Here is a 57671-nt window from a genome sequence, read left to right on the forward strand (position 1 = left end):
GTGAACCACTGCCGTTAAACGTAAGCGGAATGTTGACGGTGCCTGGGTATGGACCGCCGGCATTTGCAACAGGCATTTGATTGCCCGCCGCCGGATCAAGATCACCCATAATGTAGGACGGTGCAGTTTCCACCAATCCCGTTGCAATACAGGTATCTCGATCATAAGTCGGGTTTGCACTACCGCTAGTCCAACCCGGTTGCGTGCTAGCCATAATCTCAGCGAGATTATTTGAACCGGTCGCATCACCATCTGAATCCAATGTCTCAACATCACGAATACGCGCATCAATAGCGCCCGCCGTTGATAGGCAAAGCGCCTCACCATAGGGATTAAGATTCTGAGTACTGTCTGCATGACAGAGCTGACAATCGCCATTTAAATAGGAACTCGATCCAGGATAGACCTGACTCCATGCTGTTCCGTAAGCACCTCGCGCATGCGCTTCTGGCACTGTGATTGCGGTTGTCAGTGTGGTGACAACAAAAAATGCCCCTAAAGGAATAAAAGGGCGTACCGACAATTTCATTTTCATTTATCTCTCCTTGAGTAGGAACTTAATAGATGAAGTTTTTGCGAACTTCACGGCGCGCATAACAAACGACACAAAAAAATTCATGGGCGCCTACAACGATTGGCGGTGCTTATTGACTGTGCTGTATGTTGCAAAGAACATCCGTGCCCTCTGCAACAAACAGCGTTTAACAAACTTAACAACAAGACACGACATACTAATTCCGGAACCAGTATGCTGCCGATCGCGAGGATTGCACGCCATGTGCCATGAGAATTTTTTCTCATAAACACATGAGCATAAGAGAAGATTGGAAAGCAGTTCACAGAATTGTGATTTTGTTTAACTGCTATTGTGTTGGTTTTCGGTGACTTGCCACAGAAGTTAAAACAGTCATGCCTTTGCTAAATTAATCCCGTCGCTTAAACACAACGTTTCAACAGATAACAAACGCGACATTCAATTTTTCTTCTCTGCGGAACAAACCCAAATCATTGCCGCATCAAAATCTCTAAACACCATAAACTCTTGTCCCTCAGCTTCGCTTAATGTCTGATAGCTTCGGGCCAAACCGTATTGCAAATCAGTTTTCGCCACAAAGGCTCGGCGTGTTTTTTTCTTGATCACACTTTTGCCGGCAATCTGAGACATTTCCTGGAAGTCTAACTTAACATCAACTACCTCGGTTACGTCTTCGATAACATTGAACTCGGGATTAAAATCTGCATCCTGCATCACGACAGAACGTATTCCCTGCACTAAATCAACGCTTAGCTCTTTGCCGTAGTGCAACACCACTAACCGTTTTTCCGGATAGATATCGTATCGAAAATTCAAGTGACTACACCTTCTAAACCAAGCTCGAGACTTCCCTGAAGTTTACGCCTTTGACATCCTGTCAACACCATTCATTCTGCAGTTACGACGCCGACAAAATGCTGCGCCACTTGCCCCACTATGTTCGATCCAACACTCCAGATATCAACTATTATTCTCAAAACCTGGCGGTGATTGTATCTACCTGCTCGCCCAATCTGACAAATATACCAGCGCAGTGCGCAAGCTCAAATTCGGTTATAATCCAGCGACTAGCTCAAACCCCGGAACGAACAGTGAAAATTATTCGCGGCCTACATAATATTCGGGCCGAACACCAGCAGTGTGTAGCGACCATCGGCAATTTTGATGGCCTACACCTTGGGCACCAGGACATCATTGTGCGCCTCAAGCAGGTGGCCGCCGAGCGTGGTGTGCCTGCGACGCTCATCACCTTTGAGCCCTATCCCCAGGAGTTTCTGCGGCCCGATCCGGCGATTTCACGTTTGACGCGTTTTCGCGAGAAAATGACCCTATTGAAAGAATGGGGCGTAGACCAGGTTTTGTGCCTGCGTTTCAACCAGTGGCTGGCCTCATTAGAACCCGAGCAATTTATACAACTGGTATTGGCGGAAAAACTGGCCATTCGCCACCTTATCGTCGGTGATGACTTCCGTTTTGGGCGACAGCGGCGCGGTGATTTTGATATGCTTACCCGTTCGAGTGAGGAATATGGCTATAGCATCGAAAACACCGAAACTGTAGCGATAGACGATGAACGCGTCAGTAGTACCCGGGTGCGCAAAACCCTGGCAGATGGCGACATGCAGACGGTCAAACGACTATTGGGTCGCGACTATGCCATGCTTGGCCGTGTCGCGCATGGTGATAAACGTGGGCGCACTATCGGCTTCCCGACGGCCAACATCCATTTGCACCGTAAATCAGTCCCAGTTAGCGGGGTTTATGCGGTAAATATGGAAGGGCTCGGGAATACCCCTGTAACAGGTGTCGCCAACGTCGGTAATCGCCCGACAGTCGATGGAACGCGTAGCCTGCTAGAGGTTCATTTGTTTGATTTCGACCATGACATCTATGGTCGACACGTAAAAGTAAACTTCATCGACTTCATTCGACCAGAAATGCGCTTCGATGGGCTGGACGCCCTCAAGCAACAAATTGCCAGGGATAGTGAACAAGCTAGAAAAATACACCTAGACCGGTCGACCAATACGCCCACCCAGTAAAGACTGAATGGCGATTGACGCAGCGGAGGTGCGATTATCCGCACCGATTTTCGGATACATTTGCTCAAGATGTTTATTTACCGTTCTCGGGCTCATATCGAGGATTTCGGCTATTTCGCGGTTCGTTTTGCCGTGTGCCACCCACAACAACACTTCCGCTTCACGGTGGGTAATCCGCAACGCACTTTCCAAGACAGCAGGCTTGACCTCGGCGGTTGGTAATTGGACCTTTAGTAAAAACTCATCCTCACGCCCTTGTTTAAAGTATCGCACTGTCAGCAATTCCTGCTTATAGGGTAACGCAAGGTCGTGTCCACTCATTCCATTGGGCAGCCAGGAACGAAATTTTGTCGAAAGTGTATCGCCATTCTGCTCGGTACAAAACTCATCTAGCAGTTGCTGCGCCTCTGGCGTTGCCCACAAAACATGACCGCTACCATCAATGCAGAACACATGTTGACTCGCTGTATCCAGGGCTTGTCGTGCTTCGATCAACATTTTTGCGGCATTACTATGCTGCCGAATACGCGCCAATAATTCTTGAGGTTTAATAGGCTTCACAATATAGTCCGAACCGCCGCTTTCAAATGCCTTAACGATATCCTCTTCTTCGCTCAAACCTGTCATAAAAATTACCGGCACCAAAGGCAGGATCCGACGAATATTTCTCGCGGTTTCATACCCATCCATGACCGGCATCAAGGCATCCAGCAAAATTACGTCCGGGGTCACCTGGTCCAACACATTCAGAGCCTGTTGACCATTTAGCGCGACGAGCACGGCTATGCCGACATCGTCTAACGCCATATTAATCATGCTCAGCGAACCCGGGTCGTCATCGACGACCAGAACGACGAATTTTCCTTTAAATTGTTGTATCACCAAACTCCCCCAGCTCACTCACCGCTTGAACAATACCATCTAGGTCACACACCTCGACAAGCAACTTCAAGTGGGAAAACCAATTTGCATAATAATATCTTTCTTCCAACTGAGCGATACAGTCATTCAGTCCTTTGAGATAACCGATTCGCGCGTACTCGATCATTGCACCAAGATCGCGCATATCCTCAGTTCTGATCTCGATATCATGCGCATCGACTGACTCATCGTCGGAAAGCAGACTGATTTTTAGCGCCTTTTCCAACTGCTCTATCAATTTTTCAAACACCACGGGTTTATTGATATAGGCGTCAAATTTATCTCGCATTTGATTCACTGCGTCCGCTTCATAGGGATCGGCTGACAACATGATTACTGGCTGCGTCACATGTTTATTGCGCAAACTTTGCAGTAGCGTCCAACCGCTCGCGTCGGGCAGATTAATATCGAGAAGATACAGGTCTATGTGTTCTTGTTCTGCCTTTTTTAGCGCAGCTTCTGTGCAATCAGCTTCGACGATACGAAAACGCGCCGGCGCCAGCAGATCCTTGATCACATTGCGATGAGCTTCTTCATCATCCACCAGCAACAGCGTTCGTTCCACATCCAGTTTTCGAATCTTGGTCACCTGGTTGTGCTTTCGATAAACCCCTGTCACACCGGGCAACATCAGCTGAATACTAAATTCACTACCCTTACCCTCCTCACTGCTAACAAGGATCTGACCGCCCATCAGTTCTGCCAATAGACGACTAATCGTCAAGCCCAATCCTGTGCCGCTAACTTTACTGGTAGTTTTCGATTTGACCCGCTCAAATGGTTCAAAAATTCGCGTAAGATCCTCCCTGGGTATTCCCACGCCTGTATCCCTGACAAGGAATGTTGCGACCTGATTGCGATAACTCACAATCAGATCGACACTGCCATGCTCGGTATACTTCAATGCATTGGAAAGTAGATTTAACAAGATCTGACGCAGACGTTTCTCGTCTGCATTAACATAACTTGGTAGACATTCAATGTTATGTACTTTAAACGTTATTCCTTTTGCACGGGCCTGTTGCGAAAACATTTCATCGAGTTGTGAAATCAGCTTGGTTATCGCAACGCGCTCCCGGTGTATTTCTAAACGTCTCGCCTCTATCTTCGAAAAATCGAGCAGGCTTTCGACGACGTCCGACAGGTGTTGTCCGCTGCGTCTAATTATCGTTGCCACGTTACGGGTTTTCGCGTCCAGGTCTTCATTGGTTTCCATGAGTTGCGCATAGCCAAAGATGGTATTCAATGGCGTTCTTAACTCATGACTTACTCCGGAGAGGTAGCGACTTTTTGCCTGATTGGCAGTATCTGCGGCATTCTTGGCATCAAGTAATTTGCGATTGGTTTCTTCATGCGCGTCTACCTCATCTTCGAGCAACTGCGCCTGCGATTCCAGTTCGGTTAGCGCCAGTCGTGCACTGCGTTGCGCAAGCACATACAGCCACACCAACACGCCAGCAACGACCAACAAGAGAAAAAATACACGCCACAGCGTTGACTCGATGAGCAAGAGATCACGCAGGGACGCATCGGCCTGCGCATAATAAACCAGACTCAACAAGGCGGCGATCACCACACCCGTAACACTGAAAATCACAAAGAACTGACTCGTAGTCGAATGCAGTTTCTGATTCAGATGCGGTGGTAGAATTCGCCCGAGAAAACTTGATGTCTGTGCTGCAAAATGTGCCTGCGGACGACAACGATCACCGCAGCGCGCGTCCAGTGAACAGCACAAGGAACAGATCGCGCCGTTATAACTGGGACAGGCGCTCATATCTTCCACATCAAAGGCGTTTTCACACACAACACAGGACACCAGGTTTTCCGCACTACATTCGAGATCAGATACGTTGTTCAGATAAAATCGACTTTGCGTCAACCAGGCAATTAGAGGCACGGTGATAAACGGCAAGCCCAACGCGATGAACGGTGCCATCACCTTAAACGTATCTCCAAGTAGACCAAGACTCGCGCCAAAGCCCGTGGCCGACGCGATGATCATGGAGCCAACGCCGACGGGATTAATGTCATACAGATGACTACGCCTGAACTCAATATGGCGAGGGCTCAATCCCAGCGGTTTGTTAACCACGAGATCCGCCACCACACAGCCTATCCAGGCGACCACTAATATCGAATACGTCACCAGGATTTCTTCAAAGGCCTGATATAAACCCAGCTCCATCAGCAGCAAGGCAATCGCGACATTGAAAAACAGCCACACGACCCGGCCTGGATGATGATGAGTCAATCGGGAAAAAAAATTACCCCAGGCAATCGAACCGGCATAGGCATTAGTCACATTGATCTTTAATTGCGAGATGACCACAAACACCGCCGCTACGTATATCGCTGTTTGCGGATTTTGCGTCAGATACTCAAACACCACCGCATACATATGCGCGGGGTCAGCAGCTTCAGAAAGACTCAGGCCATAGTTCAAGGCAAGTACAGCGAGGAAGGAACCGAGTAGTAATTTTGCAACGCCGACGATCACCCAACCTGGCCCTGCACTAATGACCGCCATCCACCAGCTTAAACGCCTTTCTTTGTTTACCGGCAGAAAACGCAGAAAATCCGCCTGTTCGCCATTTTGCGCAATCAGCGGAAAAATAACTGCGGCACATGCACCAAACAAATACAAACTGAGACCCTCGTTCGCCGCCTGTTTAACCCCTTCAAAATTCATCCATTGCTGAAAAACACCTGATTGATTACTCGCAACGTAAAACAAGGGTAATAATTGCAGCAGTATCCACAACGGTTGCGTCCATGCCTGAAAGGTACTGATACGACTAATGCCGTGTGTCACCAGTGGAATCACAACCAAGGCGCTGATCACATAGGCAATCGACAGCGGAATATCTGTCGCCATGTGTATCGCCATCGACATAATCGCCGCTTCGATGGCAAAGAAGATAAACGTGAATGATGCATAGATCAGTGACGAAATTGTCGAGCCGATGTAGCCGAAGCCGGTGCCACGTGTGAGCAGGTCAATGTCCACGCCATATTTGGCGGCATAATACGAAATCGGTAGTCCGCACAAGAAGATAATCAGCCCGACCACCATGATTGCCCAGAACGCGTTGATAAAGCCATAGTTCAAGGTGATGGTACCGCCGATCGCCTCCAAAGCCAGAAATGACACGATTCCCAGGGCTGTATTCGCTACACGGGCGTTACTCCAGCGGCGAGCTCGCTTGGCGGTATAGCGTAGCGAATAGTCCTCCAGTGTTTGATTAGCAATCCACTGGCTGTATTCTCGCCGGAAATTGGGAGTACGAGGTTTTGGAGACATAACTTCAGAAACTGGTTTAACTACGGCACCACCAGCTATACCGCAGATTGTTCAATAAGGATATGCGTAATTTGACGTATGCCTACTGGGTATTGTTCGCATTCTCCACGATTTCCCTTCATCGGATACTGAGTACCAACAGAAACATGTCGCTTCTGCTGAGTCCTCTCAATGTTTGACAGAAAAGGAAGATCGAATGATAGCAAGCAAAAAAACCATCACCAAAAAGCTTCTGCTGGCTAGTGCGCTCGCGTCGCTAAGCGGTACGACACTGGCTGGCGCCAAGATTAGCGTCGATGAAGACACCTGGATCTCGCTGGGCGCAGGGTTGCGTTTTGGCGTGTCCAGTACGCTGGACGGTTCACCGAATGGCAACAGCCCCAGTACTGGAATCGATATGCAAAGCACGCGTTTGTATATTTCCGGTCAGGCCAACAAGTCGCTGAAATTCTCCTTCGGCACAGAAAAGATGTGGGGCGAATACGGCGTTCTGGACGCGGTTATCCAATATGAACCAAGCAAGGCATTCAATGTCTGGGCGGGACGCATGCTGACGCCAGCCGACCGTATCGAAATGAACGGCCCGTTTTACGCCTTGAGTTGGAACCAATATACCGTCCCCTTGTTTCCTTCAGACAATGACATCGCCAACGGCAGCAATGGTGTCGCCGGCACCTATGGCCGCGATGATGGGGTCACCGTGTGGGGAACACTGGCGAAATTTCAATACGCCATCGGCGTCTTCGATGGTCTGAGTGGCCCGACCAATGGTAAAGACATGCCGCTGATCGCAACACGTCTTGCTTACAACTTCCTCGATATGGAGGGCAATCCTGCCTATTACACCAGCAGCACCTATTTCGGTAAGGGCAGCGACATTCTCACACTGGGGTTTTCTGCGCAATACCAGGCTGATGGCTATGGCGACGCTACCAACGACGGCTCATTTACGGGGGTCGCCGTAGATGCTTTGCTCGAAAAAACACTGTCTGGTGGTTCGGCGCTAACGTTTGAAGGTGAATACAAGAAATTCATGGTTGATACCACCGCAGCCACACCAACGTTTGGCATGTTTGACGGTGATTCCTATTTTGCAACTGTCGGGTTTCTACTCGGTGGAAAAATGGGTCCGGGTCAGATCCAACCCTATCTGCGCTACACAGGCAACTCACCCAGTACTGGAGCCGCCAGCTCTCTGGCTGAGCTCGGTATGAACTATGTGATTTCCGGGCAGAACATGAAACTCAACCTCAATTTCACTAGTGGCGACGCGAACGCGAGCGGTGCTGCTGGAACCGACAGCAAGACCATGTCATTCGGCATGCAAATGCAACTCTAAGCGTTCACATTCCTTCAGGAGAAAGATGATGAAAAAATTTAGCTACAAGAAACTCATGCTCACCGCAGCTGTCGCCGCAACTATTGCCAGCAACAGCGTCGCCTGGGCAAAAGACACTATCAAGGTTGGTGTACTGCATTCCTTGTCAGGCACCATGGCTATTTCCGAAACCACATTGAAAGACACCATGTTAATGCTCATCGATGAGCAGAACAAAAAAGGTGGTCTACTCGGCAAGAAACTCGAGGCCGTAGTCGTCGACCCCGCATCGAACTGGCCACTATTTGCGGAAAAGGCTCGCGAACTGATCAGCAAGAAAAAAACCGATGTTGTATTTGGTTGCTGGACTTCCGTATCTCGCAAGTCGGTTTTACCGGTATTCGAAGAGTTGAATAGTTTGCTGTTCTATCCGGTTCAATATGAGGGCGAAGAGTCTTCAGAAAATATTTTCTATACCGGCGCATCACCTAACCAACAGGCAATTCCTGCAGTTGATTATTTAATGAATGATTTGAAAGTCAAACGCTGGGTACTGGCGGGTACTGACTATGTCTATCCGCGCACTACCAACAAAATTTTAGAGGCCTACTTGATTTCTAAAGGCGTGGACAAAAAAGACATCATGATCAACTATACGCCGTTCGGTCATTCTGACTGGCAGTCTATCGTTTCCGATATCAAGAAGTTTGGTAGCGCGGGCAAAAAAACAGCGGTGGTTTCAACTATCAACGGTGATGCCAACGTACCTTTCTACAAAGAGTTAGGCAATCAGGGTGTATCTGCCGAAGACATTCCAGTCGTCGCCTTCTCTGTCGGTGAAGAGGAACTCTCCGGCCTCGACACCAAGCCACTGGTGGGTCACCTGGCTGCATGGAATTACTTCATGAGTGTCGAATCTGACGTCAACGAAGAGTTTATTGGCAGCTGGCACAAATACATCAAGAACAAGAAGCGCGTTACCAACGATCCCATGGAAGCGCACTATATCGGCTTCAATATGTGGGTAAAGGCAGTCGAAAAGGCGGGCACAACCGATCCAAAAGCCGTTAAGGATGCGATCATCGGTATTACCGTTCCCAATCTGACTGGTGGTTACTCAGCTATGATGCCGAATCATCACATCACCAAGCCAGTACTCATCGGTGAAATTCAAAAGAATGGTCAGTTCGAAACGGTCTGGAAAACTTCAGGTTTAGTAGCCGGAGACGCCTGGTCAGATTTTCTTCCTGGCTCTAAAGACATCATCGCTGATTGGCGTGCACCTCTGTCCTGCGGAAACTACAACGTAAAAACCAATAAGTGTAGTGGTCAAAATTTCTAATTTGGTAATCACGGTGCAAGGTAAAACAAACTCCTCTTTCACTCACCGCGCACCTGGGAAGTATCACGATAGTGATACTTCCCTCTTTAACTTCTAACAAAATGGAATGACATGGTAATGCTTCGGATACTCCGTCAACGAATACCAGGAATACTCAATGCGAGTTCATTGTTTGCCATTCTGCTCAGCTGCTTTCTCGTTAACGCACATGCGCAAGAATTGACGCTGCAGCAAGCCTGGGAAATGCTTACCGAAGACAGTTATTCGGATAAGGCCGATGCAATAGATGCGATTGTCACGCACAATCCACCCCAGGCCGCTATGGTTATGCGAACAATGCTGCAAGGCGAACTGTATTTCTCAAAGGAAACCCTGAAGCTCTATCGCATCAAGGAACTAGAAGACGGATATCAGTTTTCCGCATTGCTCGACGAAGAAGTCATCACTCAGGAACGCAAACGCGGATTTAAAAAAGCGAAAATCAACAACACCCTTCGAGGCATTTTAAAACAGGCTTTAGCTGGACTGGAGCTCAACCACGCTGATGCTGGCGTAAGACTCAACGCCGTAACTGAATTATTGAAAGAGCCCGAGACAGAGAGCGCGGACATCTTGCGCCCCCGTGTCGACAAAGAGCAGAACGAAGAGATACGCACCGCAATGCAAACCTTGATTGCCATTGTTGACTTGCAAAACGAGGATTCAACACAACACCTAAACGCGATCGAGACCTTGGGCGAAAGTCTCAATCCTGCCGCACTAAACGCATTAAAAATCTATACCTCGCCAGACAAACAACTGCAAAATGCAGCAAAGCGCGCCGCGCAATCTATTCGGGATCGCAAGGAAATCTATGGCATTTTTGAAACCATATTCTTCGGCCTCAGTTTAGGCTCGGTGTTGGCGCTCGCCGCGATCGGACTGGCTATTACCTTTGGTGTCATGGGCGTTATCAATATGGCCCACGGCGAATTAATTATGATCGGTGCCTATACCACTTTTGTGGTGCAACAACTCATGCCGAATAATATTGGGCTATCAATCGTTGTGGCTATCCCTGCGGCGTTTATTGTATCCGGCCTGGTTGGCATTGCCATTGAGCGTGGCATCATACGCCATCTATATGGACGACCGTTGGAAACGTTATTAGCAACGTTCGGGATAAGTCTTGTTCTGCAACAAGCGGTGCGCAGTATTTTTTCACCACTAAATCGCACCGTAGAAACACCGCAGTGGATGTCCGGTGCGTGGCAGATTAACGAAGTGCTCGCACTCACCTGGAATCGCTTTTACATCATCTTGTTCTGCCTCGCCGTCTTTATGGCCTTGATCGCCATCATGAAGAAAACGCCATTGGGACTACAGGTCAGAGCAGTTTCACAAAATCGTACCATGGCGCGCGCGATGGGTGTTCGTTCAGACTGGGTCGATGCGCTCACCTTTGGTTTAGGTGCAGGCATAGCAGGCATTGCTGGCGTTGGCCTAAGTCTGCTAACCAATGTCGGACCAAATCTTGGGCAGGCATACATCATCGACTCGTTTATGGTCGTGGTATTTGGCGGCGTCGGCAATCTCTGGGGAACACTGGTAGCAGGTCTGAGTCTCGGCGTTGCCAACAAGATTATGGAACCCTGGGCCGGCGCCGTGTTGGCCAAAATCCTTGTTCTGGTCTTCATCATTCTATTCATTCAGAAGCGTCCCAAAGGACTGTTTCCCCAACGTGGTCGTGCGGCGGAGGATTGATCCATGTTTACAGCACGCTTTATTCAAGACGACAAAGCTGGTCAATGGTTTCTCGGACTGTTGTTGCTGGTGTGTGTTCTGGTACCGATATTCAATTTATTGGTACCACAAGACAGTATTTTTCATTTTTCGACCTATAGTGTGACGCTATTAGGCAAGTATTTAACTTACGCCTTGCTCGCTGTCGCTGCCGACCTGGTGTGGGGATATCTTGGCATACTCAGTCTTGGCCATGCAGCCTTCTTCGCACTCGGTGGCTATGTCATGGGCATGTATTTGATGCGCCAGATCGGTGATCGCGGCGTCTACGGCAATCCGGTATTACCCGACTTTATGGTGTTTCTGAACTGGCAAGAGCTACCCTGGTTCTGGCATGGCTTCGATATGTTCTGGTTTGCTGCATTGATGATTATCGTCGTACCCGGTGTGTTGGCCTTTGTATTCGGTTACCTCGCTTTTCGATCACGCGTTTCCGGTGTGTATCTATCGATCATTACCCAGGCACTGACTTACGCACTCATGCTCGCCTTTTTCCGCAATGAGATGGGTTTTGGCGGCAATAACGGACTTACCGATTTTAAAGACATACTCGGTTTTGATTTACGCTCAGATGGCACACGCGTCTTTCTGTTTATTGCTTCGGCATTCGCACTGGCTGGCGGTTATGTCGCCTCGCGCTATATCGTCAATTCGCGACTCGGACTTGCCTGTGTCGCAATCAGAGACGCTGAGAGCCGTACGCGATTCATCGGTTATCGGGTCGAAAACATCAAGCTTTGGATTTTCACTTTTTCTGCTGTACTCGCAGGCATCGCCGGCGCACTTTATGTTCCACAGGTGGGCATTATTAACCCAAGCGAATTCTCTCCGCTCAATTCCATTGAGCTTATTATTTGGGTCGCAATCGGTGGTCGGGCAACACTGTTTGGCGCGGTCATAGGGGCATTGTTGGTCAATTACTCCAAAACCTATTTCACCGCCGCATTACCCGAAGTCTGGCTATTTGCACTCGGCGCCTTATTCGTACTTGTCACTATGTATCTGCCTAAGGGCATGGCGGGATTGCGATGGAATCGGAGGGTTGGCGCATGAGTTTCACTGACACCATCAAGGAAGTTCGAAATCGCGACAAGGTCTTTAGTTTTCTGGTCCCACCAGAGCCACCGAAGCTAGATCTTTCACATAACATCGCACTATATATCGAAGGCGTGAACAAGAGCTTCGATGGATTCAAAGCGATCAATGATTTGAATCTTTACATCGACGCAGGCGAATTGCGCTGTATTATCGGTCCGAATGGCGCCGGCAAATCGACAATGATGGATATTATTACGGGGCGTACCAAACCAGACAGCGGACAAGTATGGTTTGGCCAACGCCTCAATCTACTCGAACTGGATGAACCGCGTATCGCCGAAGCCGGTATCGGTAGAAAATTTCAGAAACCAACTGTGTTCGAGTCACTAACGGTGTGTCAGAATCTGGAACTCGCGATGGCGCAGAACAAACGTGTCATCCCTTTGCTGTTCGCCAGACTAAGTGGCGAACAACGGGATCACATCGACGAAGTGTTACACACGATTAATCTCGTCGACATGCAAAAAGAACTGGCGGCGAAACTATCACACGGACAGAAGCAGTGGTTGGAGATCGGCATGCTACTCATGCAGAGACCCGCTTTGTTGCTGGTTGATGAACCTGTTGCCGGTATGACCCATCAGGAAATGGAACGTACGGCAGCACTGCTAACCTCGCTCGCCGGTGAGCGCTCCGTGATAGTGGTTGAACACGACATGGAATTTGTACGCTCGATCGCACGCAAGGTAACGGTTCTGCATCAGGGAAGCGTTTTATCCGAGGGCACCATGGATCAGGTGCAAAACGATCCACGCGTGAAAGAAGTTTATCTGGGGGAAGACTGATGCTGACACTTTCTGGGGTGAACCAGTTCTACGGCCAGAGCCATACACTCTGGGATATCGAAATGGAAATAACACCGGGACAATGCACCTGTCTGATGGGACGCAATGGCGTTGGTAAAACCACGCTGCTGAATTGCATTATGGGGGCATTGTCACTGGAAAGCGGTGAAATCGTCTACCAGGATAAGCCGCTACACAGCATGAGCATGGAGCAACGCGCACGCAATGGCATTGGCTACGTTCCGCAGGGTCGTCAGATTTTTCCGTTACTCACGGTCGAAGAAAATCTCAGAATTGGTCTGTCATCGCGTCGCGACAATATCCGAAAAATCCCTGAATTCATTTTCGACCTGTTTCCAGTTTTAAAGGAAATGCTGCAACGCCGTGGCGGTGACCTCTCCGGCGGCCAACAACAGCAATTAGCGATAGGTCGTGCGCTGGTACTCGATCCAAAACTACTGATACTGGATGAGCCAACTGAAGGAATACAACCGAATGTAGTAGCAGAAATTGGCGACGTTATTCGCAAACTCAACAAAGAGATCGGGCTTACGGTTTTACTTGTTGAACAGAAGCTACCTTTTGTGCGCAAGGTAGCGGACCGATATTACATTCTTGATCGTGGCAGACGTGTCGCCAATGGCAATATCGACGAATTGAGCGAGTCTCTGGTAAAGGAATATCTCACAGTATGAGTGTGGCGGTATTAGACAAAACTGCGACAGGCTGGAAGGCGGAACTGGAACTCACTCTGTCGCTTCGGCGGGGGACCACCGTCATGAGGCGCAATCGCAGCCTCGGTCCCTTGCGCGTGCAACGCCCGTTTTATCCCGAAGCGAATCTACCGCACATTTATTTATTACACCCGCCTGGAGGCGTCGTCGCCAGCGATCAACTGAACATCGACGTTGTACTCGAAGCAGGCGCCCAAACATTGATCACAACTCCCGGCTCGACGAAGTTCTATCGCAGTGCTGGTCACACCGCAAAAGTCAGACAGCATTTTTTTGTCGACAAAGACGCGTGCCTGGAGTGGTTTCCCCAGGAAAATATTTTTTTCCCCGGCGCTTGTGCGGATTGCCGCACTCGTGTCGACCTCGAACACGGCGCGAAATTTGTCGGTTGGGAAATCAATTGCCTTGGGCGACCAAGCAACCGTGAACTATTCGATACCGGCGTACTTTCCGCTCGATTCGAAATTTTCCGCCAACAGCGTCCATTGTTGCGTGACAACTTACGCGTGGTGAACGCGTTTGACTTGAACTCACCCACTGGTTTACGCGGCTTCCCGATGATGGGAAGTTTTTTCGCCAGTGGCTGCAATCAACAACTAAAAGAATCCGTACAACAACAATTGCATCAACAGTTCGACGAATTGTGTTGTGGCGTCACACTACTCGATGACTTACTCATCGTTCGCATACTTGGACATCAGACCGAGAAGATCCAGCAAATAATGATACCCATCTGGCAAATGCTCAGACCCGAATTACTACAACGTCCAGCAGTACTTCCACGTATCTGGGCGACATGAGATGAGGAAAACCTATGGAATTGACTCCACGCGAAAAAGATAAATTGCTGATCTTCACCGCTGCGCTACTCGCAGAAAGAAGACTGGCGCGCGGACTTAAACTCAACTATCCCGAAGCCGTCGCGATGATTACCGCGGCAATCATGGAAGGCGCTCGCGACGGAAAGACCGTTGCTGACTTGATGAACGAAGGTCGTGAAGTATTAAACGCCGATCAGGTGATGGTTGGGGTGGCTGATATGGTACACGAGGTTCAAGTGGAAGCTACTTTTCCCGACGGCACCAAACTGGTCACGGTTCACAATCCCATCGTCTAGGAAAGAGGCAGGAGAATTTTATGAAACCCGGAGAAATCATTACTGCCGATGGCGATATCGACATCAATGTCGGCCTGACAACGGTGCAGATCGATGTCGCCAATACCGGCGACCGTCCCGTACAGGTCGGTTCGCATTACCACTTTTACGAAACCAATCCAGCACTGCAGTTCGATCGTGAGGCCACCCGCGGATGTCGTCTGAATATCGCCGCCGGTACGGCGGTGCGTTTCGAACCCGGCCAGCGTCGACGCGTGGAACTGGTGAGTTATAGCGGCAGGCGACAGGTCTACGGTTTTCGTGGCGACATCATGGGACAACTGGAGGATTAATCATGGCGAAAATGTCCAGACGCGCCTATGCGGAAATGTTTGGCCCGACCACCGGCGACAAGATGCGTCTCGCCGATACTGAACTGTGGATTGAAGTTGAAAAAGATTTCACGACCTATGGCGACGAAGTCAAATTTGGCGGTGGCAAAGTCATCCGCGATGGCATGGGACAGTCGCAGGCCTGCGCCAGTGAAGTCGTTGATCTGGTCATCACCAACGCGCTGATCATCGATCACTGGGGCATCATCAAGGCCGATGTCGGCATCAAGAACGGGCGCATCGCGGCGATAGGCAAGGCGGGCAACCCGGACATACAGAACAATGTCGACATCGTCATCGGTCCGGGCACCGATGTGGTCGCCGGTGAGGGCAAGATACTCACCGCCGGTGGCATCGATTCGCACATCCATTTTATCTGTCCGCAGCAAATCGAAGAGGCACTCGCGTCCGGCGTGACCACCATGCTCGGTGGCGGCACCGGTCCGTCGACAGGAACCAATGCCACCACCTGCACGCCGGGTCCGTGGAATATTCACCGCATGCTGCAAGCAGCCGATGCCTTCCCCATGAATCTGGGTTTTCTTGGCAAGGGTAACGCCAGCGTCGCCGCACCACTGGAAGAACAAATCGAGGCCGGTGCAATGGGACTCAAACTGCACGAAGACTGGGGCACCACACCGGCCGCGATTGATACCTGTTTAAGCGTTGCCGATCGCTTCGATGTGCAAGTCGCGATACATACCGACACACTCAACGAATCGGGATTTGTGCAGGACACGATTGCCGCGTTCAAGGATCGCACCATACATACTTATCACACCGAGGGAGCCGGTGGCGGACATGCGCCGGACATCATTACCGTGTGTGGCCTGCCCAACGTCCTGCCCTCGTCGACCAATCCGACGCGTCCTTACACGATTAACACCGTCGACGAACACCTCGACATGTTGATGGTGTGTCACCATCTCGATCCGTCGATTGCCGAAGACGTCGCCTTTGCCGAATCGCGCATTCGTCGTGAGACGATTGCCGCCGAAGATATCTTTCACGACCTCGGCGCCTTCTCCATGATCTCTTCCGATTCACAGGCCATGGGTCGTGTTGGCGAAGTCATCATGCGTACCTGGCAGACCGCGCACAAGATGAAAATACAGCGTGGCGCGCTCAGCGGCGACACAGCATTCAATGACAATCATCGCGTCAAACGCTATGTCGCCAAGTACACCATCAACCCGGCAATCGCCCACGGCATTGCACACGAAGTCGGTTCGGTGGAGAAGGGCAAGCTGGCCGATCTGGTGTTGTGGAATCCCGCGTTTTTCGGCGTAAAGCCATCACTCATCATCAAGGGCGGCATGATTGCCTATGCCGCAATGGGTGATCCCAATGCCTCGATACCCACACCGCAACCGGTGCACTATCGCTCCATGTTCGGCAGTTATGGCAAGGCGCGCAACGCCACCAGCATGACGTTTATTTCCGAGGCTGCAAGCAAGGCTGGCATTGCGCAACAACTGGGTTTACAGAATCTGATCGGCGTTACTCGCGGCAATCGCAAGGTGAAAAAGGCCGACATGATACACAACGACTACCAACCCCATGTGGAAGTCGATTCGCAAACCTATGAGGTGCGCGCCGACGGCCAGCTGCTGAGCTGCGATCCGGTCGACGAGTTGCCCATGGCCCAACGTTACTTTTTATTCTGACAATGATAGAACTGACACAAATACTCACCGACAAAGACAGTGACTACGAAACTACGCTGAGTCTGCCCATCGACCAACGGGGCAAGAGTCGGCTCAAGGTAAAACTGGACGACGGACGTGACGCAGGACTATTTCTCGAGCGCGGCAATTTACTGCGCGACGGTGATCGCCTGAGCAATGAACAGGGTGTGGTAGTAAAAGTTGTCGCCGCCGCAGAATGTGTGTCCACCGTGCACAGCGATGATTTAACGCTGCTCGCGCGTGCCACCTATCATCTAGGTAATCGCCACGTTCCGGTACAGATTGAAAGCGGCTGGATACGCTATCTGCACGATCATGTTCTCGATGCCATGCTCGAGCAAATGGGATTGTGTGTAGAAGTCTCGCATGCCGCCTTTGAGCCAGAGGCCGGTGCCTATCAGCAAATGACGGGCGGCGCACATCATCACGGACATGGTCATGCGCAACACTAGTCCCCAACTGTCGCAGCTGCGCCTGTTTCAGATGATCAGCCCGTCGCTGCCGATTGGCGCTTTCACCTACTCGCAAGGGCTGGAGTGGGCAGTCGAAAACGGCTGGGTGCGCAATGAAAAGGATACGCAGGCATGGTTACTATCGACGCTGGACAACAGTCTGGCGCGACTCGAATTGCCAGTGATGCAACGAATGCATCAGGCGCTGCAAGAAAATTCGACACAGGACTTCTTCTACTGGAGCGAGTTCGTGTGGAGTTATCGGGAAACCAGTGAACTGCGGGCCGAGGAAACCCAGCGCGCCTTAGCCTTTTTCGAAATACTGAGAAAACTACCGCGCTGGACCGGTGAGCAGGCGTTGCAAACACATCGCGACGCATTACTGCTGACGCAAATCGCCGACTATACTCTCGCCGGATATCACTGGCAGATCGATGTAAAAGAACTGATGGCGGGATTGGCGTGGAGCTGGCTGGAAAACGCGGTCAATAGTGCAATCAAACTGGTGCCACTGGGACAAAGCGCCGGACAGTCCTTGCTGTTTGAACTGTCGGAACAGATTCCGGCATTGATCGATTCTGCTTGTGCATTAAATAACGAACAACTAGGCCCTAGTACGCCGGCGCTGGCGATCGCCAGCAGCCGACATGAAACGCAATATTGCCGACTATTTAGATCCTGATGGAGTGAACATGAATAATAAATCCCCTTTACGTGTTGGTGTGGGTGGACCGGTAGGTTCGGGTAAAACAGCCTTGCTAGAGCAACTGTGCAAGACCATGCGCGATGACTACAACATCGCTGTTGTAACCAACGATATCTATACCCGTGAAGACCAGCGTATTTTAACCGAGGCCCAGGCCTTAGCCCCGGAACGCATTGTCGGCGTGGAAACAGGTGGCTGTCCACACACGGCCATCCGCGAAGATGCCTCGATGAATCTTGCGGCGGTCGCCGAATTGTCAGCGCGTTTCGAAGACCTGGACGTCATTTTTATCGAAAGCGGCGGTGACAACCTCAGCGCCACCTTCAGTCCGGAACTGGCAGATCTGACGATATATGTCATCGATGTGGCGTCCGGTGAAAAGATCCCGCGCAAAGGCGGCCCCGGCATCACCCGCTCTGATTTACTCGTCATCAATAAGATCGACCTGGCTGAACTCGTGGGTGCATCACTTACCGTGATGAATAGTGACACCCAACGGATGCGCGGCGAAAAACCCTATGTCTTTACCAATCTCAAGACCCGTGAAGGTCTCACTGACATCATCGGTTTTCTGAAAGACAAGGGGATGTTGGCCAGGGCATAGATATCTATTGCGGCACAGGGTTTGTGCCAACACTATTCTTTGCGCGCCGAAAGTCTTTCCCCTAGGTAATTGCGTCGTTTTGGGCGACATCCCGCCCGTGATTTTGCTATGCTTCCCTGTTCCGAAGAATTGCCGGGGAAGAAGCCGTTTCAACCGCCGGATACACCAGCTAAATCACAGACGACCAGGAAACCATGTCCGAAAAGAGTTATAAAGACACCCTCAACCTTCCCCAGACCAAATTCCCGATGAAGGGCAATCTTGCGCAGAAGGAACCCGAGATTCTCAAGCGCTGGGGCGCCATGAATCTCTATCAGAAACTGCGTGAAACCGGCGCCGGCCGCGATAAATTCATCTTGCACGACGGCCCGCCCTACGCCAATGGCGATATCCACCTCGGACACGCGGTCAACAAGATACTCAAGGACATTATCGTCAAATCCAAAACCTTGAGCGGTTTTGACGCCCCATACGTACCCGGCTGGGACTGCCACGGGCTGCCGATCGAACTTCAAGTGGAAAAAACCGTGGGTAAGGCAGGGGCCAAGGTCGATGCCAAAACCTTCCGCAAGGAATGTCGCAAATATGCAGGCAAGCAGGTCGACAGACAGCGCAAAGGCTTTATTCGCCTCGGCGTACTCGGCGATTGGGAAAATCCCTATCTGACCATGAATTATCAATTCGAGGCCAATATCGTACGCGGCCTGGGCAAGATCATCGAAAACGGCCATCTGCTCAAGGGCTTTAAGCCGGTGCATTGGTGTGTGGATTGCGGCTCGGCGCTGGCCGAAGCCGAGGTTGAATACGAAGACAAAAAATCACCTGCGATAGACGTACGTTTCGAGGTACTCGACGATGCGGCATTGATGTCACGTTGTCATCATGTCGAGAACGAAGGCAAGGGCCCGATCTCGCTGGTGATCTGGACGACTACCCCGTGGACACTTCCCGCAAACGAAGCCGTATGTCTAAACCCCGGACTGGATTATGCCGTGGTTGAATGTGATGGCGATCATGGCACCGAACGTTTAGTTATTGCCGAAGCCTTGTTGAAAGACGCCATGGGTCGCTGGAACTTTAACGAACACCGCGTCGTCGCTTATGCCAAGGGCGAGGCATTGGAAGGCCTGAAGTTACAACATCCGTTTTATAACAAAGAAGTACCGGTAATACTCGGCGACCACGTGACCACTGATGCAGGTACCGGTGCCGTGCATACCGCACCCGCCCATGGCCAAGACGACTACGTCGTCGGTTCACGCTACAAATTGCCAGTGGAAAACCCGGTCGGTGCCGACGGAAAATTCCTGCCCGGTACTGAATTCTTTGCCGGCGAACATGTGTTCAAGGCCAATGACCAGGTGTTAGAAGTCTTACGCAGCAAGGGCAGACTGGTTCACGCCGAATCCTTATTGCACAGCTACCCACACTGCTGGCGTCACAAAACGCCAATCATTTTCCGCGCCACGCCGCAGTGGTTTATCAGTATGGAACAGAACAAACTGCGCGCCCATGCCAATAAGGCGATCCAGGAAGTGCAGTGGATACCGGATTGGGGCAAGGCGCGTATCGAAGGTATGGTCGCGAAACGCCCGGACTGGTGTATCTCGCGTCAACGTACCTGGGGTGTACCGATTGCGGTATTCATCGACAAAGACACCCAGGAATTGCATCCACACACGCCAGAATTAATTGAACAAGTGGCTCAACGCATGGACAAGGGCGGTATCGACGCCTGGTTTGATCTCGATACAGCGGAATTGCTCGGCGACGAAGCTGCCCAGTATCAAAAAGTTACCGATACCCTCGATGTGTGGTTTGACTCCGGCGTGACACATTTTTGCGTGCTCAATCCGCGTGACGATTTGCAATTCCCGGCGGATTTATATCTGGAAGGTTCGGACCAGCATCGTGGATGGTTTCAATCGTCGTTGTTGGCATCAATCGCGATCAATAACACTCAACCTTATCGCCAGGTGTTGACCCACGGTTTTACTGTTGACGAGAAGGGACACAAGATGTCCAAGTCTCGCGGAAATGGTGTAGAGCCGGACGAGATCACTAAAACCGTCGGTGCCGATATTTTGCGGTTGTGGATTGCCGCGACTGACTATCGCGGCGAGATGACTTTCTCACAGGAGATATTAAAGCGCACCGCCGATGCCTATCGTCGCATTCGTAATACCGCGCGCTTTTTGCTGGCCAATATGAGTGAATTTGACCCGGCTCAACACAGTGTTGCTGTAACCGACATGTTGGCCTTAGACCGTTGGGCGATTCAAAGAACACAAGAAGTTCAAAATGAAATAAAAGCCGCCTACGACAGCTATGAATTTCATCTGATCTACCAAAAAATTCATAATTTCTGTTCGGTAGATATGGGCAGTTTTTATTTGGACGTTATTAAAGACCGCCAATACACAACCCAAACCGATTCTATTGCTCGACGTTCCGCACAGACGGCGATGTACCACATCATGGAAGCGTTCACCCGTTGGGTTGCGCCGATTTTGAGTTTTACTGCTGATGAATTGTGGCAGTACATACCTGGCCAACGCAGCGATGCGGTATTTCTGGAAACCTGGTATGACTTACCGAAAGTCGAGACCGATGGCGTGTTTACTCTGGATTACTGGCAGGAAGTTCTCGAAGTTCGAGTAGCCGTGAGCAAGCAGCTTGAACAATTACGCGTGGCTGGCAAAATCGGATCTTCTCTTGATGCCGAGGTGGACTTGTATTGCGGACAGGAATTATTTCAACGCTTGAGCAAACTGGAAAACGAACTACGTTTTGTGTTGATTACCTCAGGCGCGCGTATACATCGCGAAACCGAAAAATCCTCGAGCGACACACATATCACATTAGAAAATGGCGACGAGATGTGGGTACGTACACAAGCCTCAGAGCATGCCAAATGTGTACGTTGCTGGCACCATCTGGAAAGCGTTGGACAAAACAGCGAGCATCCGGAATTGTGTGGACGTTGCGTAGACAACGTTGCTGGTAGTGGTGAAAAGAGGCAATACGCCTGATGCTGAAGTGGACTTGGATATCGCTGGTCGTGGTGATCCTCGACCAGCTCAGCAAGCTTGCGGCCAGCGCCAACCTGCAAATGTTTCGACCGGTTGAGGTGATCCCGTTTTTCAATCTCACGCTGGCGCACAATCCTGGCGCGGCGTTTAGTTTTCTTGCAGACGCGGGTGGCTGGCAACGCTGGTTTTTTACTGTACTCGCAGTTGCCATCAGCATTTTATTAATTTTCTGGATACGTTCACTCAAATCTCACGAAGGCAAAATGGCAATAGGCCTTAGCCTGGTACTTGGTGGTGCGATCGGCAATCTGATTGATCGCCTCGCCTATGGCTACGTCGTCGACTTTCTCGACTTCTATGTTGGTGATTATCACTGGCCGGCATTCAATATTGCCGATTCGGCAATCACTATCGGTGCGGGATTTCTCATCGTCATGAGCTTCATCAGTGAACGTAACCGCAAGCCGAGTAGCGAACTGTAACAATGACCACAAGAGTTCATGTCGTTGCCGCAGTTATTACTGATGAACGCGGCAACATCTTCATCGCCAAACGTCCAGCAGACAAGCACCAGGGCGGTTTATGGGAATTCCCGGGCGGCAAGCGTGAAGCGGACGAGACACCACTCGACGCATTAAAACGCGAATTGCACGAAGAGATCGGCATTGATGTTATCGACGCACGCCCATTGATTCAGATTAACCACGACTACCCCGACAAGTCTGTTTTACTCGATACCTGGAAAGTGACAGAATTTTCCGGCGAGGCCCACGGCAAGGAAGGTCAGGAAACTAGCTGGGTGCGTCCCGATGCACTCGACAACTACCCCTTTCCTGCTGCCAACCAGCCTATTATCACGGCGGCACAATTACCCGATAGCTATGCAGTTACGCCTGAACCCCGCGATGAAGACAGTTTTTACCGTCAACTGGAAGGACAGTTGCGCGACGGTATTCGCCTCATCCAGTTGCGTATCAAGGAACGATCAGAACAACATATCAGACGTATCATCGATAATGTCCAAACGCTCGCAGATGCCTATCGCGCGCGTGTCATGCTCAATACCTATTTACCTGTTAACGAGGTATTTGGTAGCGCCGGGCGTCATTTGAATACACAGCAACTTTTATCACTTGAGCAAAGACCGATTTCTGAAAAATTTTTGCTTTCCGCTTCCTGTCACTCATCCGCAGAATTACAACATGCGCTGACAATAGGTGTCGACTTTATCGTGATTTCACCGGTGCTACGTACCAGCAGTCATCCCGAAGCAACACCGCTGGGATGGGAAAAGCTTAAAAGTCTGTGTGAGGAATCCACAGTGCCAGCATATGCGCTTGGCGGTATGGAAAAGGCGTTTTTAAACCAGGCGTTTTCTCACGGCGCACAAGGCATCGCTGGAATATCTACTTTTTTTACAAGTAAAAATATAACGCGGAATGCGAATCCCTCCGCATCCCGCGCTGATTGAGCCCGTCCCTGGGCGATTCCGTTTGGAGCTTCCTTGTTAAACTGCATCCTGCAGCTTTTTCTTGTTAGTAACGAATATCAGAAGTCGGACACCGGGAGGTGGGGGTTGAGAGAGGAGTGTCCGACTCCTAATAATTCGTTTAAAACCTGGCCCCCGCAACTTCTCCAGTGGCCCACTCAGGTTTGCGAGGAATAAATCTGCGGAAAAATCGAATCAGTGCTAGCACAAAACCGTTGGCTCCGCCCGGTCCGTATGGCACATAGGCGTGCATACGACTGATTTTTCCATCCTGCAACTCCACTACAAACACCTGAGAAAAATTCATTTTCTGCCCTGTCTTCATAACGTGTGAAGTGTTGATCTCGACAGCACCTTTGTTTGCATCTTGTGAAACAAAGACCTGCTCGACTGTGAAACCAAACTTCTTGATTCCGCCAAAGGCCCACTTCAAACCACAACTAATCTCGTACTTTCCTTTCATTTTTGGCATGGGATAATGAGGATCGTACAACTCAGCTTCCTCGCCAAAGTATCCCATCAGGCTCTCCAGGTCCTTACTGTGAATCGCCTCAATCATTCCATTCATTACCTGTTGAAACTGTGTCGTCATGTCGCTTTCCTTTTCGCTGCACAACATGTCTCTGTTGCAAATAATAATACGGTTAACACCCCGTTCACTGAAGTGAGATAGTTCACATCGATGGCGTGGTATTTTGCACAATAAGTGGGTGGGGTAAATTATTTGTAAAAATAATCTATTCGACGTATCAGGAGGATCGATCCATGTCGAAAGGTGTCAGCATGAAGAAATAGCACTAAAGTAGTAGCAGCCCGTGTCAGTATCTTGCAACCCAGGCGAGCTAGCCTTGGCAAGACAAAATATTAGGTTAATTGGGGTTGTATGTAATACGATACTTGCAAAGGAATCCAGGCATACTTAACAACGAACCGCCTGGACCTCCCAAGAAACGAAAATAGTTTTTTTCATAAAATAAAAGGGATACAGGATGAAAATAGCGTCTTCCACATTTATTCTTTTAATTGTTCTTTTACTTATTGGTTGTGGTGGTGGGGCAAACACATACACAGAAATTTCGGGACGCATCTCCAAAGGCGTCATCAGCAAGGCCAAAGTCTCGGCATATTCTCTAAACGAGGAAGGCAAGAAAACACTTCTCGGCACCACCCACTCCGATAATTCCGGCCGCTATAAGATTAGATTAACTGGCTCTCATCTTCAGCCTATCCTGCTTCAAGCCAGCGCTGATACTGACACAAAGATGAAGTGTGATACTCAGATTGGTTGTAAAGCTACCGACGATAGCGATATTGCTTTTGGCGAGGACCTTATTCTTGATGAGAAATTTGAACTTGAGGCGATCATACCTATTCTACAAATTGGTGAGGACAACTTTTCCAATATTAATTTCTACACTCACCTCGCCAGCAAACTAGCGATACAGCGAATTGAACAACAGACAGAAAAGTTTAACGCTCTATCCGTTGCCAAGGCCAACTCCAAGATCAGTGATCTTTTACAAGACCTGAATATCATCGGTATATCTGACGATGCACATACAATTGAGTTGGTAGATGTAGCAAACAAACAGGAAATATCAAACGCGATTGAAAATGAGAAGGATAGTCAAGTGTTATTTGGCGTGTTACAGGCTTCGACTGCACGCTTAATAACACAACAATTACCCGACACAAAACTTTATAGCGAAACCATAAGTGGCTTCTCTAAAACCTATATTGATAACAATGGTGAGCTAAAACTATACAGCAAGACCGCAAGCTTTTCGGTTCAAGCATTACTGGAAGGCATGCGCGAAGAACTTAAAGGTATAGAAGGCTTTCACCAAGACCTGGTTTTTTCACCATATCTTCAAAAAATCGAGTCTGAACTCGATGAACTAAATATCGATACCGATAAGAAACCGGAGAAAGAAAAATCTGAAAAGAAGAAGGAAGAAGCGACACCTGATAGTTCTGAAACTGGACCGGATCAGCCCGGACCACAGCCGGAACCAGAACCAGAACCAGAACCAGAACCTGTCGATGATGATAATGACGAACAAGTCGACGAAAGTGCGACAACAAAAACCGGCTTCTACTCTGAAATAGAAAAACTCTTGTTTAATGAAATCGATTCCGGTAAACGCCTGATCACTTCATTACGCACAATGGGGCACACGATAGACGAAAATAGTGCGCTGCTAGGCAAGAAACTTCTAAACAGCATGGGTGGGGAGATCAACGTAGAGCAAGTCACTGATGACTTTCTTGGCTATGTCGATATTGCCAAAACCCTATATCCCAAAGTTGGCGGTGTGGTTCTGGCCATGATCAAGATGGGTGAAGCCGAGTCTGATCTCGTGTATGACCTTGCCCTCGACAAAGACAACTACCTGCCCGAGGGCCTGGACATCAGCGGTACGGTGACAGCCACAACCAAATGGGGCTCGCGTTATCTGGTGTTAAACAATGGTTTTATCGAAGGTCTTGGCCAGGTCGAGCTGGAGGTCAGAGCCTGGAGATATTACTACTGTTACTACTGCTATAATTCCGAACGCGTCAGCATCAACTTAAAGGTGAGCGGCGAATACGGCAGCATATCCATGCGCACCTGGGGAGCAGACCTTGATCGTAGCTGGAGCTGGGCACAACAAACCTATATCCCCCGCGCCTTGAATATTAGTGATGCGGATATAGAGGTAACACTACACAAAGCAGGCGCCAAGGACAGCTTGCGTATCAACAATGCGGGTATGGATTTACGCCTGCGTTGGCCTTACGGTGGCAGCACGATTTTACCAACCGTAGATTATGTTGCCGTCGACGGTTATTTCTATAACTATGACTACGACAATGCGATTAGCTCTTTCAGAGGTCGCCTGTCGTATAACAATAATAGTTGGATGAACTATTCCAACGATCCAGTGCAATGGGCAAAGCACCATGCAAACTACTTTAGCGTTAACGCCAGTTTTAATGCCTATCTGCGTGTACCGGATCCAAACAGACCCAGCTATACACAGTACAAGAGTGTGAAAGTTGAAGCCGGACTACAGAAGAACTCCTGGCGCGGCCTGGTAAAGTCGATGTCTATTCGTTACGACAACGAATACTTTTCATTTGAACATCAGGACGGCTCCTCTCAAATCAATATTGCTAACCGAGCAGGTGCGATGGTCGAGGCAATATTGGATCCGGATGCGAAGGAGTTGATACTCGGCAATATCACGGTTAAAGGAAAACAGGTTGCCAGTATTGAGAACACGGAGCTTGGCCCGATCATTCGATATGCGGATGGAACGATAGAGAGTTTTTAGTCACATGAGCGAGCAATACGCAGGTAGCATATAGTTGTGATTAATTAATCCCAATACATACCTGTATTGCTGATAAATCAACACTGGCATCAGCAAACGAACGGCCCACACTTCTTTTAGAATGTGGGCCGTTCGTTTTTATAACCACCAGTGCCATACAGACACGTTTCTAATTTGAAAATGCGAATTGATTTCCAGCTTCTCCTTAACTACCTTTATTAATAAGAACAAAAAGCAATAACAACAATACAAATTTGCATTTACATGTGGGGATTAAATGAATAAGCAAATAAAACCGTCTATCTACGGGACGAAGTTGTCCTGTTTTCTCATCATACCGTTGCTCACGCTTAGCGCATGCTCCGAGTCCATACCTGATACTAATGCGGGTAAACAACAAGCCAGCAATACTGGTCAACAGCACATCGGTACACGGGCTCTCACCGTAGACGAACAACTGACGAGTGCGATTGGAAGTGGTTTCCGTACGACTGCGGCAAACCTCCCAACAAATGGCTTTGTTGGAAATATCGGAGGCTACAACCTCAACGGTACTATCGCAGGAATTATCGGTAATACCGGTGGCTTTGGAGGCTTCGGCGCGTTTATCAGTTTTTTCACTGGCAGTTTGCCCGTTTCTCCACCCGGTGGCGGAGCTGGCGTTTTACCACCAGGCTTAGGAAACGGAACACCACCACCGGGTCTAGGCGCCGGTCTACCGCCAGGAATCGGCGGCGGCACACCACCGTTCACTCCACCCGCTGGGAGCCTGCCGCTTCCCGCTTCAACAGCAGACACGTCGCTATTTGTGAGCAGCGTGGAGTTGTCTGATACAAGCAGCGCTTTTATCGATACAGATATTGATTTGGTTTTGGTCGGACGCGCAACTTCGTCTGCGCCTTCGTTCTCGATTCTCGCGGTCACCGAAACCACTATCCCATGCAGAAGCGGCGGAAGTGTAACCATACTCAAGGACGACGTCGCTCCAGTTGGCTTTTCAACTGGTGACAATACCACTTTCACTTTTGCCAATTGCGTAAGAGGCCTGAACGGCAACATCACCTTAAACGGCAGTCGTGGTTTTTCAGTAGACGCAGCAACAGGAACACCGTTTGTTGATCCAACATGGTCAAGCAACACATCTATGTTTCGAAAAACTCTCAGTCGGGCAAATGCCACCACAGGTAACACTCATATAGCATCTGGAAACTCCAGCACCTCAATTTCCGTCTCACCGACAAATGAAAGTCAGACAGCAAGCGGTAGTGGTAGCGCAGAAGAAACCACGAGCACCGGAGCGACATCTCACACATATAATTTTGATGTTGATTTTGCGGCAGACAAGACTAATCAAAGCTTCAATTTTACACTTAGCATCAGCATTGTCGGCGACGCCACCATCGCCGTCGCAACGCCAACACCGTTTAATGGCACCATCGGAAGTGCGCCAACAGCCGGCCAAATGACGGTAAAGCGCAGCTCTGCAACAAATTCTGAAACACAGACACTCACTGCACAAGCAGACGGCAGTATTTTAGTCGAGATTGACACGAATGGAGACGGCATCCCTGACAGCACAAGCACGCAAGCGAGTTGGGCTCAGGTGTTATCGCAGTTGTTCAATAGTCCGATATAGCGATTGGCGAAAAAGCGAACGAAGTTCGAGTCCGGTCTCAATGAAGGCACAATCGGAGATTAGGAACAAATACCTTGAGCAGAATAGAAAAGAATGGTGCCCCCGGCAGGACTCGAACCTGCGACCAACGGATTCATGTAATCTCACTGTTTCCAGTAAGCACGGACTATCTCACCACCCACAACATAACTTGTTTGGGTGTGGGACGCTCTAGCCTGTTATTAAGAACACTCAAGTTCTCAGGTAGTCTCTGCACCTTCCAGCGGTGTACCGCTGGCTTGGCTCAGGATTGCCTTCAGCCATACTGCTAAGGGTTCCCTGAATTCATCCCATTCATTTCATGCCTTTCGGCATGAACGCACCTTTTTGATGAGTCCGCTGCTCTAACCAACTGAGCTACAGGGGCATTAGGGCATGCATTTTAACAAGTAAATTTTACTTTGGATATCCTGAATAGCGTTGATACCATACGGTTATGAAATTGTTCATAAGCACCACAAAATGCACTACTTGTGTCGAATGCGGAGAAAAACTTTCCGGGCGCCAAAGAAAATATTGCTCCCGCGAGTGCAAGAACTCACACAATAATCTCTTCTTTCAATCCTATCTAGCTCAGCAAAAGAGGGGCCGAGAACGCAAATTGACACTCATAAGAAAGATGGGCTCAGCATGCAGTATCTGCGGATATAGTAAAAATTTCGCGGCGTTGGAATTTCATCACATAAACCCGGGGTCAAAGAAATTCCAACTTGATTTAAGATCTTTGTCAAACCGCAGGTGGGAAGCGATAGAAAAAGAAGTTGAAAAATGCCAGCTCCTTTGCTCCAACTGCCATACTGAAATACACAACACTGACTGCTATATATAAGACAAGAAAAACCTAGCCATCCTTGGCGATGAGTCCTTAAGACTCCGGTCTTGCCTTTCCCTGGCAAGACGTCGAGGGCGCACACAGCGGGCGCCCGAAATATTCACATTTTCAAGCCGCGATAGTATAACCCGGAGTCCGAAAACAAAAAAGGGCGCTAAAAGCGCCCTTTATTCACAGACAACAATACTTTACTTATTCAAGAAAGCTACGTAGCTGCTCCGAACGCGAAGGATGACGCAGCTTGCGCAATGCCTTGGCTTCAATCTGACGAATACGCTCACGAGTAACATCAAACTGCTTACCAACTTCTTCCAAAGTATGGTCGGTATTCATATCGATACCGAAACGCATGCGCAACACCTTGGCTTCTCTTGCAGTCAGGCTTTCGAGTATGCGCGTAGTAGATTCACGCAGACCTTCGAAAGTCGCTGAGTCACCTGGTGCGACCATATTCTGGTCTTCGATAAAGTCCCCAAGATGCGAATCTTCATCGTCACCAATCGGCGTCTCCATGGAGATAGGCTCTTTGGCAATCTTCAGAACCTTGCGTATTTTGTCTTCCGGCATTTCCATGCGCTCTGCCAATTCCTCAGGCGTAGCCTCACGACCCATTTCCTGCAGCATCTGACGTGATACGCGATTGAGCTTATTAATCGTCTCAATCATGTGTACCGGTATACGAATCGTACGTGCCTGGTCGGCAATAGAACGGGTAATTGCCTGACGTATCCACCATGTCGCATAGGTCGAGAATTTGTAACCACGACGATATTCGAACTTGTCGACCGCCTTCATCAGACCGATATTGCCTTCCTGAATCAGATCAAGGAACTGCAAACCACGGTTGGTGTATTTTTTAGCAATCGCGATTACCAGACGTAGGTTGGCCTCGACCATTTCCTTCTTGGCGCGACGTGCCTTGGCTTCACCAATCGACATATTGCGATTGATCTCCTTGAGCATGAAGATAGGCATGGTGCTTTCAGCTTCAACGTCAGCCAGCACAGCCTGACGATCAAGAATATCCTGAGCCAGTTCTTTCAATTTTGTAGAATAGCTCTCGCCCTTCTCGATAAAACCATTCACCCAATCCAGGTTGGTTTCGTTTTCGGGGAAGCTGGAAACGAATTCCTTCTTCGGCATACGCGCGTCTCTGACGCATATAGACATAATGCTGCGTTCTTCCGCACGTATTCTGTCTACAATCTCGCGCAGCTCAGTCACCATCTGCACGACAAAACGTGGCGCTAGTTTGAATTCCAGAAACTGTTCGCCGATCTGAGTGTTCAGATCACGACATTTCTTGTGACCGTTGCCATGCTTAGCTGCCGCCTTGGTATATTTCTCGTGCAATGCGGCCAACTTGCCGACACGCTCACGCGCTTCTTCCGGATCTGGCCCGGTATCAATCTCAGCTTCAGCATCATCCCCATCCCCGTCCCCATCTTCGTCGTCTGACGCATCACTTTTGGCGCTAGCAGAATTATTTGCATTAATCATGACGCTAGTGGACTGGGATGGAACCTCGGCAGTCTCCTCATTGGGATCAATAAATCCTGTAATGAGATCTGTCAGGCGAAGTTCTTCATTATCAATACGCTGGTATTCTTCGAGAAATGCCGCAATTGTGCGCGGATATGCACCAAGTGCGGACAGAACTTGACGTAAACCCTCTTCGATACGCTTGGCCAGTTTGATCTCGCCTTCGCGAGTCAATAACTCTACCGTTCCCATTTCGCGCATATACATACGCACAGGATCGGTGGTTCGACCAAACTCACTATCGACAGAGGCCAGTGCGGCTGCGGCTTCTTCAGCCGCGTCTTCATCGGTTACCGCCTGATCAGACATCAACATCGCATCGGCATCGGGCGCGACTTCATGCACCGGGATACCCATGTCGTTAATCATATTGATGATGTCTTCGATTTGCTCCGGATCAACAATTTCATCCGGAAGGTGATCATTCACCTCTCGATACGTCAGATAACCTTGTTCTTTACCTTTTGCGATTAAAAGTTTGATCTGCGACTGCTGTTGTGAATTCATATGAGAAATAACAACCTTTATTATACGCGTACATCAAAAAATAGCCGGCAATCATACAGAAATAATCCGATAACGGCTAGCCCTCTTAACATCCTTGTCACGCCTGCGGTACCGTGACTCGCGTAGCCAGTAACTCACGCAGCGATCTCTTCTCCTCAGACGTCAATTCCGTGTATTGGGATTTCTTGAGCAATTGATCCAACTGTACTTCCAATCCTTGTTGTTCTAGTTGTTTCAGTGTGTCCAGAAACTCCGGACCTAATCCCTCAGGTGGTAACGGCAACTCCTCTGCCGCCAGTTTTGCCAACTGCCCAAATTCATCTCGGCCTCTCCAACGCTCCAACAAAGCGGCCGTGTTGATTTGGGGGCTGTCTCTCAAAAATTCAAGTAATTCATGTAATAACAATGTACCCGGAACCTGCAACGAGGCAATATCCTGAGGTCTTTTGACCTTTTCAGCCAACGCTGGGTGTTGTATCAGCAAGGTGATCGCCCTACGCGCGACACTGCCGACCTGTTGCTGTCCCCTAGTAAATGTAGCAGGGGATTGCCGAGGCGCAAGTCTGGCCCCTGTCGCCAAACCATACTGCCGCATCACTTCTTCACCAGAGAGACTTGCGCCATCCGCCAGTCGTTCTACCAACAGCCGCCTATACCCTTCGTCCTTGAGTTTAAGCACATATGGCTTAGCCAGATTCAAAAGACGTGCTTTGCCGTCTAGTTTTCGTATATCGGCTTTAAGCAATAGACTTTCATAGAAAAATTCAGAAAGCGGTAAAGCGTTGCGCAAATATTTTTCAAAGCTTTCCTTGCCCGATGACCTGACTAAACTGTCCGGATCTTCGCCTTCCGGCAAGAACATGAATTTAAACAGGGTTTTTCCATCGACCGCTTCCAGTGACGCCTCCAGCGCCCTCCAAGCCGCTTGCTTGCCCGCTCGGTCGCCATCGAAGCAAAAAATCACTTCATCTGTATGTCTGACCAGCTCCTGTATGTGGTGTTCCGTTATCGCCGTTCCCAGAGTGGCCACTGCGTTGGTCACGCCATGCTGCGCCAGCGCTACAACATCCATATAGCCTTCGACCACCACAACCGCACCTAACTCCCGGTTGGCCTGACGCGCCTGATAGAGCCCGTAAAGCTCGCGCCCCTTATGAAAGATCGGCGTCTCTGGCGAGTTGAGATATTTGGGCTCACCCTGATCGATTACACGACCACCGAAGGCAATCACCCGACCACGCCGATCGCGTATTGGAAACATAATACGATCACGAAAGCGGTCATAGCTATTATTACTACGCTCCTTTTCGATCAGCATGCCTGCCGTCTGCAAACTCAAACGCAGGTATTCACTATCACCAAACGCGGCTAACAGACTATTCCAGCCAGAAGGGGCATAGCCTAATTCAAATGCCCTGGCGGTTTCACCGCTCAGACCCCGCTGCCGAAGGTAATCGACTGCCCGCGCCTTTTCGGGATGAGAACGCAACTGCTTCTGGTAATAACGACTAACCTGCTCCATCAGCTCGTAGAGATTCTGGCTCTGTTCGCGATTACGGACAGGAGCAGATTTTTCACCACCCTCATAGGGAACATCAACGCCCAGTTGCGACGCCAACTCTTCAATCGCCTCGACAAAACTCATGCGATCGTAGTCCATAAGAAAACCAATGGCGGATCCATGAACGCCGCATCCGAAACAATGATAAAACTGCTTTTGCTGGCTAACTGTAAATGACGGGGTTTTTTCCTGGTGAAAAGGACAACAAGCCTTGTACTCACGGCCTGCTTTTTTTAATGGAACGCGCGAATCAATAATGGCGACGATGTCGACGCGCGCAAGGAGATCATCGATAAATTGCTGGGGAATCCTGCCAGACATGTGCTCCCCGGAAGAGTGTCAGGTACTGCTTATTCTATATATATGCTTAGGCAGTTAACAGTGATTTGATGCGAGCGCTTACTGCACCCATATCGGCTCGACCTTTCATCTTGCCCTGCAGGCTACCCATGACCTTGCCCATATCTTTCATGCCAGCGGCGCCGGTTTGAGCAATTGCATCCTTGATGAGTTGCTCGATTTCCTGCTCGGATAAAGGCTCAGGCATGAACTCCTGTATGACAGTAATTTCCTGGTTCTCTTTCTGAACCAGGTCATCACGACCGGCAACTTCGAATTGGGCAACGGATTCGCGACGCTGTTTAACCATCTTATCCAGCACCGCCAGCACCTGCTCGTCATCAAGCTCGATGCGTTCATCCACTTCCCGTTGCTTGATTGCCGCCATAACCAGACGGATCACTGCAAGGCGTTCTTTTTCCTTGCTGCGCATTGCATCCTTGACGGCGTCTTGCAGACGCTCCTTCAGCGACTGGCTCATGACGTGTTCCCTCTGGCAGGTAATTTATCGAGTAGTAGTGGTACTGCCTACGACTCGGCGCGAGCCGCGACCGGTGCGTGTACGCATGGCGTTGTCACGTGCATTTTTCTTCAGCTGACGCTTAACGGCTGCTGCTTGCTTGCGCTTACGTACCTGGGTTGGCTTCTCGTAGAATTCACGGCGACGTACTTCAGACAGTACACCCGCCTTTTCACAAGAACGCTTGAAACGACGCAGAGCGATATCGAATGGTTCGTTTTCTCTAACTTTTACTGATGGCATTATGTAAAATCACCTCGATTAAATGCTGCCCCTCTTCGGGAAAAGGTCAGCGACTTTTGCTGTTTCCGGGCCAGAAATACGAGCACAGGCCCCAGAGAACCGCGAATTCTACCCATTTGTATGGCCAATCGCAATTGGCAAAAACCAAAATACATGGAGAATTTCCAAAAACATGCTGGTACTCGGTATCGAAAGCTCGTGTGACGAGACAGGAATCGCCCTCTACGATAGTGAACAGGGACTGATCGGGCACCGAATTCATAGTCAAATCGCGCTACACGCCGATTATGGTGGAGTGGTCCCTGAACTGGCTTCTCGAGATCACGTTCGCAAGGCCTTGCCGCTCATACACTCACTACTACAAGACTGTGGCGTTGACGCCAAACAAATCAACGGCATAGCTTATACCAGCGGCCCGGGCCTTGCCGGGGCGCTACTGGTTGGCGCAGCCTTGGGTCGGAGTCTCGCCTGGGCCTGGGATATTCCCGCTGTCGCCGTCCACCATATGGAGGGGCACCTGCTCGCGCCCTTACTCGAAAAACCGGATATTGCCTTTCCCTTTAATGCGCTACTGGTGTCAGGCGGCCATACCATGTTGCTACTCGCCAAGAAGCTGGGCGACTACGAATTACTTGGTGAATCCCTTGATGACGCCGTCGGCGAGGCCTTCGATAAAGTCGCCAAGATGCTCGACCTCGGTTATCCCGGCGGACCGAATGTCGCCAAGCTAGCCGAGCAGGGAGATCCAAAACGCTTTCGCTTTCCCCGGCCTATGACTAATCGCCCTGGCCTGGATTTTAGTTTCAGCGGGCTCAAAACCTTTGCCCTCAACACCTATTACGAAAACAAAGATAGTCCCAACATCAAGGCCGATATCTGTAGAGCCTTCGAGGATGCTGTGGTCGACACCATGGTCATCAAGTGTCGACGAGTCATCGAACAGACTGGGGTAAAGCAACTTGTAGTTGCCGGCGGCGTCAGCGCCAACAAGCGACTGCGGGAGCGATTACAACAATTTGGCGATCAATATGGCGGTGCGGTGTATTTTCCATCCATGGAATTCAGCACGGATAATGGCGCAATGATAGCGTACGCCGGGTTTCTCCGCTTGAAGGCCGGTTGCAGGGAGCCATTAGCCTTCAGCGCAAAACCTCGTTGGGATTTGTCTAGCCTGGAGGCAATCTAACTTATCTGTCTTTGACCTTGATCTTTACAGGCTGCATGTCAGGTACATCATGACGCACATCCTGCTCCTGGCGCTTATGGCTCAGGTGCGTGGCAATAACGCCACCAAGGATTGCTCCGACGAAAAACGAAATTACTACAGCTTCGATTACGGCATACATTAAGTCCATGTGACACCTCCTGCGGCGGCCATCTATGACTGACAAACTTTCCTACCTAATATAATGTCGGAAACCAGCGCGACATCTTTACGTAATTATGAAAACAGCATGGAATGTGCCAGTGATTCAGTTAGTTTAATCCCGCCGATTTACTGATAAAAATATCTCAAACAATCAATCGCCTATTAATTTTCCTGCAGGCAATACACGAAATTTTGAATTGAAAACCAATGTATCACGACCTGGACCTGGAATCTTTCTGCTCTAAATATTGACGACCACGCAAATTCTCGACGTCTTACGCGCACATCAATTAAAGCTGTTTATCGCGCGCGATAAAGTCCGGTAATAAAGTAGCATCAACACCGTATTGGCCCGGCAATCCACTGCCGCCCGCCGAGAGTTTTGCCGTCTTGACGTCAATCCAGAAACGCATACAGTTATTTGATTTAAAATGTAGCGTCGAGAAAAGATTGAATATGGCACACTTTGCGCAACAGCTACTTCGCATGTTCGCTATCCTTAAAGACCAGGGACGGCCTCTTTTTTTGACTATGAAGTTGCGTCGACGGAGGCCAAATGATTACGCAGTTACCTCGTTATGTTACGCGCAAGAAAACCGCCTCTCGGGGCTCGACCACCTCCAATTCAACCAGAAGTCGTTTCTCTCAACTACCTGACCTCAGAGATCGCCTGATTGATACGCACGAGGACTATTCACACTATCAGCGACAGGCGCAAAAAGACCGTATCATCGCGCGAAAGAACAAACGCGCTTCATTTGAGCAGCGACTGAAAAACGCTCGCTTTCTTATTCGACATGCACAACAAAGCATGCACAATATTCTTGTGCGAATTTCACAAGGAAGCGACATCCCAATAGATCATTTATATGTATTGGTCAAGAAGATCATCAAGCACCTCGATTCCAATGAAGATACCCTGTTGCTACTGTGCCGTGACAAAAGAAAAGATGAATATGTGTTTATGCGCAGTGTCAGTTTTTGCATTATCACGCTGAGTTTTTGCAGATCCCTAGGATATTCCGAATCGGACCTGCTACACATTGGCGTTGGCGCTCTTTTACATGATGCGGGGAAAATGTGGATACCGAATAGCTTACTCAACAAGAGCGGTCGCCTGACGCTAGGTGAATTTAATAAGATACAGGAGCACATTAAATTCTCCGAACTCATCCTGTATCGCCTTCACATCAGCAGCCCCCTCACACGGCAAATCGCCCTGCAACATCACGAACGCACAGATGGCAGCGGCTATCCTGAGGGATTGGATCAGAATCAAATTTCGACCCTAGGCAAAATCGCCGCAATAACCGACGTCTATGACGCCATTACCTCGGATCGCTGTTATCGCCCGGCATCTGAACCTTTAAACGCCTTGCAGTATCTACACAACCGCGGGCGAGACAAATTTGATCGCGAACTGGTGCAACGCTTTATTCGCCATATCGGCATTTACCCCTATGGGTCTTTGGTCAAACTCAGTAATGGCATTATCGGCATTGTTGTTGGCAAAGGCCGCGAGGAATTACGCCCTGCGATCATCGCCGTTTATGATGACAACACTTCGCGCCCCATCCCCGAGAGCCGCATCTATCTGGATGAATTCCCTTCACTACACATAGTCGATACGCTTAACCAGAACCAGGTGCCGTTTAATCCTCAACGCTATTTATTGTGAAACTGTGTGATATAACACACCTGCTGTGTGTTAGCGCCCAGGTTTATTCAATATCTGGCGAACAACTATATATTCAGGGTATAGAGCAACACGCGCAGCAAACAACATAAGCCATTGCTATCCAGTAAAAAGTTTTTTTCAGAGATAAGAATCCACAGCGTCTTGCGCGCCCTAATTTGTGACTATAATTTACTTAATTATTGGCAACCATCTTGCTATTACCTGTAGACTGGTTGTCCTGAATCAGACAGTAGAAAAAGATGAATCATTCCAGGACAATGTGATCACACCATTAATCAGATATATAATTTAAACAAACTCGCTCTGCCGCAAATAACACCATAGACGCAGAGTTCTCGTGTGGAGGGGAATATGACTATCTCAAACTCGGTCGCGGGTGCAGCGCGCCTGCCTGTGTTATTTACATTGCTTTCGTCACTCATGCTTAGCGCGTGTCTGGAAAACCCGATTCCGTTTACAGACCGTCAAAACACTGACCAATCAAACAACGACCCCGCACACAATCACAATCCTGACGAACCCACCACGATACCGGAAACCAGTGGCGCGGATTACGCGACAGGTTACTGGAATACGATTAACACATTGAGTACGGAAACCGTTGCCGCCAGCACATCAGCGTCTCCTGGTCGATTGAAAATTCAGCTTGCGGATAACGGCAATATCTATCTCCCCTGGTACAAAACAGGAATTGTAAACAGCAGCTCCACGGAAGAGCTCAAGGTTTTGCGTGGCGTGCTCGCGAACGGCGCCTATGGTTGGACAGACATCTCGGATGCAGGCATCCCGACGGGTGTTACCAATGCACAATTTTTTGTCAGCCCTGGCGCAAGCGCTGGTGAAGCAGAAGGCTATGCACTATGGCCAGAAAATAACAAAATCATCGTAAACGAATTTATGGTCATGGGTAGTACCGCGCACTACATGAACAAAAAGGATCTCGGTGCCGGCATACCGATCAAACTACTCACATCACCCGATGGAACTCCCCATGTCGTCGCAATCAGCACTATGGATGGTGGATTCAGCATCGACATCTATAGCAAGAACTCTCAAGGTGTATGGCCTACAGCACCCATAACATTGCATCGCATGAATGGTGCGAGCGTCGTCAACAGCAAACTACGCGCTTTAATTACTGGTGACAGTAGCCTCAACGTAGTCTGGATCGAGCAGACATCCAGCAGCTCTCGCATCATGAGCGCATTCTATAACACAGGCGGCAACACTTGGGGTGCCGCCGAAACAGTACTGGAGTCTGGAAATTCACTCAACCTGAACCCAGCCGATGTTTTAGATTTCTACACGAGCATAGAAAGCAGTGGCAACAATCTACATATCGCATTCCAATACGACACACCTCGCTCAATTTATACTGTCGACCGAATTAGCGACGTGTGGGGAACGCCAGTACGTCGCGATATTCCGAAAACCAATCATTCTATTTCTGGCGGTTTGACCTTTGCTGCCAGCAATAGCGGTCACGCTTTACTCTCCTGGATTGATATCGACTCAACACCTCCCGCTAGCAATCAAACTTCTCAGAAAGTTCAAGGGAGAGCAGGCACTGACGTTCATCGCGTCAAATATCTACGCTATATTCCCGGCACCGGCTGGGGAAGCGTCGGCGACGTACAAAAATCAAAAACTGGAGTGAATGTACTCAATCTAGTTACCAATATTAATGGCAGTGGACATGCGGCCGTCAGTTGGACAGAAAGCGAAACCAACGAGAATCGATTGCTCATAGCCTTACAAAAACCCGCAGGCACGTGGGGCAAAAAGGAGATTATTACTACTATCTCCTCGCTACCTAATATTTATAGCACTTCAGTGGCAATGCATAGCGATGGCACGCCGTGGGTACTGTGGCTAGACTCCAGTGCCAGTGGTGACAACAAAGTCTTCTCATTGCTAAAAAGTGGACGCAAGACCAATATCGATTCCGTCGCCACTAACGATTCAGGCACAACGAATAATTCCGGCCAGAACTCAAATGGCAACACCGACAATACAAATAGTAACGGCAGCAGTGGAAACAATGACAACACTGGCGGGAATAACAACAACGACACCACCAGTAATGACAACACTAACAATAACTCGGACAATACCAATACTGGCTCAAACAACAACACTGCCACCATCATTACCGACGCCTGGTCTACGCCGAGCAACGCGATTAATGATGACATTAGTAACGCCCCTGGTACTGCAATAAATTCCAGTAACATCCAGTTCGGCGCATCAGGCATGGTTGTTATCAACTGGAATAGCACAGCTGTTAACCTGAGCCTGCGCACCGACGTTATCAACGGCTATCGTTCTGTTTTGAGTAACACCGCGACGATGTCCTGGAACAAGATGGACTCAAGCAGTTTATTGGATGACGGCATGACGGTTACCGATAACGCCAGCCTTGTTCTTAATCCGGTAACGAATGACGGTTATTATATTTGGCAAAACGTTGACCAGATTTATTCTACCGAATACATGGGCAGCATGACGCATGTGATGTATGCGCCAGGCAATATTGCCAGTGGCTATTCGCCGAAAGTGTTAACGAGCGCCTCCGGCAATTCCTATTTGCTCAGCCATGCAACTATGACTGGCGGTTTTGGTATGAGTGTCTATAGACGTGATGCCAGTTCAACGCCGGCTGTTTGGAATCATGTAGCCAGCGATATGCTTCACCGCATGAATAACGCTACCATGCCCGCCGACCTCTTCGACGCCGAGCTAAACTCGAGTGGCAACATCGTAGCTGCCTGGATAGAAGAAAACACTGGCAGTTATAGCGTGAAAACTGCGACATACACTACCAGCAATCTCGCCTGGGGAAGCGTAAGCACCGTCGCCAGTAACGTGACAGGACTCGATCTAAGCAAAACGGTTTCGATCTCACTTAACACCAACGCCAGCGGCAATGCTCAACTAGTGCTATATCAGAAGTCGGGTACTGCAACGGCGATTTTTACTGCGGATTACAATGCCTCGGCAAATCCTGCTGCCTGGCAAACCTTCATGCGTCGAGACAATCAAAAAACTATTTCATCTACACCGGCCATCGTACACAACAACAATGGCGCAATGGCAATCGTGTGGATAGAAACTGATAACGGCAGCGGTATGCCGATGGACAGCATTTATGCCGTCGAGTATATGCCTAATATGGGATGGCATACGGCGGAGAAAGTCGCCACGCTCGGACACAATATTGCCGGCAATGATCTTAGTGCTTCGCTTAATGCCATGGGTTATGTCAGCGCCCTGTGGCTGGAATCGGCAACCGATGGAAGCAGTAACCTTTACGCCAGTCATAAGTTGATGGGACAAGGCTGGTCGACTCGTGAGCGGATTCGCAGCTTCGCCAATAATAGCGGCACAATAGAAGGCAATCATCGCATCGCACTGAGCGACAGCCATATTCCAGTTGTCACCGGCGCCTTGAAGATGAACAATACGATTCATCACTGGGTGAGTGTCCGTGGCAACAGTATCGCTTCGGTACAAGCCGGATCTAACAATGGCAACACCGGTAACAACGATAATAACAACAATACTGGTGGCACCACGCCAAGCACTCAGAATTGGACGCAACCAGCGGCCGTAATGAACGTCTCTCATGCGGGCGCCATGAACCCGCTTACCGAGATGGCCCTAAACATTCATGTAGACAACAATCACAGCGGCGTAATCAACATGTGGGTGGATAACACTGCCAATGGCGCATCCACACCCGAAAACCATGTAGCGCGCGCAACAACTACTGGCTGGATGAACGCGTTAAGCAATACCAATTTGTTTAACGGGCTTAGTGCCAGCGCAACATTGGAATTCATCGATATTGCCCCGGCTACAGGCAATCTCTATGGACTCATTCGTGACACAAACAATTTCTATCTTGCCAGACAGCTCAGTAACAGCAACAACTGGCAGAAAGATGTGATCCCGGATTTACCTACCGGCATATCCCGAGACGATATGCAGATGATTATGAGTGAGACCGGTATGATAACCTTAACCTGGCATCAACCGTCGACGACCTCTTACGATATTGTTTTGAACGCCAGACATTTTATGAACGGCGCATGGGAAACCATTCACTCACTGCCAGTAGTCACAGAGAAAGTATTAACTCCACACTATGTCGACCTTCAGGCAAAGATTCACGCTGCATGGTTGCTGCAGAGCACTGATACAGCATGCAATGGCTTTGATATCAAGATGTCTACGTACACAACGATGAGTGGTTGGTCGTCGATTTTTGATGGCCCTGCCTGTATAGGCAGTTCAAACATCGTGGTGAAAAGTGTCAGTAATGGTGATCAGAAACTTGTCGTCGTAGCCAATGAGCAAAGTTATATGATTGACGCCTACATCATCAATAGCGATGGTAGCTGGACACGCCACGAAAATATCAACGCCGCCGATGCAAACACCATTATTACCGCCCACAATACGATACAAGTCGTTACCGGTGGCAGTGGACAGTTTATGGTGGCCTGGCGTGAAGCCATGGGTAATCAAATTCACTATCGTAGCGTACAAGCGCACCTGATGACGAACAACAATATGCCTATGTGGCATTGGGGTACACCGTCTGCGATTAGCGGCGGCAACAGTGAGAGCGAAAGCCAACTCTCACTTGCTGTTGATCAAACAGGCAATGCATTTGCGGTGTGGACCAGCCTCAATACAGACGCAAGCAAGAGTCATGTCTACGCCAATAGGGCAAGCGCTGGTGCTACATGGAATCAGACGCCAGAAATGCTAGTGGAATACGACACGGCGAGCGAGGGACATGCTGCCAGGACGGATATTGCCGTGGATGCTAACGGTCGCGCGGCCATTACCTGGGACCAACAGATGCAGATGGGCACCATGACTATGCATCATGTCTGGGCCGTTGAATCGCAGTAGATGCTGGAAGTTGCTGTACAAATATTTCAAGACAGCCTCTGGCTAGGTCAGTAAATGAGAAGAGTTCGGTAAAGGTTGGAAACACTATTTACCACGTATAAATTGAGAAATTAGGGTTTGTTAATTTATGCGCTCACTCACGATATGACTTAGCCGGTGGCTTTCTAGTACTTCTGGGGGACTAACTCCAGCTCAGTCTAAATCAAGCCAAATTCTCTCCATTTGTTTCAAAAAATAGTGCCAACTGTTTCAAATTGTAACCACCTCAGGGTTAAGCTTTCGGCGAAAAGTCACGTAAATAAAAATGGAAACGTCACAAGAGCGAGGTGACTATTATGTTGAAAACTATCGCATTTTACGCTGGGGTTAGCGTCGTATTTGGCATGCTTGCTGTGGGATCAATGAAATACAAACATCAGTTCAGTCTTTCAACTCCTGCGAGCAGCAACCACGTTGTGAAGTCTGGGGACGCTGGGATCATGCGTATCACCAACGACTGGGGCAAGAAAACGTCTTCCCGTTAGGAAGCGCACGCACCCATACCCTATGGGTGTAGGCGCAATCCTTACATTCTCTCCGAAGGATTACTGCTCCAATAAGACGAGCTTCGCCTGCCCCGTCCTTTTCTCGATCGAAAACTCCAGATCACACTGTTCCGGATTCTCTATTGGTGGCGACGGATCATCTGCACACGCGCAACCAGCTATCACACCGCTATATAGAATCCGCACTCGCACATAAATGCGAGTGTCGTCTTGCGTGGTACTGAGCAACATGGCGCTGAAAGGACTTTCACTCACCACACTGCTGTATTGCAATCCCTGTTGCAATAGCAACGCATCGGTGGAAAGCGTTTGAACAAAGGCGACAAAGCGGCGTTCGAAACCCTCGCCGTCTATCGCGCATAAGGACTGCGGAAACTGAATCACATCCTGATACTCTTAATCTAGCCAGGCGCTAGTGAAACATAGCTCCTATGTTCACGCCAAGTATCCATTTCGTCGCCATCTGCGGACCCCACAGGTTTTGATAAACAGGCAATGTCAGCTCCAGATTGATGCCAAACATTTTCGAGGGCGTGTGTATCTTCATCGTACCAATCGCGTCGATACGCGTACCACCGTAATTGTTGGCGTTCATGGTCGGCGACATGGTGACAAAGGTATCGGTTATTTCGACATCTTTGCCATCGATTTGTCCGTTCGAGCGCATCCGCATTTTGCCGCGCATACTCAGGTAATCCAAGGGACGCAATTCCATCCAGCCATCGGCTATTAATTGATTACCACGACGATAACCGTGTTTGTTGCGATTCAGCGCTGCAGTATATTCATAGCTCAAACCCCAGCCAACATACGCCAGTCGTCTTCGTAGCTTATACCTTGTTTGATATCCAATGTCCCCGAGCCCAGTTGCATACCATAGGGATATTTCACTCCGGCCTCGGTAAACGTCGCGGTATGCGTCATGGGGCCGATCTCATCAATACTGCCAGTGGGCAAGCTCAGGCCAGTAGTAAATGTCAGCTTCATCGGTCCGCGAAACATCGCTGAAAAAATCGTATCGGCAACACCACTCGTGCTCATTTGCGAAACCGTGCCGTCAGAGGAACGCATACCCATAGAGTTGCGCATATAGTGCGGCATCAACATCAGCATAAAATCATCGCTAACGCCGTACATGGCCATAAACATCACCATGTCCATGTCCATCGTCGTCGGTGCCATCATGTAATTATATATGCCGTTTGAATCCGTCACCTGCGCGGCACTGACTGGCTTGGTGGTATCTAACATGCCGCTCATATGCATGCGTTCGTATTTGATATCAAACATCCACATACCTGCACCGTGTTTATGCACCGCTGCTCCACCGCCGCTATTCGACATCAAGGTGCCATCCGGCATGAGATGATAGCCAACGGGCGCGATTGCGGTTGCGGGATTATTGGCCATTAAACGGCCATCGGGTATGCGATGAAAACCGGGAGGGACTTCACCTGGCGTGATCAGTTGCGGTGCCTGTGATGGCTGGTCGTCGAGTTTGACCAACACGCCGTTGGATCGCAGAAAATACCCGGGCGGTGCGATCGCTGTCGCCGGGTTATTGGCCATGATACGCCCATCGGGCATGCGGTGAAATCCAGGGGGGATCTCCGCTGCGAAAGCCACACCTGTGTGAAATGACGCAATCACTGTGGCAAAAGCCACAACCATGCGCATTGACTTGAAAAGTCTGCCTGTATTGATAAAACCGCTCATGTTCCCACCGATTCTTGTAATTTATTGATTTTGTATCTGTACTGCGAGTCACACTCCGTGGGACACCTGTTCCAGCCGCCGCCACTACCTGTGCGTTCGTCCGTGTTTTATTCTACACATTCAATATATGATCCAACACTGTGATGCAAAAATGAAAAAAGGCGAACAGCCTAAACTGTCCGCCTTCCATCTGGCATCGACTAATGCTAGTACACTTGTTCTTCCTTCTGCACCAGCACGCCAGTCTGTGCCGTTTTGATTGCCTCCCTCATCTCAAGCAGCATTCTGAGCTCTTCATTTGAAAGGGCATCGGGGTAGATCGCCATCGCATGTTCGTTTTCAAGGGATAACTCCCAATCATCGACCACAGGCGATTCGTTTGCCTTGGACATCATGTCCTCCTTGATATGGTCGGTTTCGTGTAGACTACCCGCCAATGTCCATCCCCACATCGTGACTACAGGCTTACACCTCTTTTTCCTGTCGCGAATGGATTAATTCTAGGTTGTATCCGAGTAAATTTCTAATGAATGAGAAAATAAATTTTACAATTAGCGGGTCAGGCGGCGGGTCACTTCGATAAGTTCTTCGATAACAGCATCATCATTGTGCTTTATCGCGTGACTGACACAATGGCGGGTATGATCTTCCAATAATTGCAGGGACACCGCGCCAAGGGCAGAACGCAGTGCGGCGATTTGCGTTAACACATCAATGCAATAACGATCCTCTTCGATCATCGTGTAGACACCACGCACCTGACCTTCGATACGCTTCATGCGACTCAGCAAGGCCTTTTTGCGCGGTTGTACTACACGTTTTTCGTTTGTAGCTTTAGGCGACATCGTATCCTGCGCCTTCGATAGCACTCTTGAGCTCATCGGGACCAATAGCAGAAGCATCATATGCGATCTTTGCTTCACCTGGTTCAAGGCTGACATCTACAGAATTTACACCAGCAAGTTGTTGTAACACATTGGTCACACTGTTCACGCAACCACCACAGGTCATGCCCGAAATTTTGATGGTGATATTTTCCATTTTTTATCTCCTGTATTTCGCTACTTGATTAGGCTGAATTCTTCCAGCGTTTTAACAATAAAGAATTTGTTACCACCGATACCGACGACATCGCCATCGCTGCACCGGCGATTACCGGATTCAACATACCCAACGCGGCCAAAGGTATACCCAAAATGTTATAGATAAATGCAAAGAACAAATTCTGACGTATCTTGCCCAGGGTTGCGCGGGACAAGCTAATTGCGTCGACCACGCCATTGAGATCATTGCGCATCAGTGTGACATCGGCGGCTTCTATGGCGACATCAGAACCAGCACCGATCGCAAAACTAACGTCGGCCGCGGCCAAAGCTGGTGCGTCGTTGACACCGTCGCCGACCATTGCAACCCGTTTACCCTCGCTGCGAAAACTCTGTACCGCCGAGGCTTTATCCTGTGGTTTCACATTCGCCGAAAAGTGTTTGATACCCGCTTCATTGGCAACCGCACGCGCGGTGTTTTCGTTATCACCGGTCAACATCACGATATCAACATTTAAGGCATGCAAGCGTTGAACAGCTTTTAACGAGCTTTCGCGTAATTTGTCTGCAATCGCTAATAGTCCCAGACTTTCCTGTCCACGGCTCAACACCACCACCGTCTTGCCTTGCTGTTGCAGCGCGACTAGTTGCGTATCGTCCAAGGTGATTCCTTGTTCTTTCGCACCATTGGGGGAACACAACCAGTATTGTTCGCCAGCGACTTCGCCAGACACACCAACACCGGCGTGTGCCTGAAAGTTTTCTACCCGTTCAACAGCGATTGATTTGTCTTTTGCGTAGGCCAATACGGCGCGCGCGAGTGGATGTTCGGAGCCTTGCTCCAGCGCCGCGGCAATCGACAGCACTGAATCAGGACTACTCGTTGGCGATGCCCAGATATCTGTCACACGCGGTTTGCCCTCGGTAAGCGTACCGGTCTTATCGACGATAACCGTGTTCACATGCTCTGCCAACTCCAGGGCCTGCGCATTCTTCACCAACACGCCGACCTGTGCGCCACGACCGGTTCCGACCATAATCGCTGTGGGCGTTGCCAAGCCCAGCGCGCACGGACAGGCAATCACTAACACCGCGACCGCATTGATTAAGGCCTGGGTAAACTCACCAACAATCGCCCAGTTTAAAATAAAGGTCAGTACCGCCACGGCGACAACGACCGGAACAAACACTGCGGCGATCTGATCCGCCAGGCGTTGTATTGGTGCCTTTGAACCTTGCGCCTGTTCGACCAGACGAATAATGCCGGCCAATTGGGTATGCTTGCCGACACCGATGGCGCGACACTGCAATTGCCCTTGTTGATTCATAGTCCCGGCAAACACATGATCACCGCTTTGCTTGGAAACAGGCATGCTTTCACCGGTCAACATCGATTCATTAATACTCGACGAGCCATCGATGACTTCACCATCGACCGGCACGTTTTCACCGGCGCGCACCACAAACACATCACCGATGACGATATCGCTGACATTGACTTCAACAATTTCACCATCGCGTAACAGGCGCGCAGTTTTCGGTTGCAGTTTGATTAAGGCCTCAATCGCTGCCGAGGTTTTTCGTTTGGCGCGCGATTCGAGTATCTTACCGAGCAGTATCAAAGTGATGATCGCGGCGCTGGCCTCAAAATAGACATGTTCATGAATACCCGCGATAGTGACGACGGCGCTAAACAGATAGGCCATGGAGGTTCCCAGGGCCACCAACACATCCATATTCGCGCTACCACCACGTAGCGAGTGCCACGCACCAACGTAAAAGCGTTTACCTATCCAGAACTGCACCGGTGTCGCCAGGGCCATTTGCCACCATGGCGAAAACAATTCATGAGCAGTACCGACAAACATGAAAACCATTTGCAGCATAAAGGGCGCGGTGAGAACTGCAGAAGCAATAAACAAGCGAAACTCTTTTTTCGCATCCGCTTCTTTCCGTTCCTTGTCCGCTTGCTGCGTGTCGTCTTCGCGCACAAAGGCCTGATAGCCGGCGCGCTGCACACCGGCAATAATTTCTTCCACGCTTACCAGGGGCATGTAATGCACTGTGGCCTGCTCGGTGGCAAAGTTCACCGTCGCTTCGACACCGGGTATACGGTTCAACACCTTCTCGATACGCGCCGCACACGCCGCGCAGGTCATACCATCAATCGCGAGTTGCACCTGTCGCGTCGGCACCTGAAAACCCGCGCCACGTATCGCCTCGACAAATTCATCGGGTTGTACTGTGGTGGGATCGTATTCAAAACGCGCGGTTTCCGAAGCGAAATTAACCGTCGCATCGGTACCTGGGACACGGTTCAAGACCTTTTCCAGTCTTGTTGCGCAAGACGCGCAGGTCATGCCTTCGATAGGCAGTTCGAGGATATTCGGTATTTGTTGTAGGTTAGCAGTCATGTCGAAACCTTATACCCCCACGGGGTATCTGTCAAGACTCAAGCCGTGACATATTGCACATACACCGATCGCCGATATCGAAGACAATCACGTCAGATTCAAAAACGAATCATTCATCAACTACACGATCAAAAAAGGAGAATACGATGGAAGGCATTCTAGGCGAACTTATGGTTAACTTCGGCTTTATTAGTGGTTGGGTTTTCTAACATTAGGCAATTGAACGCAAATCGGGTCGATAGAACAATTGTTCCATATATTCAAGCTGGCCTATATTGGAAGCAATTGTTCCGACCTTGTTTTTGCGGGTTGCATCTGTAGGAATCAGCCGGAAGCCGACGCACAGACTTCCTATAAGCGGACACTCAAAACGAGTTATTAGTAAATTTCTAGTCGAATCGTGACCGCTCCTCATCAATCTCCTCACGCTCGATGTTTTTGTCTAGGTACTCAATCTCCGACTCTATCCACCGACTCACTTCACTCTCAAAACCAGCTCCCAACCAACGACGAAATTTGTCTCTTTTCTTTTTTAAATAGCTGCTTGTAAGCCCCGACCAAGAACCAGAATGAAAATTACAACTGATTCCGCTGTTTACGCCCTCATATTTGCTATATTTCTGAAGAATTATACGTGTTAATTTACCTCCATTCGAATCGTCGAGTGTCGGTGGTGCTGCATGTGCTATAAGCGCTGCCCGAGACTTAGGGTCTTCATCAATCCACTCAACAATTTGAGATATCGGCAATTCTGATATCGCGGCGGTAGAATTACTTTCTTCATTCCTAGAAAGTCCACCTTTAAGCCAATTCAAAATATCACTCCGCCACTGGGGTAAAGTTTCCTCTAATTGCGTTTTTATAACGTTCCATGCTCCGGATGGATTAGTTCGTACAAGCTCACTTGCAAGTGGTTCTACATAGGAGTCATAACTTAATCTGTAACAATCCCCCATTTTATTCAGTAAACATTCGAGAAGTGGTAGCACACGACTATCATCCCACTTGATCAGCTTCTGGCAAACGTTCTTCCAATGATAGCCCTTCATAGGATCTCGGCCTTCCTCTCCTGGTATAGACCTTGATAACACGTCAAATACAAATTCCGAACCAATTGGGGATGATCCGTCCAACGGAGTAGAGTCAAGCAGCTCTATCAACAGTCGAAAAGACTCCTCTGAGCCATCTGCTTTTAGCAAATCAAGTAGTGTTTTAATTCTTTTTTGCGGAACCTTATCGATTGATCTCCCATACCTTAGCGAATTGAACTGCTGAGACGAAACCCAGTTATTTTCCAATGCGATTAAACACTTCGAAAACAAGGCATCTCTATAATCTGAACTAAGGGTAATTGTAACCCCCAGCCAAGCAGTATTTTCAACATCAAGAAAATTGTTTATCACAGAGCCATACAACTCTGGATCGACTTTACCTACTTCTGATAGGTATCCGTGTAGACAAACTTGGTGTTTTGTTTCTAGTGCTATTTTTATGAGTTCAGGTAGAAGGCATCTATCTGCGTCATATTGCTCTAACTTTTCACCAAAAAACCATAACGCGGGCACGCCTTTCTCAGGAGCAAGGAGATGTCTGATCTCACTCAGCTTTTCTGGATATCGTACAATCCGCTTAGCTAATGCACTAACAAGCAATTTGGATCGATTTTTTGGTTTATTGTGTCTGTCACGAAAATCTTCATCCCACTCCATCCAATCAACGTCAATTACGTAGCGATTAAATCTGCTTACTAGATCGCGCCTAGTGAACTGGCGCTCAATTAATTGCAACCTCTTCGTTATTTCTGGATGATTATCATCATCCTTGTACGCTCTCCAATTCCAAAAAAACTTATTCAGTTTTTCCGGCAACATGGCGCTCTCTTTAACAAGAGAATTCATAACTTGGAAAGCTAGCTCTGTACACGGTGGTGTTCTTATTTGCTCTTCAACGGCATAGAATAATGTATTACAAACATCTCGACGAAGCCTAGATGGCCAGTTTTTCGTTTCATTGACCAACGCCTGAAAATAGGTGAAGTACGCCTGCCACCATTCGCCATAAGTTTCAGGAATCCATAGTTTTGCTCTCTCTTTTAGCCCTTGATACTCCGGTCCAACTGTTCGAAATCCACCACGCGTATCAAGGGCCGCTTCGACAATTTTAAGCCCAAGTAAACGCTCTACATCACTAGAAGACCGAAGAAGTTGTAGCAGTGCTGAAAGTCGAGTTTCTGGCGTAGACTCTGTTGCGGCCCATTCTGGACCTATACGAAAAAGCCCTACCAAGGTGCCTGTAGAGTTATTAGAATAATGGGAGTTCTCATTCACAGCTAATCGAATTAACAAATTTAGCGCTCTAGTCGTATAGGCAGGCCACACCGCAATCTTTTCAAGAGTCCAGACAAAATTTTGTCTGTTTTCACTTAAGCTCAATAAGTCGTCGTTTGTCCATTTGCCAATAGTAGCTTCAAGTAGTTTTAATACAGCGCTAGGATTGGCCTCTGCCAGGATGGATAGAAATCGAGATCCTTTTTCAGATTCTAAAAACTCCTTTTTAGAGAAAATTCCATCTGACTTAAGAATGTCGTTAATAACGTGAGAAGCACTGGCTTCTCCGGCGTACTTAAACATATTCAGAAACCATGCATGCAGCGACTTAGGCATGTTTAAAAAAGTTTTATTAAAATCAAATCCTCGTCCATAACACTCCCAAAACTGCTTCCATAAGTAAATATGAAGAGCCTTGGGAACAAAAAACAGTGTACGACTACCTTGCAATACTCTTCTAGCGCGAAGATTCTTAATTATTTCCTGAAAACGAGCCCAGCCAATTGTGGGGTCAACATTTCTAACTAACTCGGCGATATAAGCGGCCTCCTCTCCAACTGGTGCCTCATATCCAAAACGATTGAACAACGCAATGTGCTGTGCAACGCACTCAACTTGTCTTGCACCTATTTCATCTCTCTTTCCATAGCCGTGCAGAAACCTTGTCCAAATCGGTACTGTGGCTGGTGGCTTTAACAAGTCTGACGGGTTTGCGTACAGATTGTCGGCAACCGCTTGCGCAACTCGAGGCGATCCTTCGCAGATACTAATCCAACGATCAAGTTCGTGAGATTCCCCAATACGGCGAATAAGTATTTTTTTTATGATATCGTCTGGCAAGTATGGTACTTGTATTCGATCAATATCTTCATCTCGGGTTTCATCCTGTCCGTGATCCATCGATACAATCTTCAATTGACCGCAGCGTGGCTTAAGATGTCTCCATATATCTGAAAGCTCCATCTCCGGTAGCTCATCTATAACCAAAATAAGTGGTTTGTCACGACCTGATTTCACTAATTGTCGGAAGAGTTTTGTTTGTCCAAACTGAGATCCATGCTGGATGTAAAGAACATGCGGAGAAATAGTTTCAACATTCAATGCCTCTAGAACAATACGAGTTTTACCTAAACCAGGTTCACCAAGAATACGGATGTGTTTTGCTTCCGCCTGTAGGCCAGATCGCAGCTGAGTGATTATCTCTGTTTGTTCTGAAGACTCCTCGTAATCGTTTGCCATATGCGCATCATGCTGCCATTCATCGAGTGTCCAGGCTTCCTGAATTGGATCAGCTGATAATAAAGATGCAACTCCTGGATAACGTTCTGCAAATTCTGTAATTTGACTTGCACCAAAAACTTCGACTTTGCTTTCATATGCTTCAAACCCTTTTTCAGCCAGAGTTGCGACAATTAATTCTTTAGAGTTGTTACGTTGCTCTGGAGTCAAGTCATGTCCCGTGCAGATGAGCGAATAACGACCTTGTCGTTCCACAAGCCGCTTAACTTCAGAGTTTAACTCTCCTTTACTGCTAAGTAATTCTTGTCGAATCGAAGTTAACTTCCAGGGTTTAAATGTGGTTCCTGCTTTTATTTGGAATCCTGTAATACCAAATTGAAAAATACAGTCTGCATTCACGTTATGTCCATGAGGCACATTGACTTCAGCATCTATGCCGCCATCTGGGGTCATCAATTTATCAGAAATGGTTAGTGCAGCAGGCCCTAGCTTTGCGTAGGCGCATTCAGAACGTAGTATTGCTCGAGATATGGAAACAGCGCGTTCAGGGCTAAGTGAAGCGACTGTTAAAATTGGAACTGTCCATAAACTATTCATAAAATATGTATTTATCTATTAGGCCCCAGTATCCGCTTTAGGTCGACAACAGATCCAGCACTAGAAATTCAGAACCATTTCTCTGATCGATTCCAAAGAAAACACAGTTACACATTGACGGGGATCGAAACGGCTAGTCCCTTCTTGTTGTTTATTTTTAACCAACATCCCCACAAGAGAGGTTAAGTGACGGCTTTATTAGCCTAGTTTTTGTGTGTTGAGTTTATACCGACCAGGTGGTTGGTGCAAGGTAAGGGAGAGACTTGGATTTACGATGTATGAGCAGACGCTACTTGCTCACGCTGCATGTATCTCAAATTCGTTGGCGTTCTCGTCGAACGAACTACTTAAGCGGTCGGATGTTCGAATCGCGGCTTTGTTAAATAAAAAAGGGTTCTCCTGGTTTGGAGAACCCTTTTGTTGTATGGCGCGCCCGAGACGATTACTCGGCTACGCCTCACCCTATCGGGTCGTTGCATTCGCAACGATTTCGCTCGCGATGCTCGCTTCTCGAACGGACTGATTGAGCGGTCGGACGTTCGAATCTTGCCTTCGTTAAATGAAAAAGGGTTCTCCTGGTTTGGAGAACCCTTTTGTTATATGGCGCGCCCGAGACGATTACTCGGCTACGCCTCACCCTATCGGGTCGTTGCATTCGCAACGATTTCGCTCGCGATGCTCGCTTCTCGAACGGACTGATTGAGCGGTCGGACGTTCGAATCTTGCCTTCGTTAAATGAAAAAGGGTTCTCCCTTTCAGAAGAACCCTTTTGTAATGTGGCGCGCCCGAGACGATTCGAACGTCCGACCTTTGCCTCCGGAGGGCAACGCTCTATCCAGCTGAGCTACGGGCGCCTTAACTTTTACCCTGGAGTAGCTAGATACCCCAGCCCGCACGTCTTTGATCGACGCGTGGTGTGAAAACCGGCATAGCATACCGCGTTGGGTACTTGCAGTCTAATTCCGTCAATTATCAGGCCTCGCTACCCGCAAGCAAACCCTTGAGGTTGGCCAGGTGGGCCTGGCCGCGTTGTTTCTGTTCCTCGGGGCTGACCGCCTCGCCGCGTCCGCCTTCCCAGATGATGTCGTCTTCGGGGATTTCATCGAGGAATCGGCTGGGTTCGCATGGGGTGTTGTCGCCGTATTTCTTGCGTCGACCGGCATATGAGAAGGTCAGTGTCCGTTGGGCGCGGGTGATGCCGACGTAGGCGAGGCGGCGTTCTTCTTCGACATTGCCTTCGTCCAGGCTGGAACGATGGGGCAGAATCTCTTCTTCCATGCCGATGATAAAGACGTGCGGAAACTCCAGACCCTTGGAGGCGTGTAGCGTCATCAGGTTTACACAGTCGGCGGTGTTCTCTTCTTCCTGGCGGTCGAGGATGTTCATCAGTGACAGGTGATTGACCACACCGCCCAAATCGCGCTCTTGCCCTGGCTCACCACCGTTGTCCTGAATCTTTTCTATCCAGTCGAGTAAGTCATTGACGTTTTGCATGCGCTTTTCGGCCTGCTTCAAGTCCTTGGACGAATCATTGAGCCAGGTTTCATAGTCGATCTCTTTGACCATGTCGCGTATCGCGCTCATGAAGTCACCGCGTTCGGCGCGCTCGGTAATCCGTGATACCCATTCAGCGAATTGACGTAGATTGTTGAGCGCCTTTTCCGGGAGTACTTGCGCCAGGCCGAATTCATGTATGGCGTCCATCAGGCTGATATTACGCTCCTGGGCATAGCTGCCGATACGCTCCACCGTACTCGCGCCGATCTCGCGTCGTGGCGTGTTGATCACGCGCAGGAACGCCATATCGTCATTTGGATTGGCGAGCAGGCGTAGGTAAGACATGATGTCTTTGACTTCACTCTTCTCGAAAAACGAGGTGCCGCCGCTCAAAAAATACGGAATACGATTCTCGCGCAAGGTGGCCTCGAGCAAACGCGATTGGTGATTGCCGCGATATAAGATGGCGTAGTCACTGTAATTGGTGCGGTGTTTAAAACGATGACTGAGGATCTCGGTGACCACGCGCTCGGCTTCGTGTTCTTCGTTACGACACTGAATGACGCGTAGCGGATCACCGAATCCCATCTCACTCCACAGCGCCTTTTCAAACACGTGGGGATTGTTGGCAATAACGTGGTTGGCCGCCTTGAGTATGCGCCCCATGGAGCGATAGTTCTGTTCCAGCTTAATCAGTTTGAGACGCGGATAGTCTTCCGACAACAGGCGTAGATTTTCCGGCTGCGCGCCGCGCCAGGCATATATCGATTGATCGTCATCACCAACCACGGTCAGACCACCAGTCCTGCCCACCAACTGCTTGACCAACTGGTATTGGCAACCATTGGTGTCCTGGTATTCATCGACCAGTAGATAACGTATCCGGTTCTGCCATTTTTCGAGGATCTCCGGGTGTTGGCGAAACAGCTGTACCGGTAGATAGATCAAATCATCAAAGTCGAGGGCGTTATAGGCCTTGAGATAGCGCTGATAGTGTTGGTAGATCACCGCCGCAACACGTTGCGCCTCATCCTCAACCTGCTCCAGTGCCTCTTCGGGTGAGGTCAGACCATTTTTCCAACGGGAGATCTGCCACTGGATTTGCTGTAACACATCGGTGTCACCACCGGTGTCGCGATTGACGATTTCCTTTAACAGGCCAATGACGTCCTGGGTATCGAATATCGAGAACCCGGACTTATAACCGAGAGCTTTGTGCTCACGGCGCAATATATTCAGGCCAAGCGTGTGAAACGTAGACACCTGCAGGCCATACCCTTCTTTGCCCTGCAGCAATTGGCTGACGCGTTCTTTCATTTCCCGCGCCGCCTTATTGGTAAAGGTCACCGCCGCGATATTGCGCGCAGAAATCCCGCATTCCTTAATCAGATAGGCGATTTTTTGCGTGATTACACGGGTCTTGCCACTTCCAGCGCCAGCCAGCACTAACAACGGTCCATCGATATAGTTGACTGCGGCTTTTTGGCGGGGATTCAGGTCTGCCATTCCAACACCAGTATTCACTTCGGGGGAGGCGTATTTTATAGACTCAGGCGTGGCTTGTCGAAGCAGGAAATCGTCGTCATTGGTGTAATTTTGATCGAATTTGTCCTAACTTGTTATAAGCATTGGAGAACAACCCCCCCCTTCTTTTCCCATTGTAATCGGCATACAATGTGCCGTGCTTTTTGAACGTCAGGGTTGGATATCAGATATGAAATCGCAAATTAACCATGCAAACGCCTGACGGGACCGGTAACGGTTCCAATTTAGCAATCTCGCTGGGCTTTGGCGCGATATTGCTGCTTATGAGCGGGATTATCGCTGTCGGCTACTTTCGCCTTAATGCCCTCAATACCGAAATCGACAAGATTTCAACGCTCTACCACCTTAAGTCTGACATCATTCACAAAATCCATTTCAACATCAGCGAACGTTCGAATTCAGTCTTGTACATACCGCCGCCTAGCCAGCCGGAAATTCAGAATGAACTGCAGCAGGATTTCGAACAATTCAACCAGCAGTTAAGCCTGTTGCAATCACAGTTCGCAGCGATGCCTCTGGTCACAAATGAGCGCGTCCTCTTTGAACAGGCGATGCAGTTAATGCATGAAAATGCACAACTGGAAGATCGCATCGCACAGACTTTGCTTAAAGGGGAACCACTCACCGAAGCGGGACAACTCATTGAAGCCGATCGTCGACAGGAACAGATGCTATTTCAAAAACTCGACGACTTGATTGCCCTGGAAAACAATCTATCGCGCATGGGCATCGATAGCGCCAGCGCATCCTATAGCGACACGATGAAACTCTTGTCTACGCTGGGAGGTACAGTGCTGTTTATCAGTCTGCTGATTACCTTTCTGGTGGTGCGTCGCGCCTCGTCTTTTGAGAAAAAACTGATTCAACAAAAGTTACAGGCCGAGATAACGCTGCATGCAATTGGTGACGCGGTAATTACCACCACACCGAGCAGCCAGATAAATTACATAAATCCTATCGCCGAAAAGCTGATAGGAATTTCGGCGCAAGAAGCGCTACACAAACCCTTCTCATCTGTTGCGCGCATCCTAGACGATAAAAGAAACGCGGTCGATTTAAATACCCAGTTGAATGCCTTCAACAATGAAAAATTAAAATTAAATGACGCCTCTCTTTTGCTCGGCGAAGATAAAGAAATCGCCGTCGAAGGCTCAGGCTCACTGATTTACGATGACAATGGAAACATTATTGGTAAGGTACTTATCTTCAGAGATGTTTCTGAAAACCGCTCTTTATCAGACATGTTATCGTGGCAGGCCACACACGACCCACTCACCGGGCTAGTCAATCGACGCGAGTTCGAACGCCTTCTTTCCAGCCAACTCGACGATGCCAAAAGCTGTCGTCGTCAACACGCGATGTTGTACGTCGATCTCGATCAATTCAAAGTCGTCAATGACACCTGCGGCCATATCGCTGGCGATATGTTGCTACAACAACTCACCAGTATTTTACAGGGCAAGATTCGCAGCAGCGATGTGATCGCGCGATTGGGTGGTGACGAGTTTGGCGTACTTCTGGAATCCTGCAATATGGACAAGGCGAAAACCATTGCAACTGAGATTCTCGAAGCGATACAGGAATACCGCTTTTCCTGGAAAAATCACGTGTTCAAGGTCGGCGCCAGCATAGGCGCGGTACCCGTGGACAAAAACAGCGAAAGCGTGGTCAAGATCATGAGTAACGCCGACTCCGCCTGCTATGTCGCCAAGGACAAGGGGCGCAACCGCATCTGGGTACATCGCATAGATGACCGCGAGATTATACAACGCCATGGCGAAATGGCTTTGACCACGCTCATCACCCAGGCCTTGGAAGAAGGGAAATTCTGCATCTTCAAACAAAAAATTCTGTCTATGCCTGGCAATGACGCGCCTGACATGTACGAATTACTGATACGCATGGAACGCCAGAACGGCGGACATTTGCTGCCAATGGCTTTTATTCCTGCAGCGGAACGATACACCATCATGCCGAGTATAGATCGCTGGATGATTACCGCCTCGTTTTCGGTATTAAGAGATCACCAGGAATTACTTACACCTCATGACATGGTCAGCATAAATTTGTCTGGTCAGTCACTTAGTCAAAATAAATTCCTGGAATTCGTGGTTAACGAGTTGGACCGCTTTCAGATCGAGCCAGAGCGAATCTGTTTTGAAATCACTGAAACGGCTGCTATTGCCAACTGGCCACTGGTCACACGCTTCATTTCGGTGTTGCGAGGCATGGGCTGCAAATTTGCACTCGATGACTTCGGCAGCGGCATGTCGTCTTTCACCTATTTAAGAAACTTCAATGTCGACTTTCTCAAGATAGATGGCTCGTTTGTGCGCAATATCGCCAACGATAATATTAATCGCGAAGTCGTCAAAGCAATAAATAGCCTTGGCAAAACCATGAACATCAAGACTATTGCTGAGTATGTGGAGTCTGATGAAATCAGAAGCATATTAGAGGAGATCGGTATCGACTATATGCAAGGGTATTCGATACATATGCCGGAGCCGCTTTAATATTAGTCCCGAATTTACGCTGTGCTCGTTCTATCTTTTCCTTATCCATAATTTCACAGTCACAGAATTTCGCTAAAGCATCGTTCCGAAGCCAATGGAACACCTGCACTACCACAAACGCCCACCTTATTTCACACCGCCGACAGTCATCCTTGACGCTACACAGCACGGGTTTAAGATTTTTCTTCTTTCACAAAAGCTTTTTTGATATGCGCTGTATTATTTTATACACTTGGCTTGCTCTTGGTTCCATTTCAGAGTTATCTCAATATTTACACGCGCACTGAAGGAGCATTTGCGAAATGAGTCGAATTCTGATTGCCGACGACAATCAACAAAATATGTACCTGGTTCGGTTTCTTTTAGAACGAGCGGGATATGACGT

At 49.1% G+C, this 57671-nt stretch carries 45 protein-coding genes and 1 tRNA gene (2 of these 46 running past the window's edge); 25 read left to right on the plus strand and 21 right to left on the minus strand.

Features of this window, described 5'->3' with window-relative positions; all coding sequences use genetic code 11:
• Both OEZ43_01045 and OEZ43_01050 read right to left on the minus strand, forming a co-directional pair.
• Window positions 1–535, minus strand: the start of a protein-coding gene (locus tag OEZ43_01045; GenBank protein MDH5544143.1) for a PKD domain-containing protein. 1580 nt of this gene lie to the left of the window's left edge; 535 of the gene's 2115 nt are visible here — the first part of the coding sequence; it begins with the start codon at window positions 533–535; its stop codon lies beyond the left edge, outside the window.
• 438 nt (window positions 536–973) lie between these two features.
• Window positions 974–1351 carry a hypothetical protein gene (locus OEZ43_01050; protein MDH5544144.1) on the minus strand — a complete coding sequence of 126 codons (378 nt, stop codon included), beginning with the start codon at window positions 1349–1351 and terminating at the stop codon, window positions 974–976.
• Window positions 1352–1626: 275 nt separating this feature from the next.
• On the opposite strand from OEZ43_01050, the gene ribF reads away from it, so the two are divergent.
• Window positions 1627–2577 (plus strand): bifunctional riboflavin kinase/FAD synthetase, encoded by a 951-nt coding sequence (ribF, locus tag OEZ43_01055; GenBank protein MDH5544145.1) that lies wholly within the window; start codon window positions 1627–1629, stop codon window positions 2575–2577.
• Here the strand turns inward: ribF and OEZ43_01060 are convergent.
• Together OEZ43_01060 and OEZ43_01065 are read right to left on the minus strand one after the other, a co-directional pair.
• Window positions 2545–3459 (minus strand): DNA-binding response regulator, encoded by a 915-nt coding sequence (locus OEZ43_01060; protein MDH5544146.1) that lies wholly within the window; start codon window positions 3457–3459, stop codon window positions 2545–2547. The two genes, ribF and OEZ43_01060, sit on opposite strands and share 33 nt — an antisense overlap.
• Window positions 3443–6802 carry an ATP-binding protein gene (locus tag OEZ43_01065; GenBank protein MDH5544147.1) on the minus strand — a complete coding sequence of 1120 codons (3360 nt, stop codon included), beginning with the start codon at window positions 6800–6802 and terminating at the stop codon, window positions 3443–3445. The genes OEZ43_01060 and OEZ43_01065 overlap by 17 nt, the downstream gene beginning before the upstream one ends.
• Window positions 6803–6998: 196 nt before the next feature.
• On the opposite strand from OEZ43_01065, the gene OEZ43_01070 reads away from it, so the two are divergent.
• From OEZ43_01070 to OEZ43_01145, 16 genes are all read left to right on the plus strand, one after another.
• Complete coding sequence (locus OEZ43_01070; GenBank protein ID MDH5544148.1) at window positions 6999–8141, plus strand: hypothetical protein; 1143 nt, start codon at window positions 6999–7001, stop codon at window positions 8139–8141.
• 55 nt (window positions 8142–8196) lie between these two features.
• On the plus strand, window positions 8197–9462 hold the full coding sequence (gene urtA / locus OEZ43_01075; protein ID MDH5544149.1) for an urea ABC transporter substrate-binding protein: 1266 nt from the start codon (window positions 8197–8199) through the stop codon (window positions 9460–9462).
• Between the two features lie 117 nt (window positions 9463–9579).
• A complete protein-coding gene (gene urtB, locus OEZ43_01080) occupies window positions 9580–11205 on the plus strand; it encodes an urea ABC transporter permease subunit UrtB (GenBank protein ID MDH5544150.1) in 1626 nt (541 codons plus the stop codon).
• Between the two features lie 3 nt (window positions 11206–11208).
• On the plus strand, window positions 11209–12297 hold the full coding sequence (gene urtC / locus OEZ43_01085; protein ID MDH5544151.1) for an urea ABC transporter permease subunit UrtC: 1089 nt from the start codon (window positions 11209–11211) through the stop codon (window positions 12295–12297).
• The gene (gene urtD / locus OEZ43_01090) at window positions 12294–13127 is read left to right on the plus strand and encodes an urea ABC transporter ATP-binding protein UrtD (GenBank protein MDH5544152.1); all 834 of its coding nucleotides are present in this window, start codon (window positions 12294–12296) and stop codon (window positions 13125–13127) included. The genes urtC and urtD overlap by 4 nt, the downstream gene beginning before the upstream one ends.
• Complete coding sequence (urtE, locus tag OEZ43_01095) at window positions 13127–13822, plus strand: urea ABC transporter ATP-binding subunit UrtE (protein MDH5544153.1); 696 nt, start codon at window positions 13127–13129, stop codon at window positions 13820–13822. Before urtD ends, urtE begins: the two co-directional genes overlap by 1 nt.
• Window positions 13819–14661 carry an urease accessory protein UreD gene (locus OEZ43_01100; protein MDH5544154.1) on the plus strand — a complete coding sequence of 281 codons (843 nt, stop codon included), beginning with the start codon at window positions 13819–13821 and terminating at the stop codon, window positions 14659–14661. The genes urtE and OEZ43_01100 overlap by 4 nt, the downstream gene beginning before the upstream one ends.
• A gap of 14 nt (window positions 14662–14675) precedes the next feature.
• Window positions 14676–14978 (plus strand): urease subunit gamma, encoded by a 303-nt coding sequence (ureA, locus tag OEZ43_01105; GenBank protein MDH5544155.1) that lies wholly within the window; start codon window positions 14676–14678, stop codon window positions 14976–14978.
• A 20-nt stretch (window positions 14979–14998) separates the two neighbouring features.
• Window positions 14999–15310, plus strand: a complete 312-nt coding sequence (locus tag OEZ43_01110; GenBank protein ID MDH5544156.1) for an urease subunit beta — start codon at window positions 14999–15001, stop codon at window positions 15308–15310.
• Between the two features lie 2 nt (window positions 15311–15312).
• A complete protein-coding gene (gene ureC / locus OEZ43_01115; protein MDH5544157.1) occupies window positions 15313–17016 on the plus strand; it encodes an urease subunit alpha in 1704 nt (567 codons plus the stop codon).
• Window positions 17017–17018: 2 nt separating this feature from the next.
• Window positions 17019–17489 carry an urease accessory protein UreE gene (gene ureE / locus OEZ43_01120; GenBank protein ID MDH5544158.1) on the plus strand — a complete coding sequence of 157 codons (471 nt, stop codon included), beginning with the start codon at window positions 17019–17021 and terminating at the stop codon, window positions 17487–17489.
• Window positions 17476–18171, plus strand: a complete 696-nt coding sequence (locus OEZ43_01125) for an urease accessory protein UreF (protein MDH5544159.1) — start codon at window positions 17476–17478, stop codon at window positions 18169–18171. Before ureE ends, OEZ43_01125 begins: the two co-directional genes overlap by 14 nt.
• 10 nt (window positions 18172–18181) lie before the next feature.
• Complete coding sequence (gene ureG / locus OEZ43_01130; GenBank protein ID MDH5544160.1) at window positions 18182–18799, plus strand: urease accessory protein UreG; 618 nt, start codon at window positions 18182–18184, stop codon at window positions 18797–18799.
• A 194-nt stretch (window positions 18800–18993) separates the two neighbouring features.
• Window positions 18994–21831 carry an isoleucine--tRNA ligase gene (gene ileS / locus OEZ43_01135; GenBank protein MDH5544161.1) on the plus strand — a complete coding sequence of 946 codons (2838 nt, stop codon included), beginning with the start codon at window positions 18994–18996 and terminating at the stop codon, window positions 21829–21831.
• Window positions 21831–22313 (plus strand): signal peptidase II, encoded by a 483-nt coding sequence (gene lspA, locus OEZ43_01140; GenBank protein ID MDH5544162.1) that lies wholly within the window; start codon window positions 21831–21833, stop codon window positions 22311–22313. Before ileS ends, lspA begins: the two co-directional genes overlap by 1 nt.
• A gap of 2 nt (window positions 22314–22315) precedes the next feature.
• The gene (locus OEZ43_01145) at window positions 22316–23302 is read left to right on the plus strand and encodes a Nudix family hydrolase (protein MDH5544163.1); all 987 of its coding nucleotides are present in this window, start codon (window positions 22316–22318) and stop codon (window positions 23300–23302) included.
• Window positions 23303–23441: 139 nt separating this feature from the next.
• On the opposite strand, the gene OEZ43_01150 is transcribed toward OEZ43_01145, so the two are convergent.
• Window positions 23442–23912, minus strand: a complete 471-nt coding sequence (locus OEZ43_01150; GenBank protein MDH5544164.1) for a nuclear transport factor 2 family protein — start codon at window positions 23910–23912, stop codon at window positions 23442–23444.
• A gap of 397 nt (window positions 23913–24309) precedes the next feature.
• On the opposite strand from OEZ43_01150, the gene OEZ43_01155 reads away from it, so the two are divergent.
• On the plus strand, window positions 24310–26637 hold the full coding sequence (locus tag OEZ43_01155; GenBank protein ID MDH5544165.1) for a hypothetical protein: 2328 nt from the start codon (window positions 24310–24312) through the stop codon (window positions 26635–26637).
• 277 nt (window positions 26638–26914) lie between these two features.
• Complete coding sequence (locus OEZ43_01160) at window positions 26915–28273, plus strand: hypothetical protein (GenBank protein MDH5544166.1); 1359 nt, start codon at window positions 26915–26917, stop codon at window positions 28271–28273.
• A gap of 1063 nt (window positions 28274–29336) precedes the next feature.
• Here OEZ43_01160 and rpoD read toward each other — a convergent pair.
• The 4 genes from rpoD to rpsU all read right to left on the minus strand — a co-directional run bounded on the left by rpoD (window position 29337) and on the right by rpsU (window position 33856).
• Window positions 29337–31193 carry an RNA polymerase sigma factor RpoD gene (rpoD, locus tag OEZ43_01165; GenBank protein MDH5544167.1) on the minus strand — a complete coding sequence of 619 codons (1857 nt, stop codon included), beginning with the start codon at window positions 31191–31193 and terminating at the stop codon, window positions 29337–29339.
• Window positions 31194–31290: 97 nt separating this feature from the next.
• Window positions 31291–33075, minus strand: coding sequence for a DNA primase (gene dnaG, locus OEZ43_01170; protein MDH5544168.1), 1785 nt, complete (start codon window positions 33073–33075; stop codon window positions 31291–31293).
• A 46-nt stretch (window positions 33076–33121) separates the two neighbouring features.
• A complete protein-coding gene (locus OEZ43_01175) occupies window positions 33122–33574 on the minus strand; it encodes a GatB/YqeY domain-containing protein (protein MDH5544169.1) in 453 nt (150 codons plus the stop codon).
• Window positions 33575–33598: 24 nt separating this feature from the next.
• Window positions 33599–33856, minus strand: a complete 258-nt coding sequence (gene rpsU / locus OEZ43_01180) for a 30S ribosomal protein S21 (GenBank protein MDH5544170.1) — start codon at window positions 33854–33856, stop codon at window positions 33599–33601.
• A 172-nt stretch (window positions 33857–34028) separates the two neighbouring features.
• On the opposite strand from rpsU, the gene tsaD reads away from it, so the two are divergent.
• Window positions 34029–35042, plus strand: coding sequence for a tRNA (adenosine(37)-N6)-threonylcarbamoyltransferase complex transferase subunit TsaD (tsaD, locus tag OEZ43_01185; protein ID MDH5544171.1), 1014 nt, complete (start codon window positions 34029–34031; stop codon window positions 35040–35042).
• A gap of 1 nt (window position 35043) precedes the next feature.
• On the opposite strand, the gene OEZ43_01190 is transcribed toward tsaD, so the two are convergent.
• Both OEZ43_01190 and OEZ43_01195 read right to left on the minus strand, forming a co-directional pair.
• Window positions 35044–35211 carry a hypothetical protein gene (locus OEZ43_01190; protein ID MDH5544172.1) on the minus strand — a complete coding sequence of 56 codons (168 nt, stop codon included), beginning with the start codon at window positions 35209–35211 and terminating at the stop codon, window positions 35044–35046.
• 304 nt (window positions 35212–35515) lie between these two features.
• Window positions 35516–35713 carry a hypothetical protein gene (locus tag OEZ43_01195; protein MDH5544173.1) on the minus strand — a complete coding sequence of 66 codons (198 nt, stop codon included), beginning with the start codon at window positions 35711–35713 and terminating at the stop codon, window positions 35516–35518.
• Between the two features lie 68 nt (window positions 35714–35781).
• Between OEZ43_01195 and OEZ43_01200 the strand changes: the two genes are divergently transcribed.
• From OEZ43_01200 to OEZ43_01210, 3 genes are all read left to right on the plus strand, one after another.
• Window positions 35782–36903, plus strand: a complete 1122-nt coding sequence (locus OEZ43_01200; GenBank protein MDH5544174.1) for an HD domain-containing protein — start codon at window positions 35782–35784, stop codon at window positions 36901–36903.
• A gap of 372 nt (window positions 36904–37275) precedes the next feature.
• Window positions 37276–41847: a hypothetical protein gene (locus OEZ43_01205; protein MDH5544175.1), complete on the plus strand. Its 4572-nt coding sequence runs from the start codon at window positions 37276–37278 to the stop codon at window positions 41845–41847.
• A gap of 335 nt (window positions 41848–42182) precedes the next feature.
• Window positions 42183–42371: a hypothetical protein gene (locus OEZ43_01210; GenBank protein MDH5544176.1), complete on the plus strand. Its 189-nt coding sequence runs from the start codon at window positions 42183–42185 to the stop codon at window positions 42369–42371.
• 60 nt (window positions 42372–42431) lie between these two features.
• Here OEZ43_01210 and OEZ43_01215 read toward each other — a convergent pair whose 3' ends face one another.
• The 10 genes from OEZ43_01215 to rep form a co-directional block, all read right to left on the minus strand.
• On the minus strand, window positions 42432–42776 hold the full coding sequence (locus OEZ43_01215; GenBank protein ID MDH5544177.1) for a hypothetical protein: 345 nt from the start codon (window positions 42774–42776) through the stop codon (window positions 42432–42434).
• 28 nt (window positions 42777–42804) lie between these two features.
• The gene (locus OEZ43_01220; protein MDH5544178.1) at window positions 42805–43188 is read right to left on the minus strand and encodes a hypothetical protein; all 384 of its coding nucleotides are present in this window, start codon (window positions 43186–43188) and stop codon (window positions 42805–42807) included.
• On the minus strand, window positions 43185–44108 hold the full coding sequence (locus tag OEZ43_01225) for a hypothetical protein (protein MDH5544179.1): 924 nt from the start codon (window positions 44106–44108) through the stop codon (window positions 43185–43187). Before OEZ43_01225 ends, OEZ43_01220 begins: the two co-directional genes overlap by 4 nt.
• 206 nt (window positions 44109–44314) lie before the next feature.
• Entirely contained in the window at window positions 44315–44560 is a 246-nt protein-coding gene (locus OEZ43_01230; protein MDH5544180.1) for a hypothetical protein, read from the minus strand.
• A gap of 99 nt (window positions 44561–44659) precedes the next feature.
• Window positions 44660–44953 carry a metal-sensitive transcriptional regulator gene (locus tag OEZ43_01235; GenBank protein MDH5544181.1) on the minus strand — a complete coding sequence of 98 codons (294 nt, stop codon included), beginning with the start codon at window positions 44951–44953 and terminating at the stop codon, window positions 44660–44662.
• Window positions 44943–45149, minus strand: a complete 207-nt coding sequence (locus OEZ43_01240) for a cation transporter (GenBank protein ID MDH5544182.1) — start codon at window positions 45147–45149, stop codon at window positions 44943–44945. The genes OEZ43_01235 and OEZ43_01240 overlap by 11 nt, the downstream gene beginning before the upstream one ends.
• A gap of 28 nt (window positions 45150–45177) precedes the next feature.
• Window positions 45178–47565 (minus strand): heavy metal translocating P-type ATPase, encoded by a 2388-nt coding sequence (locus OEZ43_01245; protein MDH5544183.1) that lies wholly within the window; start codon window positions 47563–47565, stop codon window positions 45178–45180.
• Between the two features lie 389 nt (window positions 47566–47954).
• On the minus strand, window positions 47955–51728 hold the full coding sequence (locus OEZ43_01250) for a hypothetical protein (GenBank protein ID MDH5544184.1): 3774 nt from the start codon (window positions 51726–51728) through the stop codon (window positions 47955–47957).
• A 777-nt stretch (window positions 51729–52505) separates the two neighbouring features.
• Window positions 52506–52582, minus strand: a tRNA-Arg gene (locus tag OEZ43_01255).
• Between the two features lie 118 nt (window positions 52583–52700).
• Window positions 52701–54731, minus strand: coding sequence for a DNA helicase Rep (gene rep / locus OEZ43_01260; GenBank protein MDH5544185.1), 2031 nt, complete (start codon window positions 54729–54731; stop codon window positions 52701–52703).
• 227 nt (window positions 54732–54958) lie between these two features.
• Between rep and OEZ43_01265 the strand changes: the two genes are divergently transcribed.
• Window positions 54959–57286: an EAL domain-containing protein gene (locus OEZ43_01265; protein ID MDH5544186.1), complete on the plus strand. Its 2328-nt coding sequence runs from the start codon at window positions 54959–54961 to the stop codon at window positions 57284–57286.
• 302 nt (window positions 57287–57588) lie between these two features.
• On the plus strand, window positions 57589–57671 hold the beginning of the coding sequence (locus OEZ43_01270) for a response regulator (protein MDH5544187.1). The gene runs 307 nt beyond the window's last position; 83 of the gene's 390 nt are visible here — the first part of the coding sequence; the start codon lies at window positions 57589–57591; its stop codon lies off the right edge, out of view.

It is taken from the genome of Gammaproteobacteria bacterium (genome assembly GCA_029881255.1).
Lineage (GTDB): Bacteria > Pseudomonadota > Gammaproteobacteria > S012-40 > S012-40 > JAOUMY01.

Excerpts from the sequence above, each read along its gene's own strand:
- OEZ43_01065 (MDH5544147.1), bottom strand. The coding sequence starts at position 6,802 with ATGTCTCCAAAACCTCGTACTCCCAATTTCCGGCGAGAATACAGCCAG.
- OEZ43_01070 (MDH5544148.1), top strand. The coding sequence starts at position 6,999 with ATGATAGCAAGCAAAAAAACCATCACCAAAAAGCTTCTGCTGGCTAGT.
- urtA (MDH5544149.1), top strand. The coding sequence starts at position 8,197 with ATGCTCACCGCAGCTGTCGCCGCAACTATTGCCAGCAACAGCGTCGCC.
- urtB (MDH5544150.1), top strand. The coding sequence starts at position 9,580 with ATGCTTCGGATACTCCGTCAACGAATACCAGGAATACTCAATGCGAGT.
- urtC (MDH5544151.1), top strand. The coding sequence starts at position 11,209 with ATGTTTACAGCACGCTTTATTCAAGACGACAAAGCTGGTCAATGGTTT.
- urtD (MDH5544152.1), top strand. The coding sequence starts at position 12,294 with ATGAGTTTCACTGACACCATCAAGGAAGTTCGAAATCGCGACAAGGTC.
- urtE (MDH5544153.1), top strand. The coding sequence starts at position 13,127 with ATGCTGACACTTTCTGGGGTGAACCAGTTCTACGGCCAGAGCCATACA.
- OEZ43_01100 (MDH5544154.1), top strand. The coding sequence starts at position 13,819 with ATGAGTGTGGCGGTATTAGACAAAACTGCGACAGGCTGGAAGGCGGAA.
- ureA (MDH5544155.1), top strand. The coding sequence starts at position 14,676 with ATGGAATTGACTCCACGCGAAAAAGATAAATTGCTGATCTTCACCGCT.
- OEZ43_01110 (MDH5544156.1), top strand. The coding sequence starts at position 14,999 with ATGAAACCCGGAGAAATCATTACTGCCGATGGCGATATCGACATCAAT.
- ureC (MDH5544157.1), top strand. The coding sequence starts at position 15,313 with ATGGCGAAAATGTCCAGACGCGCCTATGCGGAAATGTTTGGCCCGACC.
- ureE (MDH5544158.1), top strand. The coding sequence starts at position 17,019 with ATGATAGAACTGACACAAATACTCACCGACAAAGACAGTGACTACGAA.
- OEZ43_01125 (MDH5544159.1), top strand. The coding sequence starts at position 17,476 with ATGCGCAACACTAGTCCCCAACTGTCGCAGCTGCGCCTGTTTCAGATG.
- ureG (MDH5544160.1), top strand. The coding sequence starts at position 18,182 with ATGAATAATAAATCCCCTTTACGTGTTGGTGTGGGTGGACCGGTAGGT.
- ileS (MDH5544161.1), top strand. The coding sequence starts at position 18,994 with ATGTCCGAAAAGAGTTATAAAGACACCCTCAACCTTCCCCAGACCAAA.
- lspA (MDH5544162.1), top strand. The coding sequence starts at position 21,831 with ATGCTGAAGTGGACTTGGATATCGCTGGTCGTGGTGATCCTCGACCAG.
- OEZ43_01145 (MDH5544163.1), top strand. The coding sequence starts at position 22,316 with ATGACCACAAGAGTTCATGTCGTTGCCGCAGTTATTACTGATGAACGC.
- OEZ43_01150 (MDH5544164.1), bottom strand. The coding sequence starts at position 23,912 with ATGACGACACAGTTTCAACAGGTAATGAATGGAATGATTGAGGCGATT.
- OEZ43_01155 (MDH5544165.1), top strand. The coding sequence starts at position 24,310 with ATGAAAATAGCGTCTTCCACATTTATTCTTTTAATTGTTCTTTTACTT.
- OEZ43_01160 (MDH5544166.1), top strand. The coding sequence starts at position 26,915 with ATGAATAAGCAAATAAAACCGTCTATCTACGGGACGAAGTTGTCCTGT.
- rpoD (MDH5544167.1), bottom strand. The coding sequence starts at position 31,193 with ATGAATTCACAACAGCAGTCGCAGATCAAACTTTTAATCGCAAAAGGT.
- dnaG (MDH5544168.1), bottom strand. The coding sequence starts at position 33,075 with ATGTCTGGCAGGATTCCCCAGCAATTTATCGATGATCTCCTTGCGCGC.
- OEZ43_01175 (MDH5544169.1), bottom strand. The coding sequence starts at position 33,574 with ATGAGCCAGTCGCTGAAGGAGCGTCTGCAAGACGCCGTCAAGGATGCA.
- rpsU (MDH5544170.1), bottom strand. The coding sequence starts at position 33,856 with ATGCCATCAGTAAAAGTTAGAGAAAACGAACCATTCGATATCGCTCTG.
- tsaD (MDH5544171.1), top strand. The coding sequence starts at position 34,029 with ATGCTGGTACTCGGTATCGAAAGCTCGTGTGACGAGACAGGAATCGCC.
- OEZ43_01190 (MDH5544172.1), bottom strand. The coding sequence starts at position 35,211 with ATGGACTTAATGTATGCCGTAATCGAAGCTGTAGTAATTTCGTTTTTC.
- OEZ43_01195 (MDH5544173.1), bottom strand. The coding sequence starts at position 35,713 with ATGCGAAGTAGCTGTTGCGCAAAGTGTGCCATATTCAATCTTTTCTCG.
- OEZ43_01200 (MDH5544174.1), top strand. The coding sequence starts at position 35,782 with ATGATTACGCAGTTACCTCGTTATGTTACGCGCAAGAAAACCGCCTCT.
- OEZ43_01205 (MDH5544175.1), top strand. The coding sequence starts at position 37,276 with ATGACTATCTCAAACTCGGTCGCGGGTGCAGCGCGCCTGCCTGTGTTA.
- OEZ43_01210 (MDH5544176.1), top strand. The coding sequence starts at position 42,183 with ATGTTGAAAACTATCGCATTTTACGCTGGGGTTAGCGTCGTATTTGGC.
- OEZ43_01225 (MDH5544179.1), bottom strand. The coding sequence starts at position 44,108 with ATGAGCGGTTTTATCAATACAGGCAGACTTTTCAAGTCAATGCGCATG.
- OEZ43_01230 (MDH5544180.1), bottom strand. The coding sequence starts at position 44,560 with ATGTGGGGATGGACATTGGCGGGTAGTCTACACGAAACCGACCATATC.
- OEZ43_01235 (MDH5544181.1), bottom strand. The coding sequence starts at position 44,953 with ATGTCGCCTAAAGCTACAAACGAAAAACGTGTAGTACAACCGCGCAAA.
- OEZ43_01240 (MDH5544182.1), bottom strand. The coding sequence starts at position 45,149 with ATGGAAAATATCACCATCAAAATTTCGGGCATGACCTGTGGTGGTTGC.
- OEZ43_01245 (MDH5544183.1), bottom strand. The coding sequence starts at position 47,565 with ATGACTGCTAACCTACAACAAATACCGAATATCCTCGAACTGCCTATC.
- OEZ43_01250 (MDH5544184.1), bottom strand. The coding sequence starts at position 51,728 with ATGAATAGTTTATGGACAGTTCCAATTTTAACAGTCGCTTCACTTAGC.
- rep (MDH5544185.1), bottom strand. The coding sequence starts at position 54,731 with ATGGCAGACCTGAATCCCCGCCAAAAAGCCGCAGTCAACTATATCGAT.
- OEZ43_01265 (MDH5544186.1), top strand. The coding sequence starts at position 54,959 with ATGCAAACGCCTGACGGGACCGGTAACGGTTCCAATTTAGCAATCTCG.